General features: G+C 39.2%; 41 protein-coding genes and 3 tRNA genes. 23 read left to right on the top strand and 21 right to left on the bottom strand.

Going from position 1 to position 57,671, the window contains the following annotated elements:
• Nucleotides 1-57 precede the first annotated feature (57 nt).
• The 3 genes from rpsT to I6E11_RS02065 all read right to left on the bottom strand — a co-directional run bounded on the left by rpsT (nucleotide 58) and on the right by I6E11_RS02065 (nucleotide 1,504).
• Entirely contained in the window at nucleotides 58-312 is a 255-nt protein-coding gene (rpsT, locus tag I6E11_RS02075) for a 30S ribosomal protein S20 (RefSeq protein ID WP_204507762.1), read from the bottom strand.
• Between the two features lie 41 nt (nucleotides 313-353).
• Nucleotides 354-425 (bottom strand) — tRNA-Glu (locus I6E11_RS02070).
• Between the two features lie 194 nt (nucleotides 426-619).
• Nucleotides 620-1,504, bottom strand: a complete 885-nt coding sequence (locus tag I6E11_RS02065) for a LysR substrate-binding domain-containing protein (protein ID WP_235336168.1) — start codon at nucleotides 1,502-1,504, stop codon at nucleotides 620-622.
• A 106-nt stretch (nucleotides 1,505-1,610) separates the two neighbouring features.
• Here I6E11_RS02065 and I6E11_RS02060 point away from each other — a divergent pair, with 106 nt between their 5' ends.
• The 4 genes from I6E11_RS02060 (at nucleotide 1,611) to recO (ending at nucleotide 5,306) form a co-directional block, all read left to right on the top strand.
• On the top strand, nucleotides 1,611-2,474 hold the full coding sequence (locus I6E11_RS02060) for a YncE family protein (RefSeq protein ID WP_235336167.1): 864 nt from the start codon (nucleotides 1,611-1,613) through the stop codon (nucleotides 2,472-2,474).
• A gap of 5 nt (nucleotides 2,475-2,479) precedes the next feature.
• Nucleotides 2,480-2,917, top strand: coding sequence for a flavodoxin family protein (locus I6E11_RS02055; RefSeq protein ID WP_235336166.1), 438 nt, complete (start codon nucleotides 2,480-2,482; stop codon nucleotides 2,915-2,917).
• Nucleotides 2,918-2,931: 14 nt separating this feature from the next.
• Complete coding sequence (locus I6E11_RS02050) at nucleotides 2,932-4,380, top strand: catalase (protein ID WP_235336164.1); 1,449 nt, start codon at nucleotides 2,932-2,934, stop codon at nucleotides 4,378-4,380.
• Between the two features lie 200 nt (nucleotides 4,381-4,580).
• Nucleotides 4,581-5,306, top strand: coding sequence for a DNA repair protein RecO (gene recO / locus I6E11_RS02045; RefSeq protein ID WP_235336163.1), 726 nt, complete (start codon nucleotides 4,581-4,583; stop codon nucleotides 5,304-5,306).
• A 90-nt stretch (nucleotides 5,307-5,396) separates the two neighbouring features.
• Here recO and I6E11_RS02040 read toward each other — a convergent pair whose 3' ends face one another.
• From I6E11_RS02040 to rsmH, 15 genes are all read right to left on the bottom strand, one after another.
• Complete coding sequence (locus I6E11_RS02040) at nucleotides 5,397-6,695, bottom strand: ABC transporter permease (protein ID WP_235336162.1); 1,299 nt, start codon at nucleotides 6,693-6,695, stop codon at nucleotides 5,397-5,399.
• Between the two features lie 26 nt (nucleotides 6,696-6,721).
• Nucleotides 6,722-7,639: an ABC transporter ATP-binding protein gene (locus tag I6E11_RS02035; RefSeq protein WP_235336161.1), complete on the bottom strand. Its 918-nt coding sequence runs from the start codon at nucleotides 7,637-7,639 to the stop codon at nucleotides 6,722-6,724.
• Between the two features lie 117 nt (nucleotides 7,640-7,756).
• Nucleotides 7,757-8,206: a GatB/YqeY domain-containing protein gene (locus I6E11_RS02030; RefSeq protein WP_235336160.1), complete on the bottom strand. Its 450-nt coding sequence runs from the start codon at nucleotides 8,204-8,206 to the stop codon at nucleotides 7,757-7,759.
• Between the two features lie 35 nt (nucleotides 8,207-8,241).
• The gene (gene ftsZ / locus I6E11_RS02025; protein WP_235336159.1) at nucleotides 8,242-9,549 is read right to left on the bottom strand and encodes a cell division protein FtsZ; all 1,308 of its coding nucleotides are present in this window, start codon (nucleotides 9,547-9,549) and stop codon (nucleotides 8,242-8,244) included.
• A gap of 112 nt (nucleotides 9,550-9,661) precedes the next feature.
• On the bottom strand, nucleotides 9,662-11,434 hold the full coding sequence (gene ftsA, locus I6E11_RS02020; RefSeq protein ID WP_235336158.1) for a cell division protein FtsA: 1,773 nt from the start codon (nucleotides 11,432-11,434) through the stop codon (nucleotides 9,662-9,664).
• Nucleotides 11,435-11,440: 6 nt separating this feature from the next.
• A complete protein-coding gene (locus I6E11_RS02015) occupies nucleotides 11,441-12,175 on the bottom strand; it encodes a cell division protein FtsQ/DivIB (RefSeq protein ID WP_235336157.1) in 735 nt (244 codons plus the stop codon).
• Nucleotides 12,172-13,548: a UDP-N-acetylmuramate--L-alanine ligase gene (murC, locus tag I6E11_RS02010; protein WP_235336156.1), complete on the bottom strand. Its 1,377-nt coding sequence runs from the start codon at nucleotides 13,546-13,548 to the stop codon at nucleotides 12,172-12,174. The genes I6E11_RS02015 and murC overlap by 4 nt, the downstream gene beginning before the upstream one ends.
• The gene (gene murG, locus I6E11_RS02005; protein ID WP_235336155.1) at nucleotides 13,538-14,668 is read right to left on the bottom strand and encodes an undecaprenyldiphospho-muramoylpentapeptide beta-N-acetylglucosaminyltransferase; all 1,131 of its coding nucleotides are present in this window, start codon (nucleotides 14,666-14,668) and stop codon (nucleotides 13,538-13,540) included. Before murG ends, murC begins: the two co-directional genes overlap by 11 nt.
• A gap of 294 nt (nucleotides 14,669-14,962) precedes the next feature.
• Nucleotides 14,963-16,246, bottom strand: a complete 1,284-nt coding sequence (locus I6E11_RS02000; RefSeq protein ID WP_235336154.1) for an FtsW/RodA/SpoVE family cell cycle protein — start codon at nucleotides 16,244-16,246, stop codon at nucleotides 14,963-14,965.
• 12 nt (nucleotides 16,247-16,258) lie between these two features.
• Nucleotides 16,259-17,593 carry a UDP-N-acetylmuramoyl-L-alanine--D-glutamate ligase gene (gene murD, locus I6E11_RS01995; RefSeq protein ID WP_235336153.1) on the bottom strand — a complete coding sequence of 445 codons (1,335 nt, stop codon included), beginning with the start codon at nucleotides 17,591-17,593 and terminating at the stop codon, nucleotides 16,259-16,261.
• Nucleotides 17,594-17,606: 13 nt separating this feature from the next.
• Nucleotides 17,607-18,875, bottom strand: a complete 1,269-nt coding sequence (locus I6E11_RS01990; RefSeq protein ID WP_235336151.1) for a phospho-N-acetylmuramoyl-pentapeptide-transferase — start codon at nucleotides 18,873-18,875, stop codon at nucleotides 17,607-17,609.
• An 11-nt stretch (nucleotides 18,876-18,886) separates the two neighbouring features.
• Nucleotides 18,887-20,341 (bottom strand): UDP-N-acetylmuramoyl-L-alanyl-D-glutamate--2,6-diaminopimelate ligase, encoded by a 1,455-nt coding sequence (locus tag I6E11_RS01985; protein WP_235336150.1) that lies wholly within the window; start codon nucleotides 20,339-20,341, stop codon nucleotides 18,887-18,889.
• A 27-nt stretch (nucleotides 20,342-20,368) separates the two neighbouring features.
• Nucleotides 20,369-22,483: a penicillin-binding protein gene (locus tag I6E11_RS01980; protein WP_235336149.1), complete on the bottom strand. Its 2,115-nt coding sequence runs from the start codon at nucleotides 22,481-22,483 to the stop codon at nucleotides 20,369-20,371.
• Nucleotides 22,483-22,839 carry an FtsL-like putative cell division protein gene (locus I6E11_RS01975; RefSeq protein WP_235336148.1) on the bottom strand — a complete coding sequence of 119 codons (357 nt, stop codon included), beginning with the start codon at nucleotides 22,837-22,839 and terminating at the stop codon, nucleotides 22,483-22,485. The genes I6E11_RS01980 and I6E11_RS01975 overlap by 1 nt, the downstream gene beginning before the upstream one ends.
• An 11-nt stretch (nucleotides 22,840-22,850) precedes the next feature.
• The gene (gene rsmH / locus I6E11_RS01970) at nucleotides 22,851-23,765 is read right to left on the bottom strand and encodes a 16S rRNA (cytosine(1402)-N(4))-methyltransferase RsmH (protein ID WP_235336147.1); all 915 of its coding nucleotides are present in this window, start codon (nucleotides 23,763-23,765) and stop codon (nucleotides 22,851-22,853) included.
• 292 nt (nucleotides 23,766-24,057) lie between these two features.
• Here rsmH and I6E11_RS01965 point away from each other — a divergent pair, with 292 nt between their 5' ends.
• The 7 genes from I6E11_RS01965 to I6E11_RS01935 all read left to right on the top strand — a co-directional run bounded on the left by I6E11_RS01965 (nucleotide 24,058) and on the right by I6E11_RS01935 (nucleotide 31,760).
• Entirely contained in the window at nucleotides 24,058-24,876 is an 819-nt protein-coding gene (locus I6E11_RS01965; RefSeq protein ID WP_235336146.1) for a lyso-glycine lipid O-acyltransferase GlsA, read from the top strand.
• Between the two features lie 31 nt (nucleotides 24,877-24,907).
• Entirely contained in the window at nucleotides 24,908-25,885 is a 978-nt protein-coding gene (locus I6E11_RS01960; RefSeq protein WP_235336144.1) for a glycine N(alpha)-acyltransferase GlsB, read from the top strand.
• Nucleotides 25,886-26,028: 143 nt separating this feature from the next.
• The gene (locus I6E11_RS01955; RefSeq protein ID WP_235336143.1) at nucleotides 26,029-27,360 is read left to right on the top strand and encodes a deoxyguanosinetriphosphate triphosphohydrolase; all 1,332 of its coding nucleotides are present in this window, start codon (nucleotides 26,029-26,031) and stop codon (nucleotides 27,358-27,360) included.
• Between the two features lie 54 nt (nucleotides 27,361-27,414).
• Nucleotides 27,415-27,849 carry a dUTP diphosphatase gene (gene dut, locus I6E11_RS01950; RefSeq protein ID WP_235336142.1) on the top strand — a complete coding sequence of 145 codons (435 nt, stop codon included), beginning with the start codon at nucleotides 27,415-27,417 and terminating at the stop codon, nucleotides 27,847-27,849.
• Between the two features lie 18 nt (nucleotides 27,850-27,867).
• Nucleotides 27,868-29,646 (top strand): tetratricopeptide repeat protein, encoded by a 1,779-nt coding sequence (locus I6E11_RS01945; protein ID WP_235336141.1) that lies wholly within the window; start codon nucleotides 27,868-27,870, stop codon nucleotides 29,644-29,646.
• Nucleotides 29,647-29,654: 8 nt separating this feature from the next.
• The gene (locus tag I6E11_RS01940) at nucleotides 29,655-30,479 is read left to right on the top strand and encodes a lipoprotein insertase outer membrane protein LolB1 (protein WP_235336140.1); all 825 of its coding nucleotides are present in this window, start codon (nucleotides 29,655-29,657) and stop codon (nucleotides 30,477-30,479) included.
• A gap of 6 nt (nucleotides 30,480-30,485) precedes the next feature.
• Nucleotides 30,486-31,760, top strand: a complete 1,275-nt coding sequence (locus I6E11_RS01935) for a murein hydrolase activator EnvC family protein (RefSeq protein WP_394800088.1) — start codon at nucleotides 30,486-30,488, stop codon at nucleotides 31,758-31,760.
• 80 nt (nucleotides 31,761-31,840) lie between these two features.
• On the opposite strand, the gene I6E11_RS01930 is transcribed toward I6E11_RS01935, so the two are convergent.
• A complete protein-coding gene (locus I6E11_RS01930; protein ID WP_235336139.1) occupies nucleotides 31,841-33,550 on the bottom strand; it encodes a GH35 family beta-galactosidase in 1,710 nt (569 codons plus the stop codon).
• A 620-nt stretch (nucleotides 33,551-34,170) separates the two neighbouring features.
• On the opposite strand from I6E11_RS01930, the gene I6E11_RS01925 reads away from it, so the two are divergent.
• The 11 genes from I6E11_RS01925 to I6E11_RS01875 all read left to right on the top strand — a co-directional run bounded on the left by I6E11_RS01925 (nucleotide 34,171) and on the right by I6E11_RS01875 (nucleotide 55,169).
• Nucleotides 34,171-37,254 carry a SusC/RagA family TonB-linked outer membrane protein gene (locus I6E11_RS01925; RefSeq protein ID WP_235336200.1) on the top strand — a complete coding sequence of 1,028 codons (3,084 nt, stop codon included), beginning with the start codon at nucleotides 34,171-34,173 and terminating at the stop codon, nucleotides 37,252-37,254.
• Between the two features lie 5 nt (nucleotides 37,255-37,259).
• Nucleotides 37,260-39,257: a RagB/SusD family nutrient uptake outer membrane protein gene (locus tag I6E11_RS01920; RefSeq protein WP_235336138.1), complete on the top strand. Its 1,998-nt coding sequence runs from the start codon at nucleotides 37,260-37,262 to the stop codon at nucleotides 39,255-39,257.
• Between the two features lie 53 nt (nucleotides 39,258-39,310).
• Nucleotides 39,311-42,169, top strand: a complete 2,859-nt coding sequence (locus I6E11_RS01915) for a SusC/RagA family TonB-linked outer membrane protein (protein ID WP_235336137.1) — start codon at nucleotides 39,311-39,313, stop codon at nucleotides 42,167-42,169.
• A 25-nt stretch (nucleotides 42,170-42,194) separates the two neighbouring features.
• Complete coding sequence (locus tag I6E11_RS01910; protein WP_235336136.1) at nucleotides 42,195-43,976, top strand: RagB/SusD family nutrient uptake outer membrane protein; 1,782 nt, start codon at nucleotides 42,195-42,197, stop codon at nucleotides 43,974-43,976.
• 39 nt (nucleotides 43,977-44,015) lie between these two features.
• Nucleotides 44,016-45,044: a DUF5627 domain-containing protein gene (locus I6E11_RS01905; RefSeq protein WP_235336135.1), complete on the top strand. Its 1,029-nt coding sequence runs from the start codon at nucleotides 44,016-44,018 to the stop codon at nucleotides 45,042-45,044.
• A gap of 14 nt (nucleotides 45,045-45,058) precedes the next feature.
• Nucleotides 45,059-47,404 carry an endo-1,4-beta-xylanase gene (locus I6E11_RS01900; RefSeq protein WP_235336134.1) on the top strand — a complete coding sequence of 782 codons (2,346 nt, stop codon included), beginning with the start codon at nucleotides 45,059-45,061 and terminating at the stop codon, nucleotides 47,402-47,404.
• Between the two features lie 278 nt (nucleotides 47,405-47,682).
• Nucleotides 47,683-49,488 (top strand): glycoside hydrolase, encoded by a 1,806-nt coding sequence (locus I6E11_RS01895; RefSeq protein WP_235336133.1) that lies wholly within the window; start codon nucleotides 47,683-47,685, stop codon nucleotides 49,486-49,488.
• Nucleotides 49,489-49,528: 40 nt separating this feature from the next.
• A complete protein-coding gene (locus tag I6E11_RS01890; RefSeq protein WP_235336132.1) occupies nucleotides 49,529-52,069 on the top strand; it encodes a glycosyl hydrolase 115 family protein in 2,541 nt (846 codons plus the stop codon).
• A gap of 487 nt (nucleotides 52,070-52,556) precedes the next feature.
• Nucleotides 52,557-52,754: a hypothetical protein gene (locus tag I6E11_RS01885; RefSeq protein ID WP_235336131.1), complete on the top strand. Its 198-nt coding sequence runs from the start codon at nucleotides 52,557-52,559 to the stop codon at nucleotides 52,752-52,754.
• A gap of 41 nt (nucleotides 52,755-52,795) precedes the next feature.
• Nucleotides 52,796-53,749 (top strand): fimbrillin family protein, encoded by a 954-nt coding sequence (locus I6E11_RS01880; protein WP_235336130.1) that lies wholly within the window; start codon nucleotides 52,796-52,798, stop codon nucleotides 53,747-53,749.
• 64 nt (nucleotides 53,750-53,813) lie between these two features.
• The gene (locus I6E11_RS01875; protein WP_235336129.1) at nucleotides 53,814-55,169 is read left to right on the top strand and encodes a fimbrillin family protein; all 1,356 of its coding nucleotides are present in this window, start codon (nucleotides 53,814-53,816) and stop codon (nucleotides 55,167-55,169) included.
• A gap of 187 nt (nucleotides 55,170-55,356) precedes the next feature.
• Here the strand turns inward: I6E11_RS01875 and I6E11_RS01870 are convergent.
• Both I6E11_RS01870 and I6E11_RS01865 read right to left on the bottom strand, forming a co-directional pair.
• Nucleotides 55,357-55,430, bottom strand: a tRNA-Asn gene (locus I6E11_RS01870).
• A 20-nt stretch (nucleotides 55,431-55,450) separates the two neighbouring features.
• Nucleotides 55,451-55,524, bottom strand: a tRNA-Asn gene (locus I6E11_RS01865).
• 246 nt (nucleotides 55,525-55,770) lie between these two features.
• On the opposite strand from I6E11_RS01865, the gene I6E11_RS01860 reads away from it, so the two are divergent.
• A complete protein-coding gene (locus I6E11_RS01860) occupies nucleotides 55,771-57,459 on the top strand; it encodes a S41 family peptidase (RefSeq protein WP_235336128.1) in 1,689 nt (562 codons plus the stop codon).
• Nucleotides 57,460-57,671: the final 212 nt, after the last annotated feature.

The following is a 57,671-nucleotide window of genomic DNA, read 5'->3' as shown; positions in this document are numbered from 1 at the left end:
TAAACGACAAAAGGCTAGGTAGAAACCTAGCCTTAATATCTTTTTAAGGTACTAAAATTAAGCAATCTTAGCGATGTGTGCAGCTAATTTTGACTTCAAGTTAGCAGCCTTGTTCTTGTGGATAATGTTAACCTTAGCCAATTTATCCAACATTTTCTGTACTTTTGGATACAATGCTACTGCTTCAGCTTTGTCTGATGTAGCACGAAGTTTTCTCACAGCATTACGCATAGTCTTAGCATAATATCTGTTGTGAAGTCTTCTTTTTTCTTCCTGTCTAATTCTTTTGATAGATGATTTGTGATTTGCCATCTCGACTAATCTTTAATATTGTTCGTTATACTGTTTATTTGTAGCCCGTGGGGGAATCGAACCCCCCTTTCAAGAATGAAAATCTTGCGTCCTAACCGATAGACGAACGGGCCATCCTATATCGGATTTTCCGATGTTGCCGAGGTTATTATTTCTCGATTGCGGATGCAAAGGTATGAAGTTTTTTCAAAATACCAAAACTTCTGTATTATTTTTTTTCTAAAGAGGTAATAAAAAGTTTTTTATTGTAGTTAAATACCGTTTGTATCTGTTTTCGGATGTTTAAATATATTTGTAGACTTCAGTGTTATTCGTATTTTACTGCCTTTTGTACGTATTCGGCAAATTCTATTGCCGATTTTTTTCTGTAGCTACCTTTGGGCCAAAACAGGTAAGCCTGTGATGTCAGTATTTCGGCCGATAATATAGGAATTGCTTTTAAATCAGGTTCGTCTTTTATGGCAGCTCTAGTCAGTATAGTTCCCCAGTTCCCTTTCCTAATTAGGTGGATGATTGTCTGTACATCGTTTATTTCCATCACTGTATTGAGCATAATGTCGTTCTTGCAACATACCTCATCTGTCTTCATTCTGGTGGCAAATCCCACAGCAGGCAGAATCAGGTCAATATCCTGAATTCTTTTCAGCGAGATTGATGACAGGCGAGACAGTGGGTGTGATTCGTGTACTATGAAATACAGTCTCGAAGAGAATAGTTTTATCTTCTCATAATCTTCATCGATTTCTTTCGGTTCGAACGACAGTACACAATCCACATGCTTATTCTCAAGGAGTTTTATCTGCTCTTTTGACGTGCCGAAATTTATAATGACCTTTATTCCCGGGTATGCCTTTTTGAATTCTGTAATGGAACATGTCAGCAGATGGCTCAGACTGTAGGTCACACCGATATTGAGGGTGCCTGTCATGATACCTTTCAAATCCTTTATAATCTGTTTCCCGTTTTCTGCCTCAAGAATGGAGTTTCTTGCAAAAGGCAGGAAGGCAAGTCCGGCTTCGGTTGGTATTATTCTTTTGCCAATTCTGTCGAAAAGCAGAACATTGAGTTCGTCTTCCAGTTGCTTGATCTGTTGCGACAGAGTACTTTGTGAGATATGCAGCATTCTTGATGCTTCGGAAAAGTTTTTCAGTTCGCAGGCTTTCTCAAAATATTTCAGTTGTCTTAGTTCCATTTAGGCTTTATCGTTTTTATCAATAACTGTTATCGGAAAATAGAATTTCGCAAATATAGTAAAATATCTTTTGCATATTTATATTTGTTACAAATTTTAAATGCGTATGAAAAGTTTATTGACTATTATGTTTATGGGAGTCTGTGGATATGTTTCAGCACAGGCAGGATTGAGTGTTGTAAATGACGGTTTACGTTTTTGCGAAAGTACATTACCTTATAACAATGGTATTCTTATAGCCAATTTCGGAACTGAGAATTTGAATCCGTTGAATGATGAAGGCAAGGGATATATAATGTATTATAAGGATGGAAAAACGGAGACGTTTATTCCTACTGACGGAAATCTGTCCGCTCCAAAGGGAATGCTTGCACAAGGAGACAGACTCTTTGTCTGTGATGTAAACAAGATTGTAGTTTATAGCACAGTTAATAAGACATCTAAGCCTGTAGTTATCAGGTTGCCGGAAGGGCATCTGTTCGTAAACGACCTTGTTGCCGACGGTAAATACCTGTATGCTTCTGTTACAAATTCGGACCGTATATTCAGAATAGATATCAGCGGTGATAAAGGTTATACTCCTGAAGAATGGCTGAAAGTGCCTGGCCCTAACGGTTTGCTCATTAATAACGGCAGCATGTATGTAGCATCTTATCCTGCAGATGGAAATACAACAGGAAAGAATGTTATATATAAGATAGGTGATATGGCTAATCCTAAACTTGAGAAGTTTGTCGATATTGCAGGACAGTATGACGGTATTGCAACATCTACCGACGGAAATTACATATATATCACAAACTGGGCTCCGGCTTCTGTAAGCAAAGTAAGCCTTTCCGACCGTTCCGTCGCTCCTGTCAATATCAGTCTTGACAGTCCTTTGATAGGCCCTGCAGATATTTCAGTTAAAGAAGGATACATCTATATACCTGATTTGCCAAACAGCAGAGTCGTAATAGTTAAGGAATAACGATTATGAAAGCGACGGTTTTATACTATAGCCATACCGGCCGGACGGCAGCATATGCCAGAGAGATTGCTATGTATCTGTGGTCGAAAGGACTTGATGTCAGTTTATCTTCAATTTCGGATTTCGACAAACAGAGATTGTTGAAATCAGACATTGTGTTATCGGGGTGTTGGACTTGCGGCTGGTTTGTTATAGGGCAGCATCCTCATCGCAAATGGATAGATTTCAGTAAATCTGTTGCAGATTTTATAGATGAACACAAAGTTATGTTTTTTACTACTTACAAGATAAGGACAGGAAGTATGTACAGCAGGATGAGTAGGGCTATGAACATGACAAGAAAACGAAAACATGTTTTTTTGAAATCGAAGACTGCCCATTTGACTGATGAAGACAAAACTAAACTAGATATTTTTATACATAGTAACATGTTAACTAAATAATTAAGTAGGTATTTATGGAAACGAAAAAACTAACTACAGCCCAAGGCGCACCGGTAGCCGACAATCAGAACGTGGCTATTGCCGGAAAAAGAGGCCCTATGCTTTTGCAGGACGTGTGGTTTCTTGAGAAACTGGCACATTTTGACAGAGAGGTAATTCCTGAAAGACGTATGCATGCGAAAGGTTCGGGCGCTTTCGGAAAATTCACCGTTACTAATGATATTACCAAGTACACTAAAGCAGCCATCTTTTCAGAAGTAGGCAAGGAGACAGAACTCTTTGTCCGTTTCTCTACTGTGGCTGGAGAACGCGGAGCTGCCGATGCAGAACGTGATATCAGAGGTTTCGCCATTAAGTTCTATACAGAGGAAGGCAACTGGGACCTTGTGGGAAACAATACTCCGGTATTCTTCTTGCGCGACCCGCTTAAATTCCCTGATTTGAATCATGCCGTTAAGCGCGATCCTCGCACAAATATGCGCAGCCCTAAGAACAACTGGGATTTCTGGACACTGCTACCCGAAGCACTACATCAAGTAACAATCACGATGAGCGACAGAGGTATTCCGTATTCATACAGACATATGCACGGATATGGAAGCCACACATTCTCGTTTATTAATGCCGAAGGTGTACGCACATGGGTGAAATTCCATCTTCACACTATGCAGGGAATCAAGAATCTGACTGACCAGGAAGCCGAGGCCATCATTGCCAAAGACCGTGAGAGCCATCAGCGCGATTTGTACGAAAGTATCGAGAAAGGTGACTTCCCGAAATGGAAGATGTTCGTACAGCTTATGACAGAAGAACAGGCAAGAAACTGTCCTTACAATCCGTTCGACCTGACTAAGGTATGGTCGCATAAAGAATATCCGCTGATAGAGGTAGGTATCATGGAACTCAACCGCAATCCTGAAAACTATTTTGCCGATGTGGAACAGGCAGCTTTCAATCCTGCAAATGTAGTTCCGGGAATCAGTTTCTCGCCTGATCGTATGCTTCAGGGACGTTTGTTCTCATACGGCGATACCCAGCGCTACCGCCTTGGTGTGAATCATCATCAGATACCTGTAAACCGCAGCCGTTGTCCGTTCCTGAATATGTATCATCGCGACGGACAGATGCGTGTGGACGGGAATCACGGTTCTACCATCGGTTACGAGCCTAACAGCTTCGGTGAATGGATGAACCAGACTGAATACAAAGAACCGCCTTTGGAACTTGACGGAGCCGCATATCAGTGGGATTACCGTGAGGACGATACAGACTATTATTCACAGCCGCGAGCTCTCTTCCGTCTGATGACACCTGAACAGCAGCAGGTATTGTTTGAGAACACCGCCCGTGCTATGGGTGACATACCTGTAGAAATCAAGCGCAGACACATTGACAACTGTATGAAAGCCGATGAGGCTTACGGTCGTGGAGTAGCCAAAGCGCTTGGGCTGGAAATTGATTGATTGTAGATGCTGCAATAAATAAAACAAAATGTGGCCGCGTTTTAATTAAAATGCGGTGTCATTTAATATAAAACGCGGCCATGTTTTTTTTAAGTCTTTGCAGAGGCTTTTATTATATAGGAAAAGAAATACGCCAATTGTATAAATAACTTTGCAACTGTTTTCAGTGTTTCGTAATTTATTGATAACTTTGTATTGATATGTTGCAGAGATATAAGGGAATAGTATTATGTTCATTCAAGTATAATGACACAAAAAATATCGCTCATGTTTTTACACTGGAGAATGGGCGAATGTCTTTTCTTGTGTCTGCTTCACGTTCGAAGAAGCATGGTTCCATAAGTTTGTTGTTTCAGCCTTTGGCAATGGTTGAACTGGAAGCTGATATCCGTCCATGTTCTTCATTACATCCTGTTCGTGAAGCCCGGCTTTGGCATGTATTCGCTTCACTTCCATATAATCCGTATAAATCAGGAATAGCGATGTTCCTTTCAGAGTTTCTTTTCCGTGCCTTAAAAGAAGAGGGTAGAGATGAGGCTCTTTTTTCGTATTTGTCCGGTTCGGTGATGTGGCTTGATGCCTGCGAGAAAAGTTTTTCAAACTTCCATCTTGTGTTCCTCATTCGTCTGTCGAGGTTTTTAGGGCTTTATCCTAACACTGAGGATTATGTGGAAGGAGCTTATTTTGATATGATGAATGCATGTTTCACAATGGAGAAACCTTTTCATGGGATGTTCCTCCATCCGGATGAATCGGCGCGTATAGTCAATCTGATGCGTATGAAATACGACAATATGCATCTGTTTGCCATGAACCGTATGGAGAGAAACAGGTGTCTGGATATTATAAACGAATATTACCGGTTGCATTTACCGGATTTCCCGGAACTAAAGTCTCTATCGGTATTGCAGGAGCTTTTTATATAAGAATACCCGTTGGCAGAATTAAGTTATTGTATGCTTAACTATCCAACGGGTATTGTTTTTGTTTGCCGACAGATGTCGGTAGCAACAAATTTATTTATAGCTTATCCATTTTATCATCTCTTTCAGCGAAGGTTTTTTGCCATACATAAGTATTCCTACTCTATAAATCTTGCCTGCTAGCCATATTAGTGTGAATGCTGAAGCATAGAGAATAACAAGTGATAGGGCAGTTTGCCATCCCGGAGCATCCAGCGAAACACGCACCATGGAAACTACAGGCGAAGTGAATGGTATCATAGAGCACCATACAGCTAGTGGACCGTCGACATTTTCTGCACTGTAGATTGCGGCATAGAGTGCGAACACCAGAAGGAAAATTATTGGTGTCATGAACTGCTGTGAATCTTCTGCTTCATTGATAGACGCGCCTATCGCTGCAAATATTGAGGCATAAACCAGATATCCGCCTATAAAGTTCAGAACGAAGATACCACCCAGTGCCGGCAGATTAAGGTTGTTGATAGATGCAAGTATGGCATTTGCTTCTGATGCCTCAGGCATAGGAGTTGAAGTTGCAGTCATCATAACATCAGGATTTGACATAGCTGATACTCCGAACATTAATCCTGCTACGGTGATTATTATTGCGAGCATTACTCCCCAAATAGCAAGCTGAAGTATTCCTACGAGGCCTATTCCTATGATTTTGCCTATCATGAGTTGGAACGGGCGTACTGACGAAATCATAAGCTCTACGATACGGTTAGTCTTCTCTTCCATCACACTTTGCATTACCATACCTCCGTATGACATTACGAACATATAGATGAGGAATGTCAGTATCATACCTGCTGCTACTGCTACTCCAGCATTCGATTCGCTCTCGCTGCCGTCGTCGCTCCATTTGATTGTGCGTATACTGTAGGTCTGATCAAAATCGTTCATAATCCTCTGCAACTGGGGAATATTGTAGCTTACCAGTTTGTCGTGACGGATCTGTTCGTTGATGGCATTGTTCACTATTCGTGACAGTCCCTGTGGAATCTCCTTGCGCGAATAGATGGCTGCCGCATCAGGATTCTCTATCAGGTCGGCTGTGATTTCTATTACAGCGCTGTAGACGGTAGTGTCTGTACGGAACTCATCTTTCATCTTTTCTTCAGGGAAGAAAAGATAAGATTCGTCATTTGCCATCATTGGGAAGTATTTTCCTGTATGGTCTATCACGGCAATGTTTTTCTGTTCGTCGCTCTTTACCATCGAAAGCATCAGCGGTACGAATATCAGTGCTGCGAAGATGAACGGCATAAGAACAGTCAGTATGATAAATGATTTTTTGCTCACGCGGTTCATGAACTCGCGGTGAATTATAATGAATGTCTTGTTCATATTGTATAATCAATTGAGGTTTGATGTTACGGTTTGCTGTTCTCCACAGTTCTGATGAAAATCTCGTTCATAGAAGGCAGGCATTCGCTAAATGATGAAATCTCATTCTCAGCAGCAATGCCGGCTAGCAGTTGTGAGTTACTCAGGTCGCTGTTCTTCCTGATAGTAAATATCTGTTCTCCGCCTTTGATTTCGGATGAAAGGATTTCGAACATACTGTTGGTTGATAACTCTTCACCGATGTGTAATCCCAGTTTATAAGTATTGGTCTTGAATTGCGAACGTACCTCGTTCACTTCACCCTGCAGTACCACCTGTGAGTGATTTATAAGTGCAATGTTGTCGCAAATCTCTTCTACAGACGACATGTTGTGGGTAGAGAATATAATGGTGTGTCCCTGGTTCTTGAGTTCCAGTATCTCTCTCTTCAGAAGTTCAGCATTAACAGGGTCGAAACCTGAAAAAGGTTCGTCGAATATCAGTAGCTGAGGCTTGTGGAGTACGGTGATTACGAATTGCACTTTCTGTTGCATACCTTTTGACAGCTCTTCCAGTTTTTTGTCCCACCATTGTGTGATTTCGAATTTGTCGAACCATTCTTTCAGACGTTTTGTTGCTTCGCGTTTGTCCAATCCTTTGAGCTGGGCAAGATAAATAGCTTGTTCGCCCACCTTCATCTTCTTGTATAGTCCTCTTTCTTCTGGCAGATAGCCAATGTTGTATATGTCGTCCGCTTGTGACAGATGACCATTGAAGTAGACCTCGCCTGAGTCGGGTGCTGTAATTCGGTTGATGATTCTGATAAGTGTGGTCTTTCCAGCACCATTAGGTCCCAGCAATCCGAAAACTTGTCCTTTAGGTACATTTATGCTGACACCGTTAAGTGCCGTATGGTTTGCATAACTCTTCACTATGTTATGTGCCTCTAAGAAGTATTCGCTCATAAATGTTTGATTTAAGTTGTAAAAAAACGGTATATAAATTATGAATTAATAGCAATTAGTCTCATAATATATATACCGTATTTTTTGTATTATTCTTGTTCCTTTATGTAATGATTATTAGCCCAAAAGCTCTTTAACCTTTGCAGAAATAGCTCTACCTTCTGCAAGACCTGCAAGTTCTTTAGATGCTACTCCCATAACCTTGCCCATATCTTTGCCGTCTTTAGCTCCGGTACGTTCAATTATTTCTTTCAGTTTAGCTTCCAGTTCTTCTGCAGAAAGCTGTTTAGGAAGGTAAGCTTCTATAACGTGTACCTGAGCCATTTCATTTTCAGCCAAATCTGCACGTCCCTGACTTTCGTATACGGCTGCAGAATCTTTTCCTTGTTTCACAAGTTTCTGCATTATCTTCAGTGCAGCATCGTCTGTAAGTGTGTCGTTTGCTCCCGGAGCTGTTTTTGCTTCAAGGAAGAATTTTTTTACATTACGCAAAGTTTCGAGTTTTACTTTGTCCTTAGCCTTCATGGCTTCTTTGATATCGTTACTGATCTGTTCGAATAAATCCATAATATGTGAGTTTTTAAGTTTTGATTTCGTTTGCATTAGAAGAAGCTGATAACAGTACTTTCAGAATTGTTGGATTCTGAACCCTGTGACTGGGTTTCCTGCATTGCAGCTTTCGACTGTATGCTTTCAAGTTCGCTCTTGGTTCTTTTGTATGTTGGTATCGTTTCTACCATACTTATAATATCATCGTTGTCGAGGTCTTCCTGACTGAACACATAAAGATGATGTCTTCTTTTTCTGTTTGTCCTTACGATGTTTGCTCCGTAGTAGTTGCTTCTGCGGTCTTCTTTCTTTTGTCTTATCTCTTCCTGTTCTGCCAGACGTTCTTCTTCCTCTCTTGTATGTTTCTGCATTACATTGTCCATTCCTGGAACATCAGAAATACCGAAGCCTGTAGCCAGGATAGTGAATTTGATTTTCGATTCAAGTGAACTGTCTTCGTAAAGACCCCATTTTGTTTCAAAGTCCTTTCCGAATTTGCTCATGAAGTCGTGGATTTCATCCATTTCGTTCATCATAAGTTCGCTTGTTGGACTATAAGTAATGACAAACAGCACTTTCTTTGAATTGAAAATGTCATTGTTGTTCAGTAATGGTGAGTTCAGTGCATCGCTAATGGCTTTTGTCACCCTTCCTTCACCCTCACCGTAGCCGGTACTCATGATAGCCACACCACCATCCTTAAGCACTGTTTTCACATCGTTGAAGTCGAGGTTTATCTTACCTCTTAAAGTGATGATTTCTGCTATACTCTTTGCGGCAACAGACAGAGTGTCGTCAGCTCTTCCGAAAGCATTCATAACGCTTATGTCCGAGTATACATCGCGAAGTCTTTCATTGTTTATTACAAGGAGTGCATCAACATGTTTGCTCATTTCCTCAACACCATCCAGTGCCTGGTCTATTTTTTTGTTTCCTTCAAAAAGGAAAGGAATGGTAACAATACCTACTGTAAGTATGTCCATGTCCTTAGCAGCCTTGGCAATTATTGGTGCTGCTCCGGTACCTGTTCCACCACCCATACCGGCAGTAATGAAAGCCATGCGGCAACCGTCGTTTAGCATGTCTTTCACTTCTTCTATACTCTCTTCGGCAGCTGCTCTGGCTCTTTCCGGACGGTTGCCGGCTCCCAGACCTTCACTTCCGAGTTGTAACTTTATAGGAACAGGTGATTCGTCTAATGCCTGATTATCTGTATTACACACTACGAAGTTCACATCGTGTATACCTTCTCTGTACATATGGTTTACGGCATTACCTCCACCACCACCTACTCCTATGACTTTTATTATATGCTGTACGTCTTTCGGAAAATCGAAAGGCATTGTTGTTTCATCTGACATATCTTTTGGCTTTTAAGTTTATGTATTAATGTGTTCTATGTCTTTTAGTTCTGTTTTGCTTAACGTTAGTTGTTTTCTGCAAACTTATAAACTAAAAACTAACAAACTTATATCATTTTATCCCTTCAAAAAATTCTTCCGAAGCTTTGCTCATACCCTGTTTTATTCTGTCGAATATACTTCTTTTCTTGTTCCTTTGTGTCTTGATAATCTTTTCTTCAAGATCTTCTATCACAAGGTTACATTCTGGTATATTGTATTTCTTGGCAGCATCCAGTTTTTCTTTAGCAGTCTTGTAATGCTCTTTTTCTATGAGTTCAACGGCCTCTTCAAGAATCTTGTCACATTCATCTTTCTTTAGTTTTTCTCTTTGTCTCTCGGCCTGTTGTTGTGCCTCTTTAATGGCTTTTACCCTTTCGGCTTCTTCAAGTAATCTTTTAGCCTCTTTTTCAAGAGAATCTATTTCACGGGCTTTAGACTCTACATTCAGTAATTTGGCTTTATTAAGAACTTCCAATGCCTGAGAGTAGCTTCTGCTAAGTATCAGTTGTGAAGCAGAAATAACAAGTTGATGGCATTCCTTTGTATTATCAACTACTTCTACAACAGTTGCTGTTGTTTCCTGAGTCTCTTTTTCATCGATATTACTTGTTGTTTCTTCTTTCTCCTTTTCTTCATTTTCAGTAGGGACAGTCTCTTCTTTAAAATCAAGTTGATGTCCTTTCTTTGGATCAACTCTGCAACAGTTTTCCTCTCCGGACAAAAGAATACCTATCAGAGTATTCGACTTTCCGTTCTCAGGAAAGTTTATATTGCCAATAAGGTTAGTTTCGCCAGTATGTGCAACTCTTACTTTCTCTATTTTTGTTATGTTGGTTATAGCTTTGTCTATGTTAGGCATATTTGAGACGCCTCCCGTAACTACTACACCAGCCATAAGCCCTTCACTATAGTTTGATAGTTTTATTTGGTTGAATACGTTTGAGATTATTTCGTTTATTCTGGCCTCTACAATGTCTTCAAGAGTTCTTGACATTATAGAACATTTGCCGTCTAAAGTAAACTCTGTATCCTGTATTTCTTCACCTTCTTTATGTTCTGTATATGCTGAAGCATATCTTAATTTAATAAGCTCTGCATCATCCTCTTCAATTTGTTTGCTGCAGATATCTTTAGTGATGTTGTTTCCACCCAAAGGTATAACGCATACATGGCGTAGCAAATTGTTTTTGTAAATAGCAACAGTTGTAGTATCTGCACCGAAGTCAATAAGTGCACATCCGGATCTTTTTTCATTTGTAGTCAGTACGGTTTCTGCCGTTGCCATCGGTGATATTGTGAAACCTGCTATTTCATATCCGGTATGTGCCAGACACTGTTTGATATTCTGTTTTACTGAAGGCCTGGCTATTATGTTAAGATAATTACCTTCAATATTGCTTGCAGTTGTACCTACAGGTTCTGTCAGCAGATTGTTACCAACTTTATATTCTTGAGTCTCGACTGCCAGTATTTCATAATCCATAAGAGGAGTATCCAAGTTGGCTTCCATCATGCTGTCTATAATGGCCTGAGAGATTCTTACATCATCTCCCAACTGTCTGGCTTCAGTATTCTTGATACTTCTTAGTGATAAACCTCCCACTCCAATGTAAACTTTCCTGATTCCTGCCTGAAGTTTAGCCTCCAGATCCTTTATTACAGAAGTCAGTTTCTGTGTGGTTTTATCCAGATTATAGATTACTCCTTTTTTTATACAATCGTCCGACTTTTCCGACGAATATGCCAATAAGTTTATACTGCCGTCAGCATTTTTTTTGCCGGCTATACCTGCAATCTCAGTCGAACCGAGTTCTATTGCTACTATGAAATCTGTTGCTGCCATATATTGTTACTCCTTTTTTGTGCAAATTATCTGGTTGTTGAATTCAACACTAATACGTTCATATTTATTCCATCCCACTTTATTTAGTCCTTCTGTGTAGAAAGCCTTGAGTTTTTTAAATTTTGTTTCGTACATTTCAGGTTTCCCTATGAAAAGGATATGGTTTCCAACTCTTGGAACAAGTTCAATTTCTTGTTTTGTTGTCACATTTATCTGTTCTATCTGTGCGTCCCAAAATTCATCTGATTTAAGGAAACGAGCCAGTTCATACAGTTTTTCCTGAGCAAATTTCCTGTCTATATATCCAGTGGCTATTGCTACATGAACAGGCTTTCCGTTAGCTTTCATTGCCTTGCCTTCATTGTCGATGTAGTAATTGTCGCCATTGCTGCTCATAACTCTCATAAGAGGGATTCTTTGGTAAAGGTCTATTTTGACCTTTCCACCTGCAGTAATGTAGCATTCGGCATCTTTCACGAAAGGGCTTTTTTCAAGCGTTTCTTCCATCTTTCGTATGTTAATGTCTTTTTGTTTTACATCTACAGGTAACAGCTTCTCACGTTTGAGTGTACTTTCTATGTCACGAAGTGTTATGAATCCATAGTCAACATCGTCCTTTATTTCCAATTCCATACCCTTGCAAATCCGTTCAGACGGTTCTGCATTAAAAAATGTAACTGCCATAATCAAGTATATTGATGTGGCAATCAAGGCTAAGAGTATGAGAATTCGTTTTATCATTTATTTTTCAGTATATTATATATTTGTGGAACCATATTGTCAATGTCACCGGCACCTAGTGTAATAAGGACTTCTATTTTCCTATTTGCTATTATATCTGCCAAATCTTCCTTTTTACACATAATGGCCGACGCCTTGTTTTCTAGACAGTCGAATATCAACTGGCTGCTGACCCCCTCTATAGGAAGTTCACGCGCAGGATATATGTCTAGAAGTATTATTTCGTCTGCCAATGAAAGGCTTGCTGCAAATTCCCTGTAGAAGTCCCTTGTTCTTGTGTAAAGGTGAGGTTGAAATATAACAGTCACTTTCTTCTCTGGATATAGCGCTTTTATAGAAGAAATACTTTGCTTTATTTCTGCCGGATGGTGGGCGTAGTCGCTCAGGAATACCATATTGTCTTCCTTTATCTTGAAATCGAATCGTCTGTCAACTCCATCAAATGTAGGCATTGCCTTTTTTATTTCTTCGTCAGTAACTCCGGCAATTTGTGCCAAAGCCATTGCTGCTACACCATTCTCAATGTTTACGTAGACTGGAACCCCCAGCTGTATATCGTTGATATTACCTAATGGAGAAACATAGTCAAATATTATTTCACCATTGCCGATTCTGATATTTTCAGCTCTGAAATCTCCTTCGCCTATGCCGTATGAGAATACATTGACACTTTCTTTAACACGTGGTGAAAGTTCTATGCCTTTCTTTGCTATCAGGTACCCACCCGGGGTTATAAGCGAAGTGTATTTGTTGAAACTCTCAAGATATGCTTCGCGTGTGCCGTAAATGTCAAGGTGGTCAGAGTCTACGGCTGTGATTACAGTGGCAAACGGAGTCAGCCAGTGGAAAGACCTGTCAAATTCATCTGCCTCTATCACAACGTATTCGCTTGTTTCGGAAAGCAGAAGGTTTGTCTTATAATTCTTTGAAATACCTCCAAGGAAAGCGTTACATCCTACGTGTGACTGGTGCAACAGGTGTGCTGTCATGGTTGAAGTTGTTGTCTTTCCATGTGTACCCGCTACGCACAATCCTTTTTCCGTATGAGTAATCATTCCCAACACTTGGGCACGTTTCAATATCTCAAAACCATTTTCCTTAAAGTATACCAGTTCTTTATGTTCCTGAGGAATAGCAGGTGTGAATATAACAAGAGTAGAATTTTTACTCTTACATTCTTCTGGTATAAATTCAATATTTTCTTCGTAGTGTATATCTGCACCTTCTTCAATCAATTTTTCTGTAAGGTCGCTTGGGGTACGGTCATATCCTCCAACTTTTTTGCCTTTCGACAGAAAGTATCTTACCAGTGCGCTCATACCTATACCGCCAGCACCAATGAAATAAACTGATTTTATAGAATTAATGTTCATGTTCTTTTTTATATTTTTCGGCCAACTTACAAACCTCTTCGGCTATAATTGCAGCAGAATTGTGGAATGCAAGCTTCTTTATGTTCGTACTTAGAGTCTCTAATTTTGTTTTATCGGCTACTAATGAAATGGCTGTACTTATTAGTTTGCCGTCAGCCTCGGAGTCTTTTATATAGACAGCGGCATTTTTGTCTACCAGAGCCATTGCATTCTTGGTCTGATGATCTTCTGCCACATTGGGTGAAGGAACCAGAATTACCGGTTTGCCTAAAAGACAAAATTCAGATATTGAACCTGCACCAGCACGACTTACCACCAGGTCGGCGGCTGTATATGCTGAGTTCATATCTGATATGAAGTCTGTAGTATGAATCATTTTAGGACTTCCTGCCTCAGAGTAACATCTTTTAGCTTCCTCGATATAGAATTTACCGGTTTGCCATATGAATTGTACATCAGATTCTTTTATTTCGTTCATGGCATGCATTACACAATTGTTTAGTGTTCTTGCTCCAAGGCTACCTCCGATAATTAGTATGGTTTTCTTTGCCGGATCAAGTCCGAAAGATTTAATAGCTTCTTCTTTTGATAATTTATTGTCAAGTAATCCTTGTCTTACAGGATTACCAGTCATTATGATTTTATCTTTACTGAAGAATCTTTCCATTCCTGGATATGCCACACAGATTTTCTCAGCTTTTGCGGCTAGAAGTTTATTTGTGACTCCGGCATACGAATTCTGTTCCTGAATAAGTGTTGGTATTCCCATTGCACCTGCCATTTTTAGTGTTGGTCCACTTGCATAACCGCCTACACCAACAGCTGCATGAGGATTGAAATCCTTGATAATCTTACGTGCTATCATTTGGCTTCTTATAAGCTTTACAACGACTGCAAAGTTCTTAAGCAGATTTTTTCTGTCGAACCCAGCTACTGGCAAGCCTATTATTCTGTATCCGGCAGCAGGTACTCTTTGCATTTCCATTCTGCCTTCGGCACCGACAAACAGGATTTCTGCATCCGGTCTGGCTTCTTTTATGGCGTTTGCAATTGAAAGGGCAGGGAATATATGTCCTCCTGTACCGCCACCACTTATTATTATACGTAGATTATCATTCATATTCCTTTATTCCTTAATTGGCTGAATTCATATAATATTCAGCTATTACATTATTTTTCGCAAAGTTATCAATAAACTTCAAATAAAAACATAATCAGAGGAAATTAATAGTTTTATATTACTATTTTAAGTCTAACTACGTTTACTTTCAGTTCTAAAGTAAGTAAATGAATATCAGTCAACGAGTTGACCTGGTAGTTAAAGTATGGTATTTTACATATACAATAAACTAATAATCTCCCAAGGTATATATCTCTTTTATGCCTGTTATTCAGCTGACAGTATCTTTATTGTTTAATTAATTTCCTTTTTCTCTTCTTCATTGTCTTTTTCTGCCAGTTCCAGAGCCGCGTTCTTGAGTATTGATATTGCAGCATCATGTAGTTGGGCCTCTTTTAAAGCTTCTTCCTCTTCTTTTTTAGCTTGCATATCATATACGTGTCGGCTTATACTTAATATAATTCCTATATATACAGAATTGATAAGTATAGAAGTTCCACCTTTACTGATGAGGGGCAATGGCTGACCGGTCACCGGTATTATTCCTACAGCTACCAGCATATTGAACATAGCCTGTATTGAAAGTAACACTCCGATACCGATAATCAGTAATGCGTAATACGATTCATCACATCCTCGTGCTATTTTCCCTATTCTGAGCAGGAGTACAATATACAGTAAAGCTACGAATGCACCACCTACCAATCCAAGTTCTTCAATAATGATGGCATATATAAAGTCTGAAAAAGCCTGTGAAAGGAAATCTCTTTGTACGCTGTTTCCCGGACCTTTCCCTAGAATGTTGCTTGTAGCAATTGCTATGTTTGCATGAGCCACCTGAGCATCATTGTCGATATCAAACTTTGCTGCCGGAACCTGTGTCTGGTTGAAATGGTCGTTCAGACGACTTTTCCATGTCGTCAGACGATGCAATCCTACCGCATCCCATGCAGTGTCCGGAACGAACTTTATGGAAGCGAGCATTACTCCTCCAAATATCACACAAATACCAACCAACTTACCTAGTTGCTTCATAGGAACCCTTCCAATGAACATCATAACAAATACTGTCGCACATAGCAGTGCTGCTGTAGACAAGTTTTCTGAAACGATAAGCAGTACAGTTATTCCTGTCGATATCATTATATATTTAAATGCTTTCTTGTCTGTTCCGTCTTCTTGCTGAAACTTTGCCAATGTTATGGCAACAGATATTATCAATGCCATTTTAGCAACTTCTGAGGGCTGGAACTGGAAGAAGCCCAAGTCAATCCATCTTCTTGCTCCGTTTGTCATAGCTCCCTTAATCAATACGGCTAAAAGGAGTCCCCATGACACAGGTAAGAGCATATTTAGCTTTTTGAACCATCTGCATGGCATCAGGTGTGTAAAGAATACTATGATGGTACCTGCCATGATTAGTGTCATATGAGATGTAATCGGTCGCCAGTGATCACCGGACTTGAAAGTGAGTGTGCTGGAAGCACTAAACACCTCAATGATTGATATAAGGCAGAATAACATGAATATAATCCATATTATCCTGTCACCTTTAAAAAGTTTTTTTAGCAAATCCATCTTTATATCAGGTTATAGTTTTTTTACACACTTCTTGAATTGTTCACCTCTGTCTTCGTAGCTCTTGAACAGGTCAAAACTTGCACAGCAAGGACTCAGCAATACAGTCTCACCGTCTTTTGCCATCTTGTATGCTTCATTCACAGCATCTTCCATACTCTGTACATCGGCTATAGGAAGTCCAAAACCATCGAAGAAATCATGCAGTTTCTCATTGTGGAGTCCCATAAATATTAGTCCGCTACATTTCTCTCTTACCAAGTCTGCTATTTCATTATAGTCATTACCTTTGTCTTTACCTCCCAATATCAAAACAGTCTTTGTTGTCATGCTCTGCAGTGCATACCAGCATGAATTAACATTAGTTGCTTTTGAGTCGTTTATATATTCAACTCCTTTTATTCTTGCTACTTTTTCAAGTCTGTGTTCTACGCCTTTGAAGTCGTTTAGTGCTTCTCTTATGCATTCCTTCTTTATGCCTGCAATATTTGCAGAAAGGCCTGCTGCCATTGAGTTGAACAGATTGTGTTTGCCGGTTAGGGCTAATTCTTCCTGCTCCATGTTAAAGGCAATAGGTTCTGTAAAACAAATCCTTTTCTCCTGAACATATGCCACTGTTCCTTCTTCTTTCGTTTCGGCAAAAGGATAATAATGACCATGTATGCCGTATTTATGAAGTTCACGCTGTATCACAGGATCATCATTCCAGAAAATGAAAGCATCATTCTCTGTCTGGTTTTGTATGATTCTGAATTTAGCGTCTACATAGTTCTGCATCTTGTATTCATATCTGTCAAGATGGTCTGGAGTGATATTCATCAGTACGGCTATGTTTGCATGGAAATCATACATATTGTCCAGCTGGAAGCTGCTCAATTCTATAACGTAATAGTCATAATTACATTCCGCCACCTGATATGCCAGACTCTGACCTATATTCCCTGCAAGTCCCACATTCATACCTGCTTTCTTGAAAATATGATAAATAAGCGAGGTAGTAGTAGTCTTACCATTGCTTCCTGTTATACATATCATTTTAGCATTTGTGTATCTTCCTGCGAACTCTATTTCAGAGATAATAGGAATATTCTTTTCCTTGATCTTTAGGATCATAGGAGCATCATTAGGTATTCCCGGGCTTTTGATAACTTCGTCCGCATTTAGTATAAGTTCTTCGGTATGCTTTCCTTCTTCCCATTCTATACCTTTGCTGTCAAGCATATACTTATACTTGTCCTTTATCATTGACATATCCGATACGAATGTGTCAAATCCTTGTTTCTTTGCCAGTACGGCAGCTCCCGCTCCGCTTTCACCGGCTCCTAAAATGACAATTCTTTTTGCCATGATGAATCTGTTTTTATCTTATCTTTAATGTTATTATTGTCAGTGCTGCCAAAACAATTGTTACTATCCAGAACCTCACTGTTATCTTTGATTCATGGAACACGTTGCTTGGTCCTGTAAATATGTATGAACAATTAGGATCCAGTTGCGCTATTGTTGTCCTGAAGTGGTCATGTATAGGCGTGCGTTTGAAAATCCTTTGCTTTACACCTTTCTTTTTACCTCTCTGGAAATATTTTACTTGCAGTATTACCGAAAGGTTTTCCACTAAAAATACTCCACACAGAATAGGTATAAGCAGTTCTTTGTGTATAATAATAGCAAAAACAGCAATTATTCCGCCTATGGTTAAACTTCCTGTATCTCCCATGAATACCTGTGCCGGAAATGCGTTATACCAAAGGAATCCTATAAGGGCACCAATGAATGCACATATAAATATAACCAGCTCTTCGCTTCCAGGTATATACATTATATTAAGATACGAAGCATATTCTATATGACTTGATACATACGCCAGTATTCCTAGTGTAACACCTATTATGGCAGAGTTCCCTGCAGCCATTCCATCCATACCGTCATTTAAGTTGGCACCGTTGGATACAGCTGTCACAACAAAAATCGTAATTATAACGAATACTATCCATCCTGCTGTTTGTGCATGTTCGCCCATGAAACCTACAAAGTCAGCATAGTCAAGGTTGTTATTTTTGAAGAATGGTATAGTTGTTTTTGTTGATTTTTCATTCTGGGCCTTATGTATTACGTCAACCACCTCACCATTTCTCTGTATCTCTACATTTTCACGTATTACGACATCAGGACTTAGATATAGGGTTAGGCCTACAATAAATCCCAGTCCTACCTGACCTATGATTTTGAACTTGCCATGCAGTCCTTCCTTGTCTTTCTTGAATACTTTTATGTAGTCATCCAGGAAGCCCAAGGTTCCAAGCCATATAGTAGTTATGAGCATCAATATCATGTACACATTGTGTAATTTTCCTATAAGCAGACATGGAATAAGTATTGCTACTATAATAATAATACCTCCCATTGTAGGCACCCCTTTTTTGTTTACATTGAAGGGGTCAATTGATGCATCTCTCTGTGTCTCTGTAATTTGTTTCTTTTTTAGCTTGTTTATAAAATACTCTCCGAATATTGACGAAATCAGTAATGACAGTATAACAGCTATCAGTGCACGGAATGAAACATACCCAAACATTCTTGCACCCGGGAAATCAAACTGTTCCAGATAGTTGAAAAGATAATATAACATTTTATTCCTCTTTATTCGTTGCTGAAAATTTCTTTTACTATTTCTTTGTCATCGAAGTGATATTTTACTCCTTTAATGTCCTGATAATTCTCGTGACCTTTACCGGCTATTAATACCACGTCTCCTTGTTGGGCCAACATACATGCTGTACGTATTGCTTCCTTTCTGTCTGTTATAGCCAGGACTTTTTTCATCTCTTCTTTATTAAGTCCTGCCAGCATATCGTTTATAATATCCTGTGGCTCCTCAAATCGTGGATTGTCCGATGTTATTATAACTCTATCACTTTGTTTTACAGACTCTTGTGCCATAATAGGTCTTTTGCCTTTATCTCTATTTCCTCCGGCGCCTACCACTGTAATTACATTGCCTCTACCTTTCAGCACATCGTGTATTGCATTCAATACGTTTACTAAAGCATCAGGTGTATGTGCATAATCTACTATTGCGGTATATCCTTTAGGCGAACGTACTGAATCAAAACGTCCGTTTACAGGTCTCAATGTGCTTAACTGAAGTAAAATCTCTTCAGGCTTTTTACCCAATAGATTAGCGGCACCGTAAACAGCAAGCAGATTATAAGCGTTGAATTTTCCAATAAACTGAACATTAACTTCAGTATTGTTTATATCCATAAGCATTCCTTCAAAACCGTCCTCAAGAACTTTACCTTTGAAATCGGCCATAGTCCTTAATGAATATGTAGCAACTTTGGCTTTTGTGTTCTGCACCATTACCATACCGTTTTTATCATCGGCATTAGTCAGTGCAAAAGCCGTTTTTGGCAATTCGTCGAAGAAAGCTTTCTTTGCCTTAAGGTAATTCTCAACGGTTTTATGATAATCAAGGTGGTCTCTTGTCAGATTCGTAAATATTCCACCGGCAAATTTAAGTCCCCCGATTCTCTTTTGTGCTACAGAGTGGGAGCTGACTTCCATAAAGGCATATTTGCATCCCTCGTCTGCCATTCTTCCCAATAATCTGTTTAGCGTAATAGGGTCTGGAGTAGTATGCTCTGTAGGGATAGCTTCACCGTCAACATAATTACATACTGTTGAAATCAATCCCACTTTATATCCAAAGCTTCTGAACATGTCATACAGTAAAGTAGCAATTGTAGTTTTTCCGTTTGTGCCGGTCACTCCAACCAAATCAAGCTTTTCTGTAGGATTACCGTAGAAAGTTGTTGCTATTTTCCCTACAATGTCTTCTGTATTGTTTACAACGACGTATGTTACTTCTTTATTCAACTTTTCAGGTAGATTTTCACATATTATGGTTGTAGCTCCCAGTTCGGTCGCTTTTTCTATATAATTATGTCCGTCGGCCTGTGTACCTTTTATTGCTATGAATGCATAGTCTTCCTTTATATTTCTGGAATCTATTTCAATTCCTTTTACTTCTATTTCTTCATTACCGTAAATTTCATATTTCCCGGCAAGCTTTAGTAGTTCTTTTAGAATCATATCTGTTATTCTTTATTATATTGTTCTTTAATGTTTTAAAGTCAATGTTATGGTTTGTCCTTTTCTGACAGTGCTTCCTGGGGTTATGCTTTGCGATACCACTCTTCCCATTCCATTCAGTCTCACTCTCAGTCCTTTCTCTTCTAGTAGGAATACGGCATCTTTAGCTCCCATGCCTCTGACGTTTGGAACGAGCTTCTCTTTAATGTTCAATTCGTTCAGTCGCACGTCATTCGTCTCACCGGCAGCCTTACACCATTTTATCTCACTTCCAAGGTCATTATAATTTACTCCAAGTTCATCCAGAATGAATGTCGTTTGCTTTACATTGCCGTTTTTGGTATCAGGAATCATAACAGATGTAGAATCCTTGGCCTGTTCCAAATCAAAAAACAGATGCTTGGCATAAACTCGCTCTGCTATTTTACTGAATACACTACCGGCCTGAACACCTCCTGATGGACTTGCTTTAGGTGCCTGTATCGCTACGTAACAACTATACATAGGATTGTCTGAAGGGAAGTATCCGCAAAAACTTACCAAGTGTTTGGTTCCTCCGCTTTTGTATCCGGCTTTTCCTTGAGAAATCTGTGCAGTACCTGTTTTACCTGATACGCTGAACAGCTTGCTTCCAGCTGGTTTGGCCAATCCGTTGGTAACAACACTTTTCAGTATCATTCTTATTTGACTCAGTGTATTGTCAGAGCAAATCTGGTCGTTTATTGTTTCGACAGGAAAATCTTTTATTACATTTCCTTCTCTTGTTATAGCTTTTACAAATCGTGGCTTGACCATTTTGCCATCGTTTGCTATTGCATTATAGAAGTTAAGAATATAAATAGGAGGTATCTGTGTCTCATAACCTATACTCATCCAGGGTAGGGTGGTTTTGGCAAAATATCTTTCTTTCGGTCCTAATATTCTAGGACTTGCTTCACCTATAAATCCAAGATTTAAAGGAGTGTCAATACTCATTCTTTTTATTCCATCAATAAACTTCTGAGGATTGTCACCATAGAACTTGTCAATTATCTTTGACACACCAATGTTTGATGAAACTTCGAGTATTTTGGTAACATCAATTACACCATATCCTCCTTTATACCAGTTCCAGTCCCTCATTTTGCTACCATGCATATTTACTATACCCTGTTCCGTGTCAACTTCGTAATCAGGGGTTATATATCCATCCTCCATTGCCACCATTATAGATGCAGTCTTGAATGTGGACCCGGGTTCCATAAGGTTACTTACCGCCAGATTTCTCATCTCGTAATATTTCCCGTCTCCGGCTCGCGTCATGTTGACGTTGGCTTTCACGTCCCCGGTCTTTACTTCCATTACTATGGCAACCCCGGCTTCAGCTTGAAGACTGGTCAATTGGTCTACTAAAGCTTTTTCTGCAATGTCCTGCATATCCACGTCTATGGTGGTAATAAGATCACATCCGTCTACCGGTGCCTTGTCTACAATGTTCAGGTACATATTCCTTACCTTCTGTCGGTGTGTTATTCCCACTTCACCTTTAAGGTATTTGTCGTATGTCAATTCAAGTCCGTTTTTGGCTCCTAAAGCAGTGTCGGGATATAAGTCCCCTAAAGTTCTCATTGCAAGCGAACCGAAAGGTTTTTTTCTTTGATTATATGCCAGTTCGTGAAGTCCGCTACTGTACCTGTTAAGTGAGAATACTGGTAGCTTTTTTACTTCCTTATATTCTATGTATGAAATTCTGTTCGGATAAAGCAGATAATTCCTGCTTCCCAGTTTTCTGCCCCTTAAAATCGTTTTTCTGAACTCAGCTGCACTTTTGTCCGGAAAGATTCTGTGAAGCCCTTCGCATATTTCCTGCAGATGGTTCATCAGCATTGTATCTTTCTTTACGCCACCAGCCTTAAAATCCATATATATTCTGAATTCAGGTAGACTGCTGGCCATCAGCTTACCGTCGGCAGAAATAATGTTACCTCTTGTAGGAAAAACTATGACATTTTCTCTTACAAATCTGTCTGCTACGTCTTTCCAGTATTGTCTTTCGGCAAACATGATAATACCAGCCTTCACGATTACTGCAATGGCCAGAAGAGCCATAATGAGAACGAAAAAGGTATATCTTAAAGTTATGTTCTTATGTCCCGGTATCATCAATAGTCCTCCTTTATCAAATATGGTGGTTTGGCAGAAGTTTCAAGTGGAGTTCCTTTTTCTGAAATATATGTCTCTATTCTTGACTGTCTGCTTTTCTCTGTCAGTTCAGATGAAATTGTCAATGCGTCATATTTTATGTCTGTAAGTTCCTTTTTCAGCTTGTCAATCTCTATCATTTCTCTTTGGCTAGAATATCTGTTGTCGATATAAACTATAGTAAGCACTACTATCAGACATAACAGGTTTATCTGTCTTCTGAAAAAGTCATGGGCCAGAATGTCACCACCTAGAATACTCTTCCATGTGATTCCGGAGTTTTTTTGTTCATTTTTTAAATTATCCTTGTTACCCATATTGCCAGCAATTATTTCTTTTCAGCTATTCTTAACTTCGCACTTCTTGACCTTGGATTTGTTTCTATTTCCTCATCACTCGGTACTATCACTTTATTGTTTATAATCTTGAACGGTGTCTTTACGTTTCCGAAAAAATCCTGTTCCGATTTTCCTTCTATATTTCCTGTTTTCATCATGTTTTTCACCATTCTGTCCTCAAGTGAATGATATGTGATAACCGAAAGCCGTCCTCCCGGTTTTAGAATCTCTGAAGCAGAGACAAGCATTTCTTTCAGTGCCTCCATTTCCTGGTTTACTTCAATTCTTAAGGCCTGGAACACTTTTGCAAGCTCTTTTTTTTCTCTTTCCTTTCCATATAGCGGCTTTACTACTTCAAGGAAATCGCCAATTGTATCAAATTGTTTTATTGTTCTTCTTTTTACGATAGTAGATGCCAGCTTTCTGCTGTTTTTCAGTTCGCCATACAGATAGAAAATATCAGCAAGTCTTTCTTCGTCATAATTATTCACTATGTCAGCAGCAGTTGTTCCGGCTCTTTTGTTCATTCTCATATCCAGTTTGCCGTCGAATCTGAAAGAAAAGCCTCTTTCCGAATCGTCAAAATGATGTGATGAAACTCCCAGATCTGCCAATATGCCGTCTACCTCTGTAATCCCGTAATATCTTAGGAAATTCTTCAGATATCTGAAATTGCTTCTTACGAAAGTGAATCTCTTGTCTTTTACGATGTTATTCTCAGCATCCTCATCTTGGTCGAAGCTGTAGAGCTTACAGCTTTTGTCCATCCTCTTCAGGATTTCTTTTGAATGTCCGCCTCCGCCAAATGTAACGTCCACATAAACCCCTCCTTTTTTCAAGTTAAGTCCGTTTATGCTTTCATCCAGCAGAACAGGTATATGGTAAGTCTGTTTTACATCGTCCATAAGTGTTGTTTTTTTATGTTTTATACCTTATTATCCAAATTAGGCGTAAAATTATAAATTTCTTTACAGAAAAGTGCTATGAAGAAATGAAAATCTTTCCAAAAGTTATCAACAGGCAGGGCTATGAATTATTTAAACGTTGATTGTTTAAAACAAATGTAAAATATATATCCTAAAAACGGTAATTGCATATTTTTTAGTATATTATTGCGTAATTTTTCCCTTAAAATGTAACTTTTTGCAAAAGATACACTATTTTTGCGCTGAATAACCCGAAAAAACAATAAAGTATATGTCAGACAATTCTGTTTTTCTGATTGATATTGATAAGATTTTAAAGGATAAGGCAGGCAAGAAAGCTCGTCGTATTCCTCGTTTCCTTGTTTCTTACCTTAAGCGTATAGTACATCAGGAAGAGATAAACAGCTTTCTGACCAGTGTTGCCGATAAGACAGGTGTTGATTTCCTTGAAGCTTGTATGGAATATCTGGATATCAAGCTGGAAGTTGAGGGATTGGAGAATCTTCCGTCTTCAGGGTTATGTACGTTTGTTTCAAATCATCCTTTGGGAGGACAGGATGGTATTGCTCTAGGATATGTATTGGGTAAACATTATAATGGGAAAATAAAATATCTGGTCAACGATTTGCTCATGAACCTTCATGGCCTCGCTCCTCTTTGTATTCCGATAAACAAGACAGGTTCACAGTCGCGTGATTTCCCAAGAATGGTAGAAGCCGGTTTCAGGTCGGACCAGCATATTATAATGTTTCCTGCAGGTTTGTGCTCCAGAAGGAACAAAGGAGTTATAAAGGATTTGGAGTGGAAAAAAACTTTTATATCCAAAAGTATTGAGACTCATCGTGATGTAGTGCCTGTTCATTTCGAAGGAAGAAACTCGGACTTCTTTTATAACCTGGCCAATATATGTAAGTTTCTGGGCATAAAATTCAATATTGCAATGCTGTATCTGGCTGACGAAATGTATAAGAACAGACATAAAACATTTAAAATAACATTTGGAAAGCCAATTCCTTGGCAGACATTCGATAAGTCACGTTCTCATGCCGGGTGGGCAGAATATGTGCGTGATTTGGTCTATAAATTATAGTTCACAAAGAAAATAACAAGATAGAAGATATATGGAAGATATTATTGCTCCGATTGATAAGGAAATATTGAAATCGGAATTGACAGAAGACAAGCGATTAAGATTTACTAATAAGAGTAACAATGAGATATACATAGTTACTTGGAAAGACTCTCCTAACGTGTTGAAGGAGATTGGTCGTCTGCGTGAGATTGCTTTTCGCGAAGCAGGGGGAGGAACTGGAAAATCGTTGGATTTGGATGAATATGATTTGATGGAGAACCCATACAAGCAGTTGGTGGTATGGAATCCTGACGCAGAAGAAATTCTGGGAGGATATCGTTATCTCTTTGGTGATGAAGTGGAATTCGATGAGCATGGCAAGCCTGTATTGGCTACGGCTCATATGTTTAATTTCTCTGAGAAGTTCTTGAAGGAATATTTGCCGTATACGGTTGAATTAGGCCGTTCGTTTGTTACTTTGGAATACCAGTCCAGCCGTGCCGGCTCTAAGGGGCTTTTTGCTCTTGACAATCTTTGGGACGGTTTAGGAGCTCTTACTGTGATAAATCCTAAAATGAAATACTATTTCGGTAAGATGACTATGTATCCAAGCTACAATCGTTATGGACGCGATATGATTCTTTATTTTCTGAATAAACATTTCAGCGATCCTGATGCCTTGATTACTCCTGTACAGCCGCTGGAGATAGAGACAGACGTGAAACAGCTTGAGAAACTGTTCTGCTGCAATACATTCAAGGAAGATTATAAAATCCTGAATACAGAGGTGCGTAAGTTGGGATATAATATTCCTCCATTGGTAAATGCTTATATGAGCCTTTCGCCTACAATGCGTATGTTCGGTACAGCCATTAATTATGGTTTCGGCGATGTAGAAGAAACCGGAATACTTATTGCGGTGGATGAAATATTGGAGGAGAAGCGTGTACGCCATATAGAGTCTTACATAAAGGAACATCCGGAAGCATTAAAACTTACTTCTGGTGCAAATCCTGTAGTAAGCTGATAATATATTTATGAGTTATGATAAAGGGTGGAGATGAGATAATTCTTCACCCTTTGTTGTTTTGGTACGTCTTTACTTGACAATCAAAAAGTTGAATATTGGGAAACATTATTTTATCTTTGCAATGTTAAATACTGAATATCATGAATTGGCAACAACTAATTTCAAATAAAAGGTTCGGTCTGGAGCATCTGCATGAGTTAAGGAAAGATGACAGGACCGAGTTTCAGCGTGATTATGACCGGCTTATATTTTCTGCTCCGTTCCGTCGCTTGCAGAACAAGACTCAGGTTTTTCCGTTACCGGGAAGCATCTTTGTTCATAATCGTCTGACGCACAGTCTTGAAGTGTCGTGCGTAGGGCGCTCTTTAGGAAATGAGGTGGCACAGCAACTCATAGCCGGACATCCGGAGCTTGCCGATACCCATTTGAGCGAGATAGGCTCCATTGTTTCGGCTGCGTGTCTTGCCCATGATTTGGGTAATCCGCCTTTCGGACATTCCGGCGAAAAAGCCATCGGTACATATTTTTCCGAAGGGAAAGGGCAGAAACTTAAAGACCTGCTTACGGACGAAGAATGGAATGACATTATACATTTCGAAGGAAATGCGAATGCATTCCGTCTGCTCACTCACCAGTTCAAAGGACGTCGTCAGGGAGGTTTTGTCATGACATATTCCACTTTAGCCTCAATTGTGAAATATCCTTATTCTTCCACTTTGGCGGGGAAAAAACAGAAATTCGGTTTCTTTCTGACTGAGGAAGAGTCTTATAGAAAAATAGCAGATGAACTTGGTATAATCAGATTGAGCAACGATGGAGAGCCCGTAAGATATGCACGTTATCCTTTGGTGTATCTGGTAGAGGCTGCCGACGATATATGCTATCAGATGATGGACATAGAGGATGCTCACAAGCTGAAAATACTTACGTCTGAAGAGACTAAACAGTTGTATAGAGGATTTCTGAGTAAGGAAAGACTTGAACGCACTGATATGATATGTTCGATGGTTACAGATACAAACGAACAGATAGCTTATCTTCGCAGCACAGCCATAGGTATACTGATAAAGGAATGCACGCGTGTGTTTGTCGAGAATGAAGAAAGCATACTGGCGGGAACATTTAATGGTCCTTTGATAAATCATATGAACGAGCATGTGCGAAAAGCGTATGAGGCGTGTTCACATACAGCCTACAGCCGTATATATTGTTCTAAAGATGTGGTAGATATAGAACTGGCCGGTTATCAGGTTATTTCCACTCTTACGGACCTTATGATTGAAGCAGTGCGATATCCGGAAAAGGCATATTCGCATCTTCTAATCAACAGAGTGTCTGCACAGTATGATATGGCAGCGCCAACATTGTATGGAAAGATTATAGCAGTCCTTGATTATATATCCGGAATGACGGATGTATATGCGCTTGATTTGTATAGAAAAATTAATGGTAACAGCCTGCCTGCCGTTTGATTTTGAGAAATAAAATATTTCTATTTACTTTGTGACGTAAAAAAGTTTATCTGTATGAAAATTAGAATTATCAATAAGTCAAAACACCAGTTGCCACAGTATGCAACTCCTCTTTCAGCAGGACTCGATCTTCGTGCCAATATAGAATCTCCAATAACTTTACAGCCATTGCAGCGTTGTCTGGTTCCCACCGGACTGTATATGGCACTGCCGGCAGGTTATGAGGCTCAGGTGCGTCCACGTAGCGGACTTGCCATAAAGAAGGGGATAACAGTTTTGAACAGTCCGGGTACTATAGATGCCGATTATAGAGGCGAAATATGCATTATCCTTGTAAATTTGTCCAACGAACCTTTTGTGATTGAGGATGGTGAACGCGTAGCACAAATGGTTATTGCCCGTCATGAACAGGCTGAATGGGAAGAAGTTGAAACATTGGACGAAACCGAACGTGGCGCAGGAGGTTTCGGTCATAGTGGTAAGAAATAACAACTAACAAATTTAAAAATGCCTTATATATTTATAATAGTAATTCTGTTGCTGTCGTCTTGCGGAACATTGAAGTACAAGAGAATGGCAAACGATAAAAATGCAACAGAATTAGTTGATCCTTTGACATACGAGCAACGCCGTAAATTCGATTATTATTTTCTCGAGGCTGTCCGCATGAAGCAAAAAGGTGAATATGATGCCGCCTTTCAGCTTTACAGTCACTGTCTTGACATATATCCGCAGTCGGCAGCAGTATTGTACGAGATATCACAGTTTTATATGTTCCTCGGGCAGGAATCGAAAGGAGAGGAAGCTCTGAAGCAGGCAGTACGTTCGGACGATACCAACTTTTGGTATAAGCAGACATTGGCATCCTATTATCAGTCCAAACAAAACTGGCTGAAGGCTATATCTGTCTACGAAGATATGGCCCAGATATTTCCGTCACGTCTTGAACCTTTGCTTTCTCTGGCCGACCTGTATAACCGTACAAAAAGCTATGACAGCCTGGTTACTACTCTCAACCGTATTGAAGAGTTGGACGGTAAGTCCGAACAGGTAAGTATGGAAAAGTTCAGGGCATATCTGCAACTTGACGATATGGAGAAAGCATTCAGCGAAATACAGGCTTTGGTAGACGAATATCCTTATGACATGCGTTACAGGACTGTGCTTGGAGATGTCTATCTCAGTAACGGACGTAACGAGGAAGCTCTCAAAGTGTATCAGGACATTCTTAAGGAAGAACCGGATTATGCTCCGGCTATGGTTTCAATGGCATCATATTATCAGAAAACCGGACAGGACAGTCTGTATAATATTCAGCTTGATTCCATCCTTGTGAATATGAATGTCGATACAAAACTGAAACTTGATTTCATGCGTCAGTTGATATTGAAATCGGAACAGACAGACAGAGACAGCACTAAAATTATCCGCTTGTTCGATACCATACTAACGAAGAAACAGCCTAATGCAGATATTCCGATGCTTTATGCACAATATCTTATAACCAAGAAGATGGAAAAAGAATCGGTTCCTGTACTGAATAAGGTATTGAGTCTGGACCCGGAAAACAAGCCTGCAAGACTACAGCTTCTTAGTTATGCCATACGCGACAATAATCTTGACGAAGTAATTCGTGTTGCCACTCCAGCTTTGATATATACCCCTGACGCTATGGAGTTCTATTATTATCTGGGACTTGCGCATTACCAGAAAGATCAGACAGATGAGGCTCTGGATGTATTCAAGAAGGGAGTGCAGCAGATAAACGAGAAAAGCGATAAAGGTATTGCTTCGGATTTTTATTCTATTCTGGGCGATCTTTACCACTCGCGTGAGATGAAGGCCGAAGCATATGCTGCATATGATTCTTCGTTGGTGTATAACCCTAAAAACATCAATACGCTGAACAATTATGCATACTATCTTTCTGTGGAACGTGTAAACCTTGATAAGGCTGAAGAAATGAGTTTTATAACAGTGAAGGCTGAGCCGGAGAATTCAACTTATCTTGATACATATGCCTGGATATTGTTTGAGAAAGGAAGATATACCGAAGCACGCATATACATAGAGCAGGCAATGGAAAACGGAGGAGACAGTAGTCAGGTTATAGTGGAACATTGTGGCGATATTTATTTCAAACTGGGAGAAAAGGAAAAGGCACTTGAACTTTGGAAGAAAGCGCTTACACTAGAGCCCTCGCCCGAAGAAGGTTCAACTCCACGTCCGGAAAAGGAAATAAAAAGGCTGAAGCAAAAAATTGCTCTACGTAAGTATATAGAATAACAGATTATATGAGACACATCAAATACATAATCCTTCTGGCATTGGTCCTGTCTTCATGTTCCACATCGAGGAACTCCTTACGTAATACGATGATAGGAGGACTCTCCGGTACGGAATATATGGAGAAGGTAATAGAATGGACACCTGCACGTGATAATCTGACGGCTCGTGCAGGCATAGAACTTTTTACAGGATCGTCATCGCCACTCAGTGTCAACGCCAGCCTCCGTATACGCCGAGGAGAGATTATCCGCATCAGTGTTGCTCCTTTTTTAGGCATAGAGGTGGCTCGCATTGATATTACTCCTCAGAAAATATTGGCTGTGGACAGGATGAATAAAAGGTATGTGGAATTGGGCTTTGCCGAAATAAGCAATTTGCTCAATACCGAACTTGATTTCAATATTCTGCAGTCGCTTATACTTAACGAAATATTCCTGCCTGGCAAAGAGAAACTTTCATTGTCCGATGCCGGGAAGTTTTCGCTAACTCCTTCGGACAACCGCGCACAACTACAGGTGAAGGGCACTAAACGTATAGGATACAGTTTCTTTACATCTGCTACCGACGGGCGCTTGGAGGAAACCGTAATATCACTTAAGAATTTGCCTTATTCTCTTCATTGTCAATACGATGATTTTGTCATGCTGGGTCGTGATGTGTTTCCCCAGAAAATAGAAATGTTTCCTGAAGGTACCGACAAGAAATATTCATTGAAGATGAAACTGTCGCGTATGGGCGAGGATTCGAATTGGGATGCAAGTACCGAACTTTCGTCAAAATACAGAAAAATGTCATTGCAGGAACTGTTGAAGTTGTTTATAAAGCAGTAAACTATTATGTACACTCAAATAAGATTCATATTATTCATGCTTTGCACACTGTCGGTTCAGTGTGTGTGTGCCCAGTCTACACCCAAAATACGACAGCTGGAGAAAGAACGTAACGAACTCCATCAGCGAATAAGTGAATCGGAAACCCTGCTGCGCTCTACAGGAAAGGATGTAAAAAGCCAATTGGACAATCTGGCACTTATTACGGGGCAGATAGACGAACGTCGCCGTTATCTTTCCTCTATCCAGAAAGATGTGAATGCCATACAGCAGGAGATAAACCGTCTGGAAAATGAACTGAAAGTATTGGATACTGACCTACAGTTGAAACGTGAACGATATGAAAAATCTCTGAAGTATCTCCACCGTAACAGCACTATACAGGAGAAACTTATGTTCATTTTTTCTGCCGATAATTTGAGCCAGATGTACAGACGTTTGCGTTATGTCAGGCAATATGCGGATTTTCAGCGTCTTAAAGGTGAGGAAATAAAATCGAAACTATCGGAAATAGAAGCAAAGAAAAAGGTTACAGAGGAATCATACGAAGCAAAAGTTGCGTTACTGAAACATCAGGAGAGCGAGAAGAAAAAACTGGAACTTCAGGAAGCAGAAAGAAAAAAAATGCTGTCGTCCATGCAGAACAAACAAAGGCAGCTTAAAAAAGAGTTGGAGAAACAGCGAAAAGCAGCCAATAAGCTGAATGCCGAGATAGACCGGTTGATAGCTATAGAGATAGAAGCTGCACGTAAGAGGGCTGAAGAGGAACGCCGCAGGAAAGAACAGGCAAAGAAACAGTCGGGTAGTGAGGTGAAGAAACCGACGGAAAAGATGGAAGAATACAGTATAGACGATTCTGACAGAAAGCTTTCAGGTACTTTCGAACGTAATAAAGGACGGCTTCCTATTCCTGTAACGGGCCCTTATGTAATAGTAGGCCGTTATGGTCAGTATCAGGTTGAGGGGTTACGGAATGTCCGTCTGGATAATAAAGGAATAGATATAAAGGCAAAGCCGGGTGCAATGGCGAGAACCATCTACGACGGAGAGGTGACGGCTGTATTCCAATATAATGGTCTGGCAAATGTCCTTGTGCGTCACGGAAGTTACATTTCTGTGTACTGTAATCTTGAGTCTGTTATAGTAAAACAAGGTAGTCAGCTTAAAGCACGCGATGTCCTTGGACAAATAAAAACTGATGCAGACGGCAATACTGTCCTGCATTTCCAGTTGCGAAAAGAGAAGGAAAAGCTTAATCCAGAACTATGGATTACCCGATAACGGAAAACGCCTTGACGTTTTAGGAAAAACGAGCTGTCGTTTTAACCAAAATGTCAAGGCGTTTTAAGTGAAGTGTCAGGTTATTTATACTCGTACAGTTTTATGTGCAATATACTGAAATCGTCCACCCCAATTCTGACGTGTCTGCCTTGGTGATCCTGGTCGCCATTCAGCCTGCGTAGATATTTCATTTCTCCGTTCTGGTCTATGCTAACCTCGTCCACTGAACCGATACCAATACGTTTCTTGGCATACCATGCTTCTGCAGAAGGAGTAGAGTTGCTGCCGGCAGCCACAAATCCGTCTTCGCCAAGCTTTTTCTGAACAGAACCTTTCAGCTCATCAGGGTCTTTGAATTCTATTACTATACCGCTTCCTGCCACAATGTACTCATACTTGTTCAGTCTTATAATCAGTCCGCCACCTTCAGGCCAAGTGCTTCCGTCTGTGGCACGAGGGTCCCAAGGCAGGGTGAAGAAATGCTTGCATTGCAGTGTCATACCGTCCCATTCAATGTCCCGGGTTTTGTTTTCCTGGTCAAACAGGATACCTTTCATCATATCTTTTCCCTGATATTTAGTGATTACCGGCATTAGCTCTTCCAATGTCTTGTATCCTTTTGTAAGCTTGAATTCGCCATCATCCGGTGCATCCTCGATAGAGAAAGGACTGAAGCCTATGGCATCATGCTGTCCGAACACGTAGAATGCGCGTACGCCGTCGTTAGCCTCAAGCTTGATTTCCGGTATGAAAAGAGGGTTGTTGTGTAGTTTATATTGTGAAACCCAGTCGACGAATCCTTTGTCGTACAAGTCCGGAGCAAGAAGGTCGATACCTGGGGCTGCACATTTCCATATATCTATAAGGTGTGCCAGCGGACCGGCAGAAGGATATTCGCCCGGTTTTCTGTTTCTGCTGTTCATGGCAGCATTTACATACATAGGCAGATTATATACTTCTCTTCCTTTTTTAATCATCTTCTCTACGTATGCAGCATATTGCCATGCCATGAAAATCTCATCTGTGTAGATATCTTTTCCGAAAACCTCTTCCCATGTTCCGGTAGTTTTGCCACCTGCATTTGTCCATTTCTCTTTTAGCCAAGGGTGGAGAGAGGATTTGTTCTTTTTAATGTATTGTGTCAATTCTTCGGGAATGGCAGAATTGAATAGCTTGTTTGCTGTTTTCGAGTGGTCTCTTGCACTTTCCAGCATTCCTATTTCATTTTCTACCTGCACCATTATAACGGTGTTCTCTTTTTCGTCCACTTCCTTGATGTGTCCCATCAGTTTTACGAAAGCTTTTGAGTCTGCTTCGAATACATTATCAGAAAAAGGACTGGCAATTTCGACTGGTTTTCCGCTTTCTGTATAGCAGCGTGGGTATTTTTTGTAATCACTCTTGAACCATAACGGTGCATAACAACTCATTGAGTTTTTCCATGCTCCGAACCATAGGAAAACAACTTTCATATCGTGTTTTCTGGCTTCGGCTATGGTCTTGTCTATTAGCGAAAAGTCAAATTTACCTTCTTCCTGTTCTATAAGGTCCCAATAGGCAGGAACCAGTACGGTGTTCAGCCCGATACGTTTCAGTCTGGGGAAAATGTTTTCAATGTCTTCGATGGATGATGCTGACGAATTTCCAAGTTCTCCGGCAAGAAGTAACATAGGTTTGTCGTCTACTACCAGCTGTGTGGCTGTTCCCTGTTTAATCCAGTGAGGTAAATTTTGAGCATGCAATGATGATATGGCAAGAAATAGCGCCATAGATAATAAATGTTTTTTCATGAGATTAAGTTTAGTAAACAGAACAAAGGTAATTTAATTTGTTTTTCCCATGAAATAATATTCAGAGTAAATATAATGTATGTAATATACGTTGAAATATATGTAATGTTTAATAAATAGCAGTACGGCTTTTTGTAGGAATCAATGTGAAATAATATTTTACAATCAATACATTTATGATTTTTGCTTTTGTTTAATAAGTTCCAACGCTACTATAGAATGTTTCATATAGTTACGAATTATGTGGTTGTAACAATGAAAAATGGCCATACCATATATTGTATACTGTTAATGTTACAAACATGATAGTTTTTGTAACATTCGTAACATCTAATGTAACATACATGATATAAACTGGTAATATTTGAAACTATGTTTTGCTTTTTTATATGTAATTTTGTGATGTGAAAAATTATTGTTTTAAACTTTAAAATAGCTAAACATGAAAACAATTTGTAACTCTGGTTAATTATTGATTATTATTCTTTTTGAGATTTATTTTTTTTGTTTTTATAATTTATAATATAATGAAAAACATACGAGAACATTGTTTTCGCATTACTAGTCTCGATAGAACTAGATTGCGGTTATTGAAAGGATGTTTGTCCTTATTATTAATTATGTTATGTAACCTTTCGGCTTTTGCCCAAAGCTTCACTGTAAAAGGAAAGGTTCTTGATGCTAACGATGAACCATTGATAGGTGCTGCTATCGTACTTAAAAGTCAAAGTACTACAGGAACTGTGGCAGATTTTGATGGAAATTTCACATTGGAAGTTCCTGATAAAAATGCAGTTTTGACGGTTTCTTATCTTGGTATGACTCCTCAAGATGTAAATGTGAATGGCCGTAGTATGATTGTTGTTGTATTGCGTGAGGATTCAGAAATGCTTGAAGAAGTTGTTGTGGTAGGTTATGGACAACAGAAAAAGGCTTCAGTTGTAGGTGCTATTACTCAGACTAAAGGTGAAGTTTTAGAGAGAGCCGGTGGTGTTACAGACATTGGTGCTGCATTGACCGGTAATCTTCCTGGTGTTATTACTACACAGAGTTCTGGTATGCCAGGTGAAGAGGAACCGGAAATCGTAATTCGTGGAGCAAGTTCATGGAATAACAGCTCTCCTTTGGTGTTGGTGGATGGTATCGAACGTCCAATGAGCTCTGTTGACATCAGTTCCGTTCAGTCAATTTCTGTGTTGAAAGATGCATCTGCCACAGCAGTATACGGTGTTAAAGGTGCAAATGGTGTTATACTTATCACAACCAAACGTGGCCAGGAAGGTAAAGCGCAAATTGATGTATCTGCACAGGCAACAATGAAAGTTCCTTCTAAATTACCAAGCAAGCTTGATTCATACGATGCTTTGACTGCACGTAATTTTGTTGTAGAACACGAATTAGCTCTTGATCCAAATTCTTGGGATTATATTACTCCACAAGCTATTATAAATAAATATAGGTATCCTGTTAGTTTGGCAGAAGCCGAACGCTATCCTAATGTTGACTGGCAAGACGCTCTATTCGAAAATTATGCAATGTCATATAATGCCAATCTTAACGTAAGTGGTGGTACAAAATTCGTAAAATATTTCGTTTCTGCTGATTTCGTGAACGAAGGCGACCTTTTCAAAATTTATGATAACGGACGAGGTTACAAAAGTGGATACGGCTACAATAGAATAAATGTGCGAAGCAACCTAGACTTCCAATTGACGAAAACCACATTATTAAAAATAAACCTTGCCGGTTCAAATGGAATAAGGATGGCGCCATGGGGACAAGGCGATTCTTCAAGTTGGAGTGCCGCACAGTTTTGGGCAGGTGCATACGGCATTGCGCCTGATGTATTCATGCCTGTATATTCTGATGGCACTTGGGGTTATTACCCTAACGTGTCTAACATTTCAAACTCAGCTGCAATATTGGCACTGGCAGGAAACGAAAAGACCACTACCACACGTATCAATACCGATTTTACCCTTGAACAGGATTTAAGCTTTATTACAAAGGGATTAAGTCTTAGAGGTATGGTTTCTTGGGACAACGTATTCGTGGAGTCAGGACGAGGTATTAACGACCTAAACAATTCTCCACAATACAAATGGATAGACCCTGCAGATGGCACTACATATTACAAATCAGGGTATGACACCAATAACAAATTCGATTTTCAAGATAACATTTTATGGCAGACAGCCGCAGGTTCCGTTAACAATAGTGCCACACAACGTAATTTGAACTACCAGATACAACTTAACTGGGCACGCGACTTTGAAAAGCATAACGTAACGGCAATGGGGTTGTTCAGTCGCCAAGAAACAGCATTGGGTAGCGTTATACCTAGCTACCGTGAGGACTGGGCATTCCGTACCACCTATAACTACGCGGACAAGTATTTTGTAGAGTACAATGGAGCATACAACGGTTCTGAGAAATTCGCACCAGAGTATCGTTTTGCATTCTTCAACTCTGGAGCCATAGGATGGATGCTTTCCGAAGAAAAATTCATGAGTTTCACAAAAAAATGGCTTGACATGTTAAAAATACGTGCTTCATACGGTGAAATTGGTGACGACAACGTGGCAGACCGCTGGTTATACATGAGCCATTGGGCTTTAGGCAACGGAGAAGGTGGAGGTTACAGTCTAATGGATTTGAATGCCAATGCAAGTTCTTTCCAATGGTACCGTGAAACCGCTATGGGGAATCCTGACATACATTGGGAAACAGTGAAGAAGTTCAACCTTGGTATAGATTATTCCTTCTTGGGAGGTCTTCTTGCGGGTACAGTAGAAGTATTTCGCGACAGGCGTACAGACATTATAGTTAATGGTGGAGAACGTGCAGTACTTCCTATATTGGGTATAGATGCCCCTTCTGCTAACTTAGGTGAAGTGAAAACCAAAGGTTATGAACTGGAACTCCGTGTGAACAAAGTATTTGAAAACAAAATGCGTCTATGGGGAAATTTCAATATGACGCACGCCAAAAACGAAGTGATAGAACGCGACGACCCTGAAATGACACCTGCATACCAGAAACAGGCTGGATTCAGCATAAACCAGAGCCATTCACACATCGACAAAGGTTACTTGGAGAATTACGACCAAATTTACGGCGCACCTATACATAGCACAAATGACGGACAAATGCTCCCTGGCGACTATTATATAGTAGATTTTAATGCCGACGGTGTGATAGACGACAAAGACGGCGCACCATACGGATACTCCCCCACTCCACAGAACACATATAATGCAACGATAGGTTTCGAGTGGAAAGGTTTTAGCGCATTCATCCAGTTTTATGGTGTGAATAACGTTACACGCGACGTTACGCTTACGAGTTTCGTGAACAAAACTAACATCGTTTATGACAATGGAACATGGTGGTCCAAAGATACTCCGAATGCCGACAGGACTATGCCGCGCTTCATGACTACACCATCCTACAACACTGGTACCCAGTATTTGTACGATGGTTCATATATCCGTCTAAAGAATGCCGAAATTGCATACACTTTCGATAGTGGATGGGTAAGAAAAATAGGTATCCGCAATTTGAAGGTATTCCTTAACGGAAACAATCTTTGGCTATGGACACGTATGCCTGACGACCGTGAATCCAACTTTGCCGGAGCAAGTAATCAAGGATCCTATCCAACTATGAAACGTATTAACTTAGGTCTAAAATTCACATTATAATGATTATGAAAAGATATTACATATATTTATTAAGCGTTTGCTTGTCCACAGGCTCCTTAATGTTAACGTCATGCGAGGATTATTTGGATAAGGACCCCGATTCCACAGTGGACATGAACGATGCATTCAAGAATTTCCAAAGTTTCCAAGGATACGTAGAAGAAATATACAACTACATTCCTGACAAGGAGCAATGTTATTGGACAACGTCATTCAACTGGGGTGAAGATGAAATAATGAACACAGAAGCCGACTGGCATCTATGCCATCAGATAGACTTAGGTAACTTCTGGCAGTGGCAGTCAGAAATATCGGGAATGGACGGAACATACCTCGATGGTGATGGGAACAATTCCGGTGATCAAGCCTATTACAACATCCGATTATGGCCTTATTCATGGTATAGCATCCGTAAATGTAACCTTGGACTAGAAAATATAGACAAAATGGTAGATGCTACCGAAGAAGAACGTAACCTTATAAAGGGACAACTTTACTTTTTCCGTGCGTGGTGGCATTTCGAACTAATGCAGTTCCTTGGCGGATTACCATATGTGGAATCATCACTTGACGGCACGGAAGCATTGGCACGCCTTACTTTTCAAGAATGTGCAGACAAGGCCGCAACTGACTTCAGCAAAGCTGCAGAGCTTTTGCCAATAGACTGGGACAACACAACCATAGGAAAACAAACACAAGGCCACAACCAATTGCGCATAAACAAGATTATGGCTCTAGGATACCAGGGCAAGTGTTACCTTTGGGCTGGTAGCCCGTTGATGAAAAACGGCGCACAAACAGGTGGAGCAATGACATACGATTACGACGTGGAATATTGTCGAAAGGCGGCAGACGTATTCGGCGAACTCCTCCAGTTGGTTGAGACAGGGCAAACACAATATGGGCTTGCGGAATTCAAATATGAGGACATCTACAACCATAAAAAATCATCGGATGCCACTACTTGTTTTACAGACATATTCTATACAATGGGACAAAATTTCATGATGCCTGGTTCTATCGAAGCCATATTCCGCGGCCTGCTTCCCGCAAAATCTGACGCCAGCGGATGGAACGCAGCAGCGACCTGGGGTCCAAAAGTAAACGGTATTGTAGAACGTGACAATGTAATCCACCAACCGACAGCAAACTATGTTAACTATTACGGCATGGTCAACGGTCTTCCTCTGACTGATAAGAATAGCGAATTCAACGAGAGGTTTCCGTTCCAAGATCGTGACCCACGTTTCTACCACGACATTGTTTTCGATGGCTTTGAATACATCAATGCCGAAATTAGTGCTGAGGATGACAAGAAGTATCGTTACAGCCAGTTATATACAGGCGGAAATGTAAGGGGAGCTCTAAACGGTAGCCGTACAGGATATTTTGCCCAGAAACTGACACCACACACTTGTAATAAATATGACAAGTCTTACGACTGGTCTTCAGGTCTCAGGATGTATATCCCATACATGCGACTTGCCGACGTTTATCTGATGTATGCAGAGGCTTGCGCCGCAATAGGAGGCGCTCAACAGGCATCTACGACGCATTCAGCATTGACAGCTGTTGGCGCTATAAACAAACTTCGTGACAGGGTAGGCGCAGGTCATGTAGGTGGACAAACTTATAATCCGGCTACTAAAAGCTTTAATGATGATATAATTGATCCTACATATATCGATGATAAAAATAAGTTTATGGATGAAGTGCGTCGTGAACGTGCCGTGGAACTTGCTTTCGAAGGATTCCGTTTTTATGACTTGCAACGCTGGCTACTATTAACCGAAGCACCATACAACAAAAAAACATCACAAGAATTCACGAGAGTACATGATGATGCTTGGTACGAAAACCACGACCCAAGAGATGCCGAGGTACAAGGCTGGAGAGAAGAGGAAATTCTTACACGCAACTTTGAAGCAAAGCATTATTGGTTCCCATTGAAGCAAGCCGACACTTATGTTACCATGGAATTTAGCCAAAACCCTGGTTGGTAATGGGCGAAGCTGAGTTATTTTTTTTGAGAAATAAAATTAAAAAGTATTACAAAATGAAACATATACATGTAAAGTTCATTTCATCTACAGCATTACTGGCAGCAATGGTATGTCCAATGATTGCTCAGGAAACTATCGGAAATGCAACACCATTATCAGAATCTGCAGACTCATTGGTTCAGATTGCTTTTAGAAAAGTGTCTCAAGATGAATTACTAGGCGGAGTTTCTGTTATAGATTTTAAGGAGTTACAAAAGAAAAATTATAATACATACACACTTGACAATCTACAAGGATATATAGGTGGATGGAACGGTAATTCATTATGGGGTATGGATGGAGACAACGCAGGTTATTTAGTTCTTGTTGATGGAGTACCACGTGACATGGATAATGTCTTACCTTCCGAAATAGATAAAATAACATTTTTGAAAGGTGCGTCAGCTGTTGTTTTATATGGTAGTCGTGCAGCCAAAGGAGTAATTTATGTTACAACAAAACGCGGTCAGATTTCCGATAAACTTCAGATTGATGTACGCGCTAATACCGGTTTTTACATACCGAAAAGTTATCCCAAATATCTCGGTTCTGCCGAATATATGACATTATATAATGAAGCCCGCGCAAACGATGATCTGACTCCATTATATTCAGATACAGAAATCTACTATTCAGCTACTGGTGCAAACCCATATCGTTATCCAAATGTGGACTATTATTCAGGAGATTATTTAAAAAAAGCCTATAATAGAAGTGACGTCAGTGCAGAATTCTCAGGTGGAAATCAAAGGGCAAGATATTATGCCAATATAGGTTATTATCGCCAAGGTGATTTGTTTAAATTTGGTCAGGTAGAAGATAATTATACCAGCCGATTAAACATCCGCGGTAATGTCGATTTAACCATAAACGATTTTATATCGGCCTATGCTAACGCCAATGCGACATTCTACGATGCACGTACAGGTGTCTCGACTGAAGAAAATGGCGCTGACTACTGGAGTGAAGCTTCTACAATGCGTCCTAACAGATTCTCGCCATTGATTCCTGTAAGTTATATAGACCCTAATTACACGACAGGTCTTGATTATATGGCAGCAAACAGTAATATATTTAACGGCTGTTTTCTCGGAGGTACACAGATTGACCAACGTAATATTTTTGCTGATTATTATGCAGGAGGATACAATAAATACACTAGCCGCCAATTCCAATTTGATACCGGCATTGATTTTGACCTCGCCAGCATAACAAAAGGTCTGTCTTTCCACTTTCAATTTGCAGTTGACTATAATACAGCCTATAACACATCATATAACAATGATTATGCCGTATATACTCCGACCTGGTCAAACTTCAATGCCTCAGAAATCATCAGTGCCTTGAGTAAATATGGGAATGATGCCAAAGATGGAGTCCAGAATATTAGTGGAAGTACCGACAACCAGACTATAGCATTGTCCGCACATTTTGATTATAACCGCACATTCAAAAAAGTACACAATATTTCTTCGATGTTGATAGCAAATGGTTTCCAGCAAACCAATTCCGGCGTATATCATAAAACCAGCAATGCCAACCTGGGCTTGCAACTGGGATATAATTATGCAAAAAAATATTTTATAGACTTCAGCGGCGCAGCAGTCCATTCAGCAAAATTGGCAGAAGGACACAGGAATGCGTTCTCACCGTCACTGACTTTGGCATGGAACATCGCTAATGAAGACTTTCTGAAGGCCTCATCTATAGTCGATGATTTGCAGATTAGCCTGTCCGGAAGTATTTTACATCAAGACATAGATATTGCAAATTACTATTTATATCAGCAGACACTGAACCACGCCACAGGAGAATATTGGGGCTGGCATGAGGGCGTATCAGAACGCTCGGTCAACTCATTGAGGAGTGCAAATGAAGATTTGACTTTTATAAAACGTAAAGAAGTCGCGTTGAATTTAAGAACTTCTCTATGGAACAAGCTTATAACAGCAGATGTGAACTTGTTTGTTAATTCAACAGAAGGATTATTGGTGCAGTCATCATCTTTGTATCCTAGCTATTTTGCTTGTTATTATCCGGAATCTTCTTTTATTCCATATGTTAACTATAATAATAACAGACGTTCTGGTATAGACTTTTCTGTTAATTTCAATAAGAAGGCAGGTGAAGCCGAATTCTCTTTGGGATTGAACGGTACATATTATGATACAAAAGTCACACGTAAGGATGAAATAAACAGATATGAATACCAGAACAGGGAAGGTAAACCTATAGACGGTGTATGGGGACTTGAATGCGAAGGTTTCTTTGCAACAGACGAAGAGGCTGCTGCAGCCAACCAGAATTTCGGTGGAACATTGAAAGCCGGTGATCTTAAATACAGAGATCGAAATAACGATAGAGTTATTGACAGCAAAGATCAGATTTATCTCGGAAAAGGCGGATGGTACGGTTCACCTCTTACACTTGGACTTAATTTCACAGCAAAATGGAAAGGCTTTACATTCTTTGCTTTGGCAACAGGTGGCTTTGGTGCTATAGGAATGAAGAGCAATTCTTATTGGTGGGTTTATGGTGATGGAAAATATTCAGAAGTTGTACGTAACCGTTGGACTCCGGAAACAGCTTCAACTGCTACTTATCCACGTTTAACGACATTGTCCGGTGCTAATAACTTCCAAAATTCAACATTCTGGATGTATAAAACGGATCGCGTTGATATCGCAAAACTACAGCTCACTTATGATTTACCAAAGAATATCTTGAATAAAACATTTATAAGTGATGCGTCGGTTTATATTAGCGGTTCAAATTTGTTCACTATTTCGAAAGAACGTGAATATTTGGAAATGAATGTAGGAACTGCTCCACAAACACGTTTCTATAATTTGGGTGTTAAGTTAACTTTCTAAAAATGAATATTAAATGATTAAAGTCATGAAAAGTATATTTAAGATTTTGGCATTTTTACCTTTATTTACTTCATGTGCGGATTTATTGGAACCTGCATTGGAGAATAATCGTGAGATTGATGCCATGTATGATGAACCTTCATTTGCACAGGGCGTTTTGGCGAATGCATATATATTGTTACCTTATACATCACCATATAATTCGCCTGTAACTAATGAAGTGGCTACAGATAATGCTGTTTTGAATGATGTATCAAATAATTGGGTAAAACTTGCTACTGGTTCGTGGACTTCTGATAATGATGAGGCATCACAGTGGCAAAACCGTTACCATGCCATTCAGTATATAAACACATTCCTTGAAAGATGTGATGATGTTATATGGTCAACTGATGAGAATGTCCGTATGTTGTTCAATGACAGGCTTAAGGGAGAAGCTTATGGATTAAGAGCCCTTAACATGTATTATTTGTTACTTGCTCATGCAGGTTGGGCAGATGATGGAGTTCTGTATGGAGTTCCAATCAAAAGAAATTCTGAAAATCCTAATACAGATTTTAATGTAAAACGTGATACTTTCAAGGATTGTATGGATTTCATATTCGAAGACTGTAAGAAAGCCATTGAATTATTGCCTACAGACTATAAAGCACATACCGATGCCGATATTCCGAAAGATTATAAAGATAAAGGAATTGATGTTTCCGTATATGATAGAGTAAACGGAGACCACATGGGAGGACGTATATCAGGAAGGATAGTCGAAGCCATACGTGCACAAGCTGCTTTGTTGGCAGCAAGTCCTGCCTATGCGGAAGGTTCTGGCGTGACCATGGAGGATGCCGCAAATTATGCAGCTATTGTATTAAAAACGAATAACGGTGTTGACGGTATAGATCCCGACGGATATAAATGGTATGCAAACGGAACTGAAATCGATAATCTGGCAGCAGGCTCAAACCCTGATGAGATATTATGGCGAAGTAGTATCGTTTCTAATTTGACCAAGGAAAGTGATAATTATCCGCCTTCCCTTTATGGTAAAGGCAGAGTCAATCCTACACAAAATCTGGTAGATGCGTTCCCTATGGCAAATGGTTATCCTATCACAGATCAAAACGGCAATTATAACACGAACGATCCTTACAAGGACCGTGACCCACGTCTGAAAGAGTATATCATCTGTAATGGCGACACTTACAAAGAAAGTTTAATCATTACCGGTGCATATGGTGCCACAAACGATGCATTGAACATGGAGTCAGGTTATTCAACACGTACCGGTTATTATATGAAAAAACTCCTCAGGACCGATTGTAATCCTAACCCTACGTATAACACCCCACAAAAGGTATATAGTGCATATATAAGATATACAGAGTTGTATCTAGCCTACGCGGAAGCTGCCAATGAGGCTTGGGGGCCAAAAGGTAATGGTGGATATGATTATAGTGCATATGATGTAATAAAGGCTATACGTAAAAGAGCCAGAATTACAACAGATGATCCTTATCTGGAAGAGTGTGCTGCCGATAAGGATAAGATGCGTGAGTTGATTCGTAATGAACGTCGTATAGAACTTTGTTTCGAGAATCATCGTTTCTATGACTTACGCCGTTGGAAAGTTGATATGTCGTTATTGACCGAACCAGCCAAAGGGGTTTCAATTGTAAGGGCAGGTACCGGACTTAAATATGATAAAATTGAAGTGGAAAGCAGAAGTTACAAAGACTATATGTACTATGGACCTATCCCGTATAGCGAGACTCTAAAGTATGACCAGCTCAAACAGAACAAAGATTGGTAATGTATGAATTGAAAATAAATTCTTTGAAATATAAAAGTTATGAAAGCATTAAGAATATATTTAATATTAATTGTCGGAGTATGTATGTCTATCATTTCTTCGTGTAAGAACCAAGATATTGAATTTGATAATTATGACTATTCAGCTGTCTATTTTGCACGCCAGACACCGGTTCGTACATTGGTTATGGGAGAAGACACTTATGACACATCATTAGATAACCAGCACAAATGCAAAATATATGCAACCATCAGCGGAGTATATAACAATGATAAAAAAGTTGAAATAGGTATCGAAATAGACAATAAATTATGTGAGAATCTGTTTTTTGACACAGAGTATTCAAGAAAAGTAGAGGCTATGCCCGCAGATTATTATGAATTGTCATCAAACAAAATAGTGCTGAATAAGGAAATGATGGGTGCTGTAGAAGTACAATTCACAGATAAATTCTTTGAAGATCCAGAAGCTATAAAAAACACCTACGTCATACCTCTGAAGATGACAGATTTTGTAAACGTAGATTCTATCTTGTCCGGTAAACCTATAGAAGAGAATGCCAAACTTACCAACTCCGCATTATGGGATGTGGCACCAATGAATTATGTCCTTTACTGTGTGAAATACATTAACGAGTGGGATGGAAACTATCTTCGCCGTGGTAAGGATATTATAACTATAGCAGGCGAGACAAAGGAAAATGTTCGCCATAAAGAGTATGTGGAGTATGATGACACCTGTAGCATTGACACAAAAAATCTTACAACAGCTATTATGTCAGTCAGTCTGAAAGGATTTGGTGATTATAAGTTGACTCTGTCATTCAATGACAACAAAGAATGTACTGTTACCACTGAAACGGATGGATTTGCCATCAGCAATGGTAACGGTAAGTTCGTAAAAGATGGCGATAAAAATAGTTGGGGCAATAAGGACCGTGATGTGATTTATCTGGACTATACAATACAGGATAAGACGACAGGTGCTTCATGCCATACACTGGACACATTAGTCATTCGTGACAGAGGTGTAAGCTATGAGACATTTTCAACATATTATAAAGAATAAAAAAAACAAGTATTATGAAAATATATAACAAATTATTTATAGGAACAAGTTTATGTCTTGCTGTTTGTTCTTGTGCTGACGAGGGATTATTGCCTTTCCCTGGTGAGGTACAGGTGCCTGATGAACTGACACAGAATGCTAATCTTCAGGAATATGATGTCCTGAAGAATTACGTTAACAGGACTGATAATCCGGGATTTAAACTTGGTATTGCTGTCGATGAGAATGATTTCATAAACAAAGGTGCGGCATTCAGTATCGCGAAAACAAATTTTGAGGATGTTACTCCAGGAAACGCCATGAAATATAGTTCTGTAGTGAAGGATGACGGTACTATGGATTTCAGTACTGTTGAAGCCTTCATAGAAACAGCCGAAGAGGCAGACCTGACTGTTTACGGCCATACCTTGTGTTGGCACTCACAGCAGAATTTGACCTATCTTAATGGACTATTGAGAGGAGGCGCATCAAAAGCTGCTAAAAGAGATGTTATGTCAAGGGCTGACAGCCAAAACAAGTATTGCCTGAAGTTAACAGGAATAGGAGAAGAAAAGGATGCACAAGCATATTATGAGCTTCCCAATTCCGGAACTTTTCCAAGCGGTACATATACATTCTCTTGCAGGACTAAATCTTCTGTTGCCATTAGTGGGGGAAATTTGGTTTTCCAGGCTTCAGATTATAAAGAAGGTCAGGCTGGAGAATGGGGAGTCTTCAGTTCTTCCACAAATTGGTCAAACTTTTCAGCAACTATAACTATTCCTGAAGATGTTAATAATAAATGTATAAGATTCTTTATCCAGTTTAAAGCCGGTGCAGGAGATTATGTATTAATAGATGATGTCTCTTTGACTCTTAATAATGGTACTAATTATATTGACAACTCTGATTTTGAAACAGGAAGTAAGACTTGGTGGGATTGCTATGATAACATTTTATCAATCTTCAATATGTCTGATGACACCGAAGGAGGAGAAGACGGTGACGTCACTTACACACAATTATTGGAAAATGGTGATTTCGAAAATGGAGAACTTTCTTCTTGTTATATAGTCCAAAAAGAAGAAACTACATATGAAATTAAAGATGATGATGCAGATCATGGAAAAGTTTTGGCAGTAACTAATCCTGACGTTCAAACCAATGATTATGACTCACAGTTTATTTTCTCTATCCCGAACAAAGCTCAGGTAGGTGAAGTCTATGTATTCTCAATGGATGTAAAATCTGACAAAGAAGCTAAAATTACGACTCAGGCACAATCTGCTCCTGGAACTTATATGCATTGGAATATGTTTGGCGATATCAATTCAACTACTGATTGGCAAACAATCACTAAAGAAATAACCATTGGATCAGGAACTGAAGCATTGGAAGGATTAGGAGCAGTTGCGTTTAACCTTGGATTGACCGCAACGACTTATTATTTTGACAACGTTTCTTTCCAGAAGAAAGTAATTGAAGGTGAGGAAATGACAGACGAAGAAAAACGCAATGTAATCTATGCTGCACTTGATACTTGGATTAAGAACATGATGGAAACTTGCAAAGGAAGAGTAAAGGTTTGGGAAGTCGTTAATGAACCTATATCTGGTGGTGGCGATGTTCAAGGTCATTATGAATTATGGTCTGCATCAAATAGTGAGGATCCTACAAATAATTTTTATTGGCAGGATTATCTGGGAGATGACGAGTTTGTCCGTGACGCTGTCAAGTTAGCACGTAAATATTTTGCAGAATATGGCGGTAATCCAGATGATTTGAAATTGTTTATCAATGATTACAATCTTGAATCAGATTGGGATGAGAATAATAAGAAGTTAAGGAGCTTGATATATTGGATTAAACGTTGGGAGAATGACGGAGAGATCTATATTGACGGAATCGGAACACAGATGCACGTTTCATGCTCAGTGAAAGAAGATACTCAAAAGAGTCGTGAAAACGCTGTAGAAAACATGTTTAAACTTATGGCTCAAACAGGTAAGCTGATAAAGATTTCCGAAATAGATATGGGTATCACCGATGAAGATGATAAAGATATTATGACTTCTGATGTTACTTTGGTTCATCTTCTTCGCATGGCTGATTATTATAACTTCATAATCAGAAAATATTTTCAACACATACCTGTCGAATATCGTTATGGTATCACACACTGGTCAATAACAGATGCAGGAGATGAAGAATGGGCATGGAGACAAGGTGAACCTATCGGCTTATGGACAAAGGGATACGAAAGAAAACCAGCGTATGCCGGATTTGCTGATGGTTTGGCTGGAATAGAGAAGTCTTATCTTGGTTGGGCTAGTTCCATGGGTTCAACCACTGGCGATGAAACGTCAGAAAATGCGGAATAAAGTGAACCGTAAAATTAAGTTTCTTAAATATTTAAGATAATTATATCATGGCGGAGAGATTTATCTCCGTCATGATTAATTGATACTATAAAAGCATGAAAATATTCGACAAACTGATATATGTCTTTTGTTTTATTGCAATTGCGACAATTTATTCCTGTAGCGATGACACTGCCGCATTATCGACTTCCTACGCAAAGTTTTCAAGCAGTAATTTTAATGCTTCCTACTCCGGTACTGTTAATGTTTTCGTTGAGTGATCTGAAACGGAATGGGAAGTGTCAAAAGAGGACGGTGATGTAATAGCTTCATTATCTGTGACTTCTGGAGGTAATAAGTCCGATAAGGACCAGAAGACTACTATTGTTGTCGGTTTAAATGAAAACACTTCTAAGTCAACAAGGGAACAGAAACTTACGATTAAAAACCTTACAACCGGAGAAACATCGCAAACAGTTATCAAACAGGGCATAAGGAATGCTTCGGCATCATTCTCTGAAAAACAAAAAACAGTCAATTATCTTAGTGGAACAGTAAAGATATCTGTTATTTCGTCTGAAACTGAATGGGAACTGATTTTGGGTGAAGGAAATCTTATAAATTCTGTAATTCCGCTTCAGGGTGGTGATGCCTCAAAATCAGGCATGACAACAGAAATTGAAATATCATATAATGAAAATACATCCGATGACACGCCAAACTCTCAAAAAATAGTTTTGGTGAACAAAGCTGATAATACCCAAAGCGAATTTACCTTATACCAGGAATCAAGATATGCTAAGGTAGCATCTGCAAGTTTCGACACAACAGAGAAATACCAGTATGTTGAAGGTTTCGGAGGAATGTATCCTCCTAAAGGATGGGTTGCCGATCCGTTAAATGAACAGGATATACGAAAAATGTATGGGGATGGTGATGACCAGTTAGGATACAACATCCTTAGATTGATGATTTACGACAAGCAGGATGATTGGAATTATGAGGTTAGTAATGTAAGGGTGGCACAGTCGTTGGGAGCTACAGTTTTTGCTTGCCCGTGGTACTGCCCGGCTGAGTTTGGTGAGATTAAAACCGATCAAAGTGGCAATGAGTATAGAATATTGTACAAAGAGCATTGGGAGGACTATGCAAAACATCTCGTCAAGTATATAGAGTTTATTAAGGGACAAGGTATAAATCTTCATGCAGTGTCTGTACAGAATGAGCCGGATATGCATTTTACACATTGGAATGAGAATGGTAATGGGCCTGCCGATGTTGCCAATTTTGTGGCACAATATGGTGCGGTTATTCGTGAAACAGGCGTAAAACTTATGTCGCCGGAAGCCTGCGGATATCAGACAGCATATACTGATGCGGTAAAAAATAATTCTTCCGCTTGGAACAACACTGATATCGTGGCAGGACACCTTTATCAGGGATTTATAGAAAATGACAAATATAATGATGCGTGGACAGAAGGCAATGCTTCAAATCTAAGAAATTATTTTAAGGAAAATTCCACGAAATGGAACAAGCAGTGGTGGATGACAGAGCATCTGTTTAATCAGGGAGAGAATGAAAGCAGTATGTCAGAATGGGTATTCCAGAACTGGGATTATAACCTGACACATCTTGGTAAAGAAATCCACACATGTATGGAATTAAACTGCAGTGCTTACGTTTATTGGTATCTGAAACGCTTTTATGGAATGTTGGGAGATAATGATAAGAAGTCTCCTGTAAGTAGCGGTGCCATAACAAAGAACGGATACATCCTTTCACACTATGCCAAGTATGCAAAGAAAACTGACAGGATAAAACTGGAATTTACTGCAAACCAGTCCGGTGTCCAGGGTACGGCTTATATGGATGAATCAGGCAAGACAGTGACATTTGTTTTGTTGAATTATTCCAGCGACCCTACAACTGTGGTCTTGAACGGGCAAAACTCCAATTCCAATATCTCTGAATATTCCGGTGTGATAACAGACAAGGACAAGAATATGGAGAACCTGTCTATAGCTGAAGGTGAAGACAATTCTGGAGTGATAGTTCCAATGTCTGCACAAAGTATTGTCTCTGTAAGGTTGAAATATAATTGATTATTGTGTAAATCCCTAAAACTTTAATTTTAGTCATACGATGAAGAAATTAAGTCTGATATTATTAATGACGTTCGTTTTTGTATCTGTTTATTCTGCAAAACGTTTTGTTTCCTTTGATAAGGAGCCGTCAGTATTTTATATAATATCCGATGGGACTCCTTTGAATATCCTTTTTGATTCTGGCGACAAGAAAGGTGTGGATATTGCGGTAGACAATCTTGCCGATGATTTTAAACGTGTATGCGGAGTAAAGCCACAGTTGCTTGATGCTGCCACGGACAAAAGCTGCATAATTATCGGAAGTCTCGAATCTAAATATATCAAGCAACTAGTCAAATCGAAAAAGCTTGATAAAAAGGAACTTCAGGGGAAGAATGAAAAGTATATAATTACCACTGTTGAGAATCCGTTGGACGGAGTTGACGAAGCTCTTGTTATTGCCGGAAGCGATCGCCGTGGTACCATATACGGCATTTATGAACTTTCCGGACAGATGGGCGTTTCTCCTTGGTACTGGTGGATGGATGTTCCTGTAGTTAAGCGTTCCGATGTATGTGTACTTCCGGGAGTATATACTGATGGCGAACCTGCAGTGAAGTATCGTGGTATCTTCCTGAATGATGAGGCTCCATGTCTTACTGGTTGGGTGAAAAAACATTATGGTACAGGGTATGGCGACCATCGTTTTTATGCCGACGTATTCGAACTTATCCTTCGCTTGAAAGGAAATTTCTTTTGGCCCGCAATGTGGAGTTGGGCTTTTTATGCTGATGATCCATTGAATAGCAAGACTGCCGACGAGATGGGTGTGATAATAAGTACATCCCATCATGAACCTATGGCACGCAATCATCAGGAATGGTCAAGAAAACGCAAAGAATATGGCGCATGGAATTATGTAACCAACAAAAAAGTTCTAGACCAGTTCTTCCGCGAAGGTATAGAGAGAATGAAAGGTACAGAAGATGTAGTAACTATCGGTATGCGTGGTGACGGTGATGCGGCTATGACTGACGGAACAAACGTTAAGCTTCTGGAGAACATCGTAGAGAACCAACGTAGGATTATTAAAGAGGTTACAGGAAAACCGGCAAAGGAAACTCCACAGGTTTGGGCCCTTTATAAAGAGGTCCTTGATTATTATGATAAAGGTATGCGCGTACCGGACGATGTCATTATGCTCCTGACTGATGATAACTGGGGCAACGTGTGTCGTCTTCCAAATGAAAAAGAACGCAAGCATCCCGGAGGTTGGGGTATGTACTATCATGTAGATTATGTCGGTGCTCCCCGTAATACAAAATGGATAAATGTTACTCCAATTCAGGGAATGTGGGAACAGCTTCATCTCACTTATGAGTATGGTGTAGACAAGTTGTGGGTATTGAATGTCGGCGATTTGAAACCAATGGAATATCCTATAACATTCTTCCTTGATATGGCATGGAATCCTGATGCTTATACAGCAGAAAACTTCCTTAGTCATGCACGTAAGTTCTGTGCTCAGGCCTTTGGTGAGGAACAGGCTGATGAAGCTGCCAGGATTCTGAATCTTTACAGTAAATATAACGGACGTGTGACACCTGAGATGCTTGATTCCAAGACTTATAACCTTGAAAACGGTGAATGGAAACAGGTGGCAGATGATTATGCTCGTTTGGAAGCTGAGGCTTTACGTCAGTATATGTCATTGTCTCCTGAATATCATGATGCTTATAAACAATTGCTTCTGTTCCCTGTTCAGGCAATGTCAAATCTGTATGAAATGTACTATGCTCAGGCTATGAATCACAAACTTTATGCAGAAGGAAATCCTATGGCAAATGTTTGGGCAGACAAGGTTGAGAAATGTTTTGCACGTGATAAAGCCTTAAGCGACGACTATAATAATGTAATGTCCGGAGGCAAATGGAAGAACATGATGATTCAGAAACACATCGGCTATACATCATGGAATGATGATTTCCCTGCAGATAAACTTCCGGAAGTGAAGCGTATGGCAGAACCTGAAAAAGCTGTGGGAGGTTATGTCTTTACAGGTAACGATGGTTATGTGGCAATGGAAGCACCTCATTTCTTTGAGAACAAGGCTCCTGAAGGTATGGAATGGAAGATAATTCCAGATATGGGACGTACATTGGGTGGTGTTACTCTGATGCCATATACAAAACCTGTAGACGGTGCTTCAGTCTCATACAAAATGACTTTGCCTGATGAAGCAAAGAATCTTAAGGAAGTAAAGGTTATCGTAGTTATAAAATCTACTTTAGCTTTTGCGGATGTAAAAGGTCATAAATATTCTGTAGGTTTCAGAGGAGGAAATGAGGAAACTGTAAACTTTAATCATAATCTGAATGAATTGCCTGAAAATGTCTATACGGTGTATTATCCGACGGTAGCACGTAGGGTTATTGAAAAAGAGGTGACTTTGAAACTGCCTGCTTCTGAAGATGGAACCTATATACTTGATTTCAAGCCATTGCATCCGGCAGTAGTTCTGGAGAAGATAGTGATAGACTGTGGTGGATATGAAAAATCATATTTGTATATGAATGAATCTGAATGTAAGAGGAATTAATATTTTTAATGACTAAAGAATGTATTAGTGGATTTAAGTTTTAAATCTTATATCTGCTGATACTTTTGGTGCGGTATTCAATCTTTCGTATTGAATACGGTAGAAAATTTCAGCAGGTGGAGCATTTACATGAGTAATGAAAGAAATGTATACATCTACAAAATATTAACGAAACAAAAAAGAGTCTGCCAATAGCCTCTTTTTTAGTATTATTACGTTCTTATACAGAATTTAAGGGCGTATGTATCATGGGATAAATATTTTGTATTGCAGAAAGCCTTTTGTGTAACCTACATGGAAAAAATTGTAACGAATTTGACAGTATTATAGTTCTAAATGTAATATATTTGCGAAAAGATGTTACGGATTTTAATCTGTGCAAATGAAAATCTTTAGACTAACGTTGATTAAGATTTGTTGTAATTATATTAATTAACCAAATGCCATTTTATTTCAAGATAATTTGGTGTTCTAAAATTTAAACATTATGAAAACGAAAAATGAAATTTGTATTTCTGATTTGAGTCGGCAGAAACTGTACTCGTACGAGAAACCAGAGTGTGAAGTTGTCCTTCTTAATACAGAAGGATTGATTTGTACCAGTGGAGGTGAAGGTGTTGAAATGAACGCTACCATAAACGAATACTATAATGGTCAAACATATAGCGGAACCCTAGAGTGGTAAAAATATCTTTTGTTTATAAATTTTATAAATCTCATAATCATATGAAAAAATTTAATGTATCAATAAGGGTCTTGGCATTAACTCTATTAATTGGGGGATTGTCATCTTGTTCTAATAGGGATAATTTATTGGATGAAAATGTTACTTCTGAAAAAGAAATAATTCTTGGAGAAATTAATGAACTGGCATTTAATGGTAATATTCTTTCAAGAGCGGTAGAATCTACTCCTGTTTCAAATTTGGAAAAATTCTTTGAGGGAAAACTTATTTGTATGTATGTTGATAAAGTAACAGGTGATAACACAGTAGAAGCTTTGTATGACAGACGTTATTTGACAGTAGAGAATAATCAGTTGGTTATGCCTGAGAAATTATACTATCCTTCAGATGGTTCAGTAAATATCTATGTGGTGGCTGCATCACCGTTTTCTACGGCAAGTGATGCTAATACGGCAAAACCGACACAATTTTACCAATATTGTCAGGGATGGCAGCCTGATAGTAATTCCGACTTCCTGTATGCAAAACTGGAAAATGTAACTGCTTCAAGTAATCCATTGTCTCTACAGTTTAAGCATTTAGGTACAAAAATATCTGTGGCTGTAACTACTCCTGACAATTCTAAATTGACAAAAATACGTGTGTTGAATACACGCTGCCAGTCTATTTATAATATGGATGATGGTACATATAAAGAAACAACAGACGCTGTAAATGGAGCTATTGAAATGTCTCTTTCTAATGCCTTAAATAATAATTTCACAAGTACTCCTATTAATTATGCCAGTGTATATGTCGCACCACAGCCTATAGAAAGTGGTGCACAATTTATAGAATTTACTTTTGACGGAAAGACATATTTTTATACGTTGGCTGCTGCAACTACATTTGAATCTGAACACGAATACAAATTCAATATTACGTTGAAAGAAAAAGATACACTTGCAAGAAGTGGCTCTGATATGGAAGTTGTTTGCGTAAATGAAAACTTTTAACTGATGTATATCTAATATGTGTACAATTTATCTTCAATAGGATAATAATATAAATAAAGAGAATATGAAAAACCTTACATACATATTTGTTGCAACATTGTTTATGGTTGCATGTAACAACGAAGAAATTTCTTCATTACAGGACGGAAAAAACTTGGAGGTCAAGTTTACCAGTAATCTGACAGGCTATGATTCGCAAGTAGTGTCAAGAGTGAATGGAACAAGTTTTGAAAATGGCGATGACGTCGCAATTTGGGCAAGTTCTGCAGGAATAGCTCCTTTTAAAGGAAAGCAAGTGCTTACAGCAGGAGCTGATGGAAAACTTTCTTCTACAGAAACATTTACATATAAAGATAATAATGAAGTATCGTTCTCGGCTTTATATCCTGCATCATTGTGTGACGGAACAGATCAGTCAGATATAACTTTAACAACACAGACTGATGATAATGGTCATCAGACTTTGCAGGATTTGCTTTATGCCACAGGTAAAGGAAGTGCGGGAAAACCGACTGTTAAATTGCCGTTCTATCATAAAGGTGTTAAGATTGACGTTGCTGTAAAGCAGGGTGATGGTATTAGCCTTGAAGGTGCAGAGGTGTTTGTTAAAGCTAAATCAGGAGGTGTATTTAGTTTTGCTAATTCTTCTATAACACCTACAGGAGCAGAAGCAACTGATATTAAGATTCCTTTGGCTGTCGTTCCAGATTTTACAAATAATGTAAATTACGGAAGTACAATTGTAGCTCCGCAAACTCTGGAAGGTGAATGCATTGGTATTAAATTGCAAGGCGAAGCAACAACTAAATATCTGACTTACTCAAAAATAGAACTTAAAGAGGGATTTAGGTATTGTTTTCATATTGATACTAGAAAGAATGATGTCGGTGAAACTGAAATATCAATAGCTTCTACAGTAAGTGAAGAACCATGGATTAGCGATGTTACAGTCGGTGAAGTGGAAGTGGGAGAAGTTCAGATTCTAAATAAGTGTTTGAAATTGACAGGAAGTGGAACCAATCAAACACAGGCATTTTATCAAATTTCCGGAACTTTCCCTAGCGGAACATATACATTCTCTTGTAAAGTAAAATCATCAACAGAAATTACTGGTGGAAACCTGTATTTCCAAACGACAAATTGGGAAGACGGTCAGGATGGTGAAGGGAACGTATTTAGTTCTTCAACTTCTTGGAGTATTTTTAGAAAAGAATTAACAATTCAGGAAAAAAATAATGATAAATTCGTCAGATTCTTTATTCAGTTTAATGCCAATCCAGAAGATTATATATTAATTGATGATATGTCTTTGACACGTGCTGGAGAAGAAAAGAATTATATTGAAAATTCAGATTTCTCTGATGGAACGACTAAGGGATGGGATAGTTATGGTAATAATGTATCCTTGGGTGAATATTAATTGGGGATTTATCTTTTTATTGAAGGATACTCAGTACAATCATTAGAACAATAAAATGGCATATGGCGATAATATTTTGTAATTACGTCATATGCCATTTTTGCAGAATTGCATCTATCTGAATCCTCTTTGATATTAGTTTTTATACACAAAAAAAGGATTTATCAATCTGATAAATCCTTTTTTGCTCTTCAGGTTGGACTTGAACCAACGACCCTCTGATTAACAGTCAGATGCTCTAACCGACTGAGCTACTGAAGAATTTTGCAATCTGAGATTCGCTCTTCAGGTTGGACTTGAACCAACGACCCTCTGATTAACAGTCAGATGCTCTAACCGACTGAGCTACTGAAGAAGGTTGTTTTCTCGATTGCGGTGCAAAGATACTATCTTGTTTTTAATTGTGCAACACTTTTGACGAAAAAAATAATAAAATTCTTTTAAGCCTTTGTTGTGGAGTGGTTATTTGTTGCATTATGCTTAATTATATATCGCTTATCTTGACGAAATTAAGTTAAATATTGAAGACATTCTGTCATTCTAATCAGAATATTGTTTTTCTTTGCAATAAGATATTATAGATGTAAGTAAAGTAAACTATATGAATACTAAAAAGATTATTATTGCTGCTATAACTCTTTTCATTGGAGTGGCATTGTTAAGTTTTAAGGGGGATGACAGAAATTTTAAGATAGCAAAAAATCTTGATCTGTTTAATTCAATCTTCAAAGAACTGGATTTGTTTTATGTGGATACCATTGATGCTGAAAAAATGATACAGAATGGTATTAACGGGATGTTGGCTTTGACTGACCCGTACACTGAATATTATCCGGAGGAGGAAGTTGGGAGTCTGAAGGAGATGATTACCGGTAAGTATGGTGGAATTGGGGCGGCCATCAGGTATTATGAAGCTAACAATCGTATTGTGGTGGTTGAGCCGACTGAGGGTATGCCGGCTGCCGAAGTAGGAGTAAAGGCGGGCGATATAATTCTAGAGGTAGGTGGCAAGGAAATGCTTAGGGGGGACATGAAACCTCAGGAGTTCTCGTCTAAGGTTAGCGATGCATTAAGAGGAGAGCCGGGTACGTCGTTTGTGCTGAAAGTGCTGCGTCCTATGCAAAAAGACAGTGTGGAGATGGAATTTAAGATAACAAGACGAAATATTCGCACAAATCCAGTTCCATATTATGGACTGGTACGCGACAGTATAGGATATATTGCCTTGCAAAGCTTTACAGACAATTGCGCCAAAGATTTTAAGAAAGCATTTATCGAACTCAAGCAGAAAGGAGCAAAATCACTAGTCATTGATTTGAGGGATAATGGTGGTGGATCTTTGGCTGAGGCTGTTGATATAGTAGGGCTATTTGTTCCTAAAGGACAGCAGGTGGTTTATACAAAAGGTAAACTTAAGCAAGCCGACAATTCTTTTAAAACCAAATATGAACCGGTTGACACTGAAATTCCACTCGTAGTTCTGGTTAATGGTGCATCTGCTTCTGCTTCGGAAATCCTCAGTGGCTCGCTTCAGGATCTGGATCGCGCAGTGATAGTTGGAAGCCGTACTTACGGTAAAGGATTGGTGCAGACCACACGCCCTCTTCCGTATAATGGAACTCTGAAAGTTACCACATCAAAATATTATATCCCAAGTGGAAGATGTATACAGGCTATAGATTATTCAAAGAAAAACGCCGATGGGTCTGTTGCAAGAACACCGGATAGTCTTACTAATGTTTTCCATACGGCTATTGGTAGGGAAGTGCGCGATGGTGGAGGCATTCGTCCGGATATTGAAGTCAAAAGTGCCAAATTCCCAAATATTATTTTTTATCTGATGAATGATGATATAATTTTTGATTATGCAACCCAGTATTGTTGGACACATCAGGCTCCGGAATCGGTGGAAGCTTTTAAGTTGACAGATGATGATTATTCTGCTTTTATGGCCTTGGTTAAATCTCGTGATTTTACTTACGACAGACAAAGTGAGAAAATGCTTAAGTCATTAAAGGAAATGGCGGAATTCGAAGGTTATATGGACGGAGCAAAAGAAGAGTTTGCTGCTTTGGAGAAGAAATTGAATCATAATCTTGACCGCGATTTGAAAACTTTTGAGAAGCAAATACGTGAATATCTGTCGCAGGAAGTCATAACCAGGTATTTTTATCAGAGGGGCGCTGCTATGGAACGCTTGAAAGATGATGAATATCTGGAAGAGGCTGTGAAGATCTTGCATAATATGGCAGATTATAAGAAAATATTATCTGTAGCCGAAATCAAATAAAACTCAATCAGGATTATTCATTCTCGAAATAGATTTTTCTAATTGGAAAAATGCCTTGACGTTTTAGGTAAAACGAGCTGTCGTTTTAATCAAAACGTCAAGGCATTTTGTTTTTTCGTTTTAGACCTAAAAATATGCCTGGTTTTGTATGAGTAGGCTTGTGTGCGTCATCCGGTTTAATTTTCTCTATTTACTATATAATAATGTGTGTG

Origin of the sequence: Bacteroides caecigallinarum (assembly GCF_021531075.1) — a bacterium.
GTDB classification, from domain to species: domain Bacteria; phylum Bacteroidota; class Bacteroidia; order Bacteroidales; family Bacteroidaceae; genus Phocaeicola; species Phocaeicola caecigallinarum_B.
The sequence above is the reverse complement of the archived record's forward strand: the minus strand, read 5'-3'. Positions and strand labels throughout refer to the sequence as shown.

What these genes read in the sequence shown, in the direction of transcription:
- I6E11_RS01890 (WP_235336132.1), top strand. Translation starts at nt 49,529, where the DNA reads ATGAAGAAATTAAGTCTGATATTATTAATGACGTTCGTTTTTGTATCT.
- I6E11_RS01930 (WP_235336139.1), bottom strand. Translation starts at nt 33,550, where the DNA reads ATGAAAAAACATTTATTATCTATGGCGCTATTTCTTGCCATATCATCA.
- I6E11_RS01885 (WP_235336131.1), top strand. Translation starts at nt 52,557, where the DNA reads ATGAAAACGAAAAATGAAATTTGTATTTCTGATTTGAGTCGGCAGAAA.
- I6E11_RS01945 (WP_235336141.1), top strand. Translation starts at nt 27,868, where the DNA reads ATGCCTTATATATTTATAATAGTAATTCTGTTGCTGTCGTCTTGCGGA.
- I6E11_RS01980 (WP_235336149.1), bottom strand. Translation starts at nt 22,483, where the DNA reads ATGATACCGGGACATAAGAACATAACTTTAAGATATACCTTTTTCGTT.
- I6E11_RS01910 (WP_235336136.1), top strand. Translation starts at nt 42,195, where the DNA reads ATGAAAAGTATATTTAAGATTTTGGCATTTTTACCTTTATTTACTTCA.
- murD (WP_235336153.1), bottom strand. Translation starts at nt 17,593, where the DNA reads ATGGCAAAAAGAATTGTCATTTTAGGAGCCGGTGAAAGCGGAGCGGGA.
- I6E11_RS02050 (WP_235336164.1), top strand. Translation starts at nt 2,932, where the DNA reads ATGGAAACGAAAAAACTAACTACAGCCCAAGGCGCACCGGTAGCCGAC.
- I6E11_RS02000 (WP_235336154.1), bottom strand. Translation starts at nt 16,246, where the DNA reads ATGGATTTGCTAAAAAAACTTTTTAAAGGTGACAGGATAATATGGATT.
- I6E11_RS02060 (WP_235336167.1), top strand. Translation starts at nt 1,611, where the DNA reads ATGAAAAGTTTATTGACTATTATGTTTATGGGAGTCTGTGGATATGTT.
- I6E11_RS02065 (WP_235336168.1), bottom strand. Translation starts at nt 1,504, where the DNA reads ATGGAACTAAGACAACTGAAATATTTTGAGAAAGCCTGCGAACTGAAA.
- I6E11_RS02030 (WP_235336160.1), bottom strand. Translation starts at nt 8,206, where the DNA reads ATGGATTTATTCGAACAGATCAGTAACGATATCAAAGAAGCCATGAAG.
- recO (WP_235336163.1), top strand. Translation starts at nt 4,581, where the DNA reads ATGTTGCAGAGATATAAGGGAATAGTATTATGTTCATTCAAGTATAAT.
- I6E11_RS01920 (WP_235336138.1), top strand. Translation starts at nt 37,260, where the DNA reads ATGAAAAGATATTACATATATTTATTAAGCGTTTGCTTGTCCACAGGC.
- dut (WP_235336142.1), top strand. Translation starts at nt 27,415, where the DNA reads ATGAAAATTAGAATTATCAATAAGTCAAAACACCAGTTGCCACAGTAT.
- I6E11_RS01955 (WP_235336143.1), top strand. Translation starts at nt 26,029, where the DNA reads ATGAATTGGCAACAACTAATTTCAAATAAAAGGTTCGGTCTGGAGCAT.
- I6E11_RS01935 (WP_394800088.1), top strand. Translation starts at nt 30,486, where the DNA reads ATGTACACTCAAATAAGATTCATATTATTCATGCTTTGCACACTGTCG.
- I6E11_RS01860 (WP_235336128.1), top strand. Translation starts at nt 55,771, where the DNA reads ATGAATACTAAAAAGATTATTATTGCTGCTATAACTCTTTTCATTGGA.
- I6E11_RS01925 (WP_235336200.1), top strand. Translation starts at nt 34,171, where the DNA reads ATGTTATGTAACCTTTCGGCTTTTGCCCAAAGCTTCACTGTAAAAGGA.
- I6E11_RS01960 (WP_235336144.1), top strand. Translation starts at nt 24,908, where the DNA reads ATGGAAGATATTATTGCTCCGATTGATAAGGAAATATTGAAATCGGAA.
- murG (WP_235336155.1), bottom strand. Translation starts at nt 14,668, where the DNA reads ATGAATGATAATCTACGTATAATAATAAGTGGTGGCGGTACAGGAGGA.
- I6E11_RS02015 (WP_235336157.1), bottom strand. Translation starts at nt 12,175, where the DNA reads ATGATAAAACGAATTCTCATACTCTTAGCCTTGATTGCCACATCAATA.
- I6E11_RS01905 (WP_235336135.1), top strand. Translation starts at nt 44,016, where the DNA reads ATGAAAGCATTAAGAATATATTTAATATTAATTGTCGGAGTATGTATG.
- I6E11_RS01900 (WP_235336134.1), top strand. Translation starts at nt 45,059, where the DNA reads ATGAAAATATATAACAAATTATTTATAGGAACAAGTTTATGTCTTGCT.
- I6E11_RS01975 (WP_235336148.1), bottom strand. Translation starts at nt 22,839, where the DNA reads ATGGGTAACAAGGATAATTTAAAAAATGAACAAAAAAACTCCGGAATC.
- I6E11_RS01990 (WP_235336151.1), bottom strand. Translation starts at nt 18,875, where the DNA reads ATGTTATATTATCTTTTCAACTATCTGGAACAGTTTGATTTCCCGGGT.
- I6E11_RS01880 (WP_235336130.1), top strand. Translation starts at nt 52,796, where the DNA reads ATGAAAAAATTTAATGTATCAATAAGGGTCTTGGCATTAACTCTATTA.
- I6E11_RS01875 (WP_235336129.1), top strand. Translation starts at nt 53,814, where the DNA reads ATGAAAAACCTTACATACATATTTGTTGCAACATTGTTTATGGTTGCA.
- ftsA (WP_235336158.1), bottom strand. Translation starts at nt 11,434, where the DNA reads ATGGCAGCAACAGATTTCATAGTAGCAATAGAACTCGGTTCGACTGAG.
- I6E11_RS01940 (WP_235336140.1), top strand. Translation starts at nt 29,655, where the DNA reads ATGAGACACATCAAATACATAATCCTTCTGGCATTGGTCCTGTCTTCA.
- murC (WP_235336156.1), bottom strand. Translation starts at nt 13,548, where the DNA reads ATGAACATTAATTCTATAAAATCAGTTTATTTCATTGGTGCTGGCGGT.
- rpsT (WP_204507762.1), bottom strand. Translation starts at nt 312, where the DNA reads ATGGCAAATCACAAATCATCTATCAAAAGAATTAGACAGGAAGAAAAA.
- I6E11_RS01965 (WP_235336146.1), top strand. Translation starts at nt 24,058, where the DNA reads ATGTCAGACAATTCTGTTTTTCTGATTGATATTGATAAGATTTTAAAG.
- I6E11_RS02055 (WP_235336166.1), top strand. Translation starts at nt 2,480, where the DNA reads ATGAAAGCGACGGTTTTATACTATAGCCATACCGGCCGGACGGCAGCA.
- rsmH (WP_235336147.1), bottom strand. Translation starts at nt 23,765, where the DNA reads ATGGACGATGTAAAACAGACTTACCATATACCTGTTCTGCTGGATGAA.
- ftsZ (WP_235336159.1), bottom strand. Translation starts at nt 9,549, where the DNA reads ATGTCAGATGAAACAACAATGCCTTTCGATTTTCCGAAAGACGTACAG.
- I6E11_RS01985 (WP_235336150.1), bottom strand. Translation starts at nt 20,341, where the DNA reads ATGATTCTAAAAGAACTACTAAAGCTTGCCGGGAAATATGAAATTTAC.
- I6E11_RS01915 (WP_235336137.1), top strand. Translation starts at nt 39,311, where the DNA reads ATGAAACATATACATGTAAAGTTCATTTCATCTACAGCATTACTGGCA.
- I6E11_RS02035 (WP_235336161.1), bottom strand. Translation starts at nt 7,639, where the DNA reads ATGAGCGAATACTTCTTAGAGGCACATAACATAGTGAAGAGTTATGCA.
- I6E11_RS02040 (WP_235336162.1), bottom strand. Translation starts at nt 6,695, where the DNA reads ATGAACAAGACATTCATTATAATTCACCGCGAGTTCATGAACCGCGTG.